This window comes from Micromonospora sp. NPDC049374, assembly GCF_040677165.1.
Lineage (GTDB): Bacteria > Actinomycetota > Actinomycetes > Mycobacteriales > Micromonosporaceae > Micromonospora.
Window position 1 is genome coordinate 628,121 of record NZ_JBFAQH010000001.1, and the last position, 55,406, is coordinate 683,526.

The window sequence follows — 55,406 nt, forward strand, 5'->3', positions numbered from 1 at the left end:
GCTACCGACACGGATCCGTCGCGCAGCCCGGCGAGTACCGCCGGCTCACCGGTGAGCCGGTGCAGCAGCAGGGTGAGGAACTGCGAGGTGGTCTCCTGGCCGGCGACCAGTAGGAAGAACAGTGCGCCGACGACCACGTCGGGTGGATGCCCGGCGGCCCGCAGGGCTCCGGCCAGGCCGTCGCCGGTGGCCGCGAACTCCCGCAGCAGCCGGTGGAAACGGCCCACCTCGACGGCGAGCAACTGCTGCCGGTCGGCGTCCAGCGGCGCCCAGAAGAGTTCCAGTGCCGCGCGGGCGAACTCCTTCACCGCCGCGACGGGAGCGTCGGGCAGGTCGACCAGCCGGGCCAGGACCAGCAGCGGCAGGTCGGCGGCGAGGCCCGCGTGCAGGTCGACAGGTGTGCCGGTGTCCAGGGTGGCGGTCAGTTCGGCCACCCGCTGCCGGACCAGCGTGGCCAGCCAGTCCCGTTGGGCGGCCACCCGGGTCGGGTGCAGGGCGTCCGCGACCAGGGCACGGATCTGCGGGTGACTGGCACCGCCGTTGTTGGCAAGGGTCGGCGGTAGCCGGAACCGGTGGGCGGCGAGCAGCCGCAGCGCGGCCACCGGCAGCGGGGTGACCGCGTCCAGCGCGTTGTCGGGTCGGAACGTCGTGGGGTCGGTGAGCACCTGCCGGACCAGGGCGTGCCGGGTCACCAGCAGGTGCTCGACGCCCACGTGGTCGGCGACCCGGGCCACCTCGGGCCAGTGGGCGACGCCGGCCCCGGCATCTGCGGGCACCGTCGGGACCTGCTCCCAGCTGCGGAACAGCACGGCGTCACGCTAGTCGGCCGCCTCCGGCCGCCCGGCGCGCAACCGCCACACCGTGGTGCGCTTCACCCGTACGCTCTCCAGCGCCTCGCTGACCGGCACGTCGTAGGCGGCGAGTTCGTCGAAGCGTTCCCGGGGCAGGAAGGCCCGTCCCGGGTCGCCGACCAGCACCGACGCGCCGGCTCGGGTGGCACGCAGCAGGAACCGCAGCACCCGGTTGGCCATCGCCTCGCTGTAGAAGACGTCGCCGGCCAGGATCACCTCGGCGTCGCCCGCGTCGCCGTCGAGGATGTCGCCGAGTTCGGCGTCGACGCGTACCCCGTTGGCCTCGGCGTTGAGCGCGACGGCCGCGACGGCAAGTTCGTCGACCTCCACGGCGCGGACGCCGGCCGCGCCGGCCCGGGCGGCGGCGATGGCCACCAGGCCGGAGCCGGAGGCCAGGTCGAGTACCCGGCGGCCGGCGACGGTCTCCGGGTGGTCGGTGACGTAGCGCGCCAGGCCCTGGCCGCCCGCCCAGGCGAAGGCCCAGAACGGTGGCGGTCGGTCGCTGCGGAACTCGCCCTCGGTCAGCTCCCACAACCCGATCGGCTCGTCCGCCTGGTGCAGCCGCACCTCGGGTACGAAGGCGACGGGGGCGAGCCGGGCATGCAGCCGGACGAAAGCGGCGGAGAGGGCGGACATCCGGTGATTGTCCACCGTCACCGCGCCCGGCGTGTCGCGGGTGATCCGTGACCGGTTCAATACCGTAGGTGAAATCGGGCATCTCGCTTCACGGTACGTGCGAACACGCCCGTCTACCGGGTGGCCTCCCGCGCTCCTAGCGTTGCGAATGGAGGCGACCAACGGGAGGACGGATCGTGAAGAGGCTGTGGCGTTACACGCTACGGATCGGGGTGGCGCTGGCATGTCTCACCGGGGTGGACTTCGCCATGGCCGCGCCGGCGCACGCGGCGTTCGCCACCGAACTCGGCGGCCTGCCGGACCAGTTCACCGCCGGTGGGCGGGTGGCGACGGTCTCCGCCGTGGTGTCCCGCGACGACCAGGGTGACTGCATCAAGGTGCGCTGGTCCCTGGTGCTGGGTGTGCAGGGGTTGCGACTGGACCAGGTGCGGGTGGATCGGATCGAGGAGACCGGTTCGTTCCCGGTGGAGGTGCGTACCGAGGGTGACGCGGCACGGCTGACCGACCGCCAGCTCGACCCGGGCACGCTCTGCCCGGGGCGTACGGTCACCGCGCAGTACCGGATCGCGTTCGCCCGGGACGTCGACCGGGGACAGGTGAGCCTCGCCGCTGAGGCGTACGACCGGAACCTGCGGTTGCTGTCCCGTCAGACGGCGACCCGCGAGGTGGTGGGTCGGGGTGTGGAAGCCCGCCCCACGACTGCGTCACCCACTCCGTCGCAGGTGCCGACGGTCGACCCGACGGAGGAGCCGGTCGAGGTGCCGACGGTGGATCCGACCGAGGAGGAGAGCGATCCCGCCGATGACGCGGGGTACGCGGGTGGGGCGGCCGACCCGCCGGACGCCGACGCGGCCGGTAACCAGACGGGCAGCGGGCTCGGTCTGACCGAGGTGGCTTTCCTTCTCGGCGGTCTGCTGCTCTTCCTCGGGGTGGGCCTGCTGCTGCGGTTGCGGCAGCTGACCCGTGAGCCCGAGGCCGTGGTCGATGCCGGTGGTCCGGCGCCCGGTCGTTGGGAACGGCGGTCGGACCCGCGGAGCCGGTGGCGGACGGTACCCCGCGACGGCGGTTACCTGAGTTGACCTGGGCCACGGTGGGGCGGACGGAATCCGTCCGCCCCACCGTGGCGTCGGGTCACGTCACGGGGCCCAGTCGGGGTCGCGGCCGAAGGCGGCCAGGAGGCGGTCCTGTTCGCCGGCCCCGGCGGGCAACTCGATCTCGGGTTCGACGAGCCCGTTGCGCCGGTAGTCCTCGACGTGGCGGGAGTACCAGCGGGCCGCCTCGGCGACCGCGTCGGCGTCCATCGTCGGGTCCGCGCCGATCGCCACCGCCAGGTCCCAGCCGTGTACGAGGTGTTCGGCAAGCATCTGGTGCAGGTACTCCTCGGCGGAGGTGGCACCGGCCGACAGGTGCACGGTCCGGTCCAGGGTGCCCGGACTGGTCGCGGCGACCTCGGCCTGCGCCGCGGCCTCACGGGCGACCTTGATCGGGTCGGCACCGAGCTGGTCACCGTCGTAGCGGTCACCGACCTCGTCGATGGTGCGTCCGGCGAGCAGCGGCACGCTCCAACGTTCCTCGCTGACCACATGGTTGACAAGTGTGCGGACGTCCCAGCCGGGGCAGGGGGTGGCGGCCGACCATTGTCCGGGGTGCACCTGTTCCACCCGGTCGGTGAACTCGGCCAGGCTGCGCCGGTACGTCTTCAGCAGCTCCATGCCGCCTTTGTTCCCGCCGGTGGCTCGGGTAACCCGCCGGATTCGGTGGCGCCGGTAACCCTCGGATCCGGCCGGCCGCCGGTGCGGCTAATCCAACTGTTCGGGATCCAGTCCCAACTCGCGGGCGGTCACCAGGCGCACCCACTCGGCGAACTGCCGACGGGAGATCACCCGGTCGTGCACCGCGAGTTGCACCGCCAGGCCGTCCATCACGGCGCTGATCCGCCAGGCGGCGCCGGCCGGGTCGGCGCAGACGAAGCTGCCTTCCCGGACCCCGTCGGCGATCACCGTGGCGAGATCCTGCCGCCAGCGCAGGTCCAGCTTGCGGGAGACCTTCTCCAACTCGGGGGTACGCAGGGACTCCGCCCAGCCGTCGATCCACATGGACCAGGAGGTGGCGCGCCCGGCCGGAGTGTAGAGGCGCAGGATGCGGCGGAGCTTGGTCAGCGGCGGGGCGCTGGAACGGGTGACCGCGTCGAGCCGGGCCAGATCCTGCTCGACGGCGTACGCGAAGGCCTGGGCGAGCAACCGTTCCTTCGTGGCAAAGTGGTAGAAGACCAGCGCCTGGCTCACGCCGGCGGCCTGCGCCACGTCAGCCGTGCGGGTGTTCGCCAACCCGCGCTGCCCGATCACGTCACATGCGGTGCGCAGCAGGGCATCCAGGCGGATTTCCGCCGCACGTCTCGTCACGCCCGTCACCGTATCCGATTGAGTTGGATACGGCCGGTCACCAAACCCCTGTTGATCCTGCTTACGACAGTCGGAAGCCGGACAGTTCCGGACTCGCCGGGACGGGAGCCCGATTTGGCATCCGTTCCACCGCTCGGCTAGAGTTCTCATCCGTCACCGGGTACACCCGGGGCGTGCGGACGTAGCGCAGTTGGTAGCGCATCACCTTGCCAAGGTGAGGGTCGCGGGTTCGAGTCCCGTCGTCCGCTCGGAGCTGCCGCCACGCGTGACGGGGGCAACCTCGGTGGGGTGGCCGAGAGGCGAGGCAACGGCCTGCAAAGCCGTGTACGCGGGTTCAAATCCCGTCCCCACCTCGGTAAGAACAGCAAGGGCGATTGGCGCAGTGGGAGCGCGCTTCCTTGACACGGAAGAGGTCACTGGTTCAAACCCAGTATCGCCCACCAGTAGATCCAACAGTTGAAGGCCCGTTACCGGAGATCCGGTAGCGGGCCTTTCGCATGTCTCCGTCGCACCCGTCGAAAGCGGGTTGACGCTCATTGGTCAGTCCTGCATAGTCAGCACTGACTAAAGGAGCTGTGGTGGAGCGACGTCGGAGAGTGCCCAACCCACTGGCCCTGGCCGTGCTGGCCTGGTTGTTGTGGGAGCCGATGCACCCCTACGAGCTGGGCCGACGACTCAAGCAGACCGGCAAGGACCGGCACATCCGTTACACCCGCAGCTCGCTCTACATGGTCATCGAGCAGCTCGCCCGAGCCGGTTTCGTCACCGCGCAGGAGACGGTCCGGGACAGCGCCCGGCCCGAGCGCACGGTGTACGCGATCACCGAAGAGGGCCGGCACGAGGTGCACGACTGGCTGCGCTCCCTGCTCGCCCAGCCCCGCGAGGAATATCCGCACTTCGCCGTCGCGCTGTCGTTGCTCAGCCTGCTCCCGCCCGACGAGGCGGTCGAGGTGCTGCGTCGCCGGTCGGCGGCGTTGGCCGGCCGGATCGAGGAGACCCGCACGACCATGGACGAGGCCCGCGCCGACGGCGTCGCGTGGATCTTCCTGGTCGAGGAGCAGTACGCGCTCGCGCTGCTGGAGGCGGAGCGCCGGTTCGTCACCGAGCTGATCGAGTCACTCAAGCAGCCGGACTATGCGAAGTCCTGGCAGGAGACCATGGGGGGTCGCGCATGACAGCCGTCCGAACCGCGCTGGTGATCGGTGGCGGGATAGCCGGTCCGGTGACCGCGATGGCGCTACGCCGCGCCGGGATCGAGGCCACCGTCCACGAGGCGTACCCGTCGCCGGCCGAGGGGAGCGGGGTCACCCTGACCATGGCACCCAACGGGCTGGCCGCGTTGCGCTCGGTCGACGCCGAGCGGTCCGTCGAGGGCGTCGGCCTGCCCATGCGACGGACCGTGGTCACCGACGGTCGCGGGGGTCGCATCGGCGCCTTCCCGCACGTGGCGGTGGAACCGGTCACGCTCGGGCTGTGGCGCGACGACCTGGCCCGGGTGCTGCGCGAACGGGCCGAGGCGCAGGGCGTGCGCATCCGGTACGACAAGCGGCTGGTCGACGCCGAGCAGCGCGGTGACGGCGTGCTCGCCCGATTCGCCGACGGCTCCACGGCCAGCGCCGACCTGCTTGTCGGCGCGGACGGCATCCGCTCCCGGGTGCGTACGCTTATCGACCCGCAGGCACCCGCGCCGCAGGTGCTGCCGCTGCTGAACCTCGGCGGCGCGGCCCGGTACGCGGTGCCCGACGCCGATCCGGAGGCGATGTACTTCGTCTTCGGATCCCGGGCCTTCTTCGGCTACTGGGTGCAGCCCGACGGCCGCACCGCCTGGTTCGCAAACGTTCCGGACCGCCGGCCGACCAGCTACGCCGAGGCGAGCCGGGTCCCGAGGCCGCAGTGGTTGCACCGGCTCCGCGAGGTGTTCGCCGACGACGTGCCGGCCCGGCAGGTGCTCGCCCACACCGAGCCGGACGACCTGGTGGCCATCGGATCGATCGAGAGCATGCCGTCGGTGCCGCGCTGGCACAGCGGTCGGATGGTGCTTGTGGGTGACGCGGTGCACGCGCCGTCACCGAGTTCCGGCCAGGGCGCGTCACTGGCCGTGGAGAGCGCCGTGCAGTTGGCCCGCTGCCTGCGGGACCACCCCGACGTGCCGGCCGCCTTCGACGCGTACGAGCGGCTGCGCCGTGGGCGGGTCGAGAAGGTCCTCCGGCGGGGTCGGCAGACGACCTCCACCAAGACGGTCGGCCCGATCGCGAAGCGGATGATGCGATTCATGATGCCGCTGGCGTTGCGTACCTTTCTCGACCCGGAGCGGACGCTCGGCCCGGAGCAGCGCTACCGGATCGACTGGGACGAGCCGGTCGCCACGGAACTGGCCGCCGGCTCCTCCTGAGCCGACGAGCTGCGCCCGCCGCCAGGCCGTCGACGCGTGGCGGCGGTGGCGGCCACCCTCCGGTGACCGCCACCGCCCTACCGGTCACATCGGCGGCGCGACGTCCCGACGCTCCTCGACCCGGCGGTATTCCACCGGCTCCTCCGTCGTGGTGGCGACCGTCTGGCGACGGCGGCCCCAGACGAGCGTCGTCAGGATCAGGCCGAGCACGCCGGCGGCCATCAGGATCCAGCCGACCACGTCCAGGTCGAGCCCGCCGACGCTGGCGTTTACCGCGAAGGTGAGGATGGCGCCGAGCGCCAACAGAAAGATGCTGGTGCCGATTCCCATGACAGCCTCCTTTGTCCGGGGGGTGCGGTGTGCTGTCGGGAGAGGTCTGTACCCGGGGGATGAGCGGCGCAATCACGGTCGTGCCGGGGCGGCGCCCCCGGCGATCTTGCCATCGGGTACAGTTGGCCCGTTCCCGGCGCATGACGGGAGCAGGCGGACGTAGCGCAGCTGGTAGCGCATCACCTTGCCAAGGTGAGGGTCGCGGGTTCGAATCCCGTCGTCCGCTCGCGGTCCGGCCACACCCGCGGGTGTCGCCGGTTCACCACGGGCGATTGGCGCAGTGGGAGCGCGCTTCCTTGACACGGAAGAGGTCACTGGTTCAAACCCAGTATCGCCCACCATCTATGGCGCAACACCGTTGAGCTGCGAAGACGCGGTTTCCGCGCGGGGGGCACGGCTCAGACTCGGAAGGTACGCCGGTAGGTGTCCGGCGGTACCCCGATCGTGCGGTGAAAATGCCGGCGTAACGTCGTCGCCGTGCCCATGCCGGCGGCCGAGGCGATGGTGTCGATGCTGTCGTCGGTGCCTTCCAGCAGTTCCTGCGCGCGGCGGATCCGCTGCGTGAGCAGCCACTGGAGCGGAGTGGTGCCGGTCACCGAGCGGAAGTGGCGGGCCAGCTGACGGGAGCTGAGGTTCGCCCGGCGGGCCAGATCCTCGACGGTGAGCGGTTGATCCAGTCGGTGCATCACCCAGGGGAGCAGTTCGGTCAGGGGATGACCGTCCTGGGCGGGCACCGGTGTGCTGACGAACTGGGCCTGACCACCGGCCCGGTGGGGTGGCACGACCAGGCGACGCGCGACCACGTTGGCGGTCGCCGGGCCGTGATCACGGCGGACCAGGTGCAGGCACAGGTCCATCGCCGCGGCCTTGCCAGCCGAGGTGAGCACCGAGCCGTTGTCGACGTAGAGCACGTCCGGGTCGACGGTCACCCGCGGATAGCGCGCGGCCAGGGCAGTGGTGTGGGCCCAGTGCGTCGTCGCCCGCAGCCCGTCCAGCAGGCCGGCGGCGGCGAGCACGAACACGCCCGTGCAGAGGGAGACCACCCGCGCACCCGATTCGTGCGCCGTACGCACCGCCTCGACCAGGTCGATGGGCGGCTCCTCGTCGACGTCCGCCAGGGCGGGAACGATCACGGTGTCGGCGTCCGCCAACCGGTCGAGCCCGTGGTCCGGCTCCAGCCGGAACCGGCCGACGTGGACGGGGTGCGTGCCGCACACGCGGACGTCGTACCAGGGGCCGGGCACGGCGTCCGGTGCGGAGCCGAAGACCTCGTAGGCCAGCGCCAGTTCGAAGTGGAGCATTCCGTCGGTGGCGGCGATCGCGACGGAGTGCGGGGCAGCGCTCATGTCGGAAATTGTACGGGTCGTGTCGTTCCAGACACTCGCCCCGCCTTCCCAGCCCCGGCAGAGTCATGCCCAGAAGATCACATCGAGCGGCGAGCAGGGAGCAGGCATGGGATCAAGTGCAGCGGTGGCGGTGTTCGGCGCGTACGGGCACACCGGCAGGTTCGTGGTCGCGGAGTTGTGCGAGCGCGGCTACCTGCCGCTGCTGCTCGGTCGTGACGAGGACAAGCTGCTGGCGCTGGCGCGGACCCGACCGGGGCTGGAAACGCGACAGGCGGCGGTCGACGATCCGGCCTCCCTCGACCGTGCGCTGCGCGGCGCGACCGCTGTGATCAACTGTGCCGGGCCGTTCGCCTCCACCGCCGCCGCGCTGGTGGCGGCGGCGCTGCGCGCCGGCATCCCGTACGTCGACGTGGCGGCGGAGATCGAGGCGAACCTCGACACGTTCCGGCACTTCGCGGCGCCGGCCCGCGCCGCGGGCGTCGTGGTGGTCCCGGCGATGGCGTTCTTCGGCGGTCTCGGCGACCTGCTGGTCACCACCGTCATGGACGACTGGGCGGCGGCGGACGAGGCGCACATCGCCTACGGTCTGACCAGTTGGCGACCCACCGCCGGAACCCGCGCCTCGGGCGCGGTGTCGGCACAGCGACGAGGTCGCCGCCGGGTCCGCTACACCAGCGGGAAGCTGGAGTACCACGATGACGCGCTGTCGACTCTGGAGTGGCCGTTCCCGGCTCCGCTCGGCTCGCAACGCGTCATCGGGGACTTCACGATGGCCGACGTCGTCACCGTGCCCAGCCACCTGGCCGTCCCACGGGTGTGCACCTACATGGCGGCCACGGCAGCGGCGGACCTGTCCGCCGCGGACGCGTCGGCGCCGACCGCTGTCGATGAGCGCGGCCGATCCGCGCAGACCTTCGTCGTCGACGTGCTCGTCCGAGCCGGCGGTACGCAACGACGCCTGGCGGCGACCGGTCGGGACATCTACGCGATCAGCGCGCCGCTCGCGGTTGAGGCCGTCGACCGCATCCTCACCGGCCGGACCAGGACCGTCGGTGTCGCCTCGGCGGGCGCGGCCTTCGACGCACCGGACTTCCTCGCCGCCCTGTCCCCGGACCTCTCGCTGCATGTCCCGCGCGAATCCGCGCTGGCGGGCTTCGGCCCGGATCACCTACGGTGATCCGGGCAAACTTTCGCTGGTGGGCGCAGGTCCGGATCAGCTGCGGTGATCCGCGCAGCGGTCAGGCGGTGCCGGGCAGGCCGGCCAGGCGGACGGTCGCGGGCGGATGCGGTCAGCGCCCGTCCGCGCTGGTGGGTAGCGCGAAACGCCAACCGTCCGCGTGCAGTGCGGGGATGGCCCGGTCGACGGCGTCGACGGTCTGGCTGCGGTCGCCGCCGCCGTCGTGCAGCAGCACCACCGCGCCCGGTGCGACGCCCTCGATGAGGCGCCGCAGCAGCTCGTCAGTGCCGGGCGGTTCCCAGTCCGTCACGGCGAGCCGCCAGCCCATCGGTCGCATCCCGAGCGCCGTGGCCACGCTGGGCGTCTGGCCCCAGGCGCCGTACGGTGCCCGGAAGTAGGGGACCCGGACGTGCGGGACGGCGTGCCGGATGACCGCGTTGGTCTCCAGCAGGTCCGAGGCGATCCGGCCGGCGGTCCAGGAGCCCATGTCGTCGTGGTGCATGCTGTGGTTGCCCAGCGCGTGCCCGGCCTCGACGATCCGGCGTACCAGCCCGGGATGCTCGATGACACGGTCGCCCTGAAGGAAGAAGACCGCCCGGACGTCGTGGGCGGCCAAGATGTCGAGCAGGTGCGGGGTGTGCTCCGGGTGCGGTCCGTCGTCGAAGGTGAGGCACATGACCCGCTCGGTGCCGATCACCTCGGTGGGCCGTACCGGCGGCGGTCCGAGGCCCAGCCTGGACACGGCACGCGGGGGATGCAGGGGCTGCGTGGTGGACGACATCGGTCGGACCTTCCGCTGGGTGGGCCGGGTGGGGCGCCGAGCGCCCCACCCGGCCCGCTGGTGGTGGATGGCTGGTCCGCCCGCCGTGACGAGGATCAGCGGCGGGGCTTGGGTGCGATGCGGGGCAGGACGTACGGCGGGCCGGCGAGGATCAGGTCGGACTTGATCTCGTGGTAGGCCAGCTTGGGCTGGTAGTTCTCGTCCATGATGGTGGCCAGGCCCTCGGGCGGGTCGTCGAACCAGCCCGGCACCCAGGAGTGCTTGTCGCTGAAGCCCCAGACGGTGTACGAGAGGCAGCTGCGGACGGCCAGGCAGGCCTTCATCAGCACGCTGTGGTTGGCGGCCGACGCCTGCAACCTGGGGTTGATCTCCTCGGTGTTGCCGGCCTGAACCGCCTCGGTCATCTGGCTACGGACGTCCACCTCGGTGAACGCGGTCGCCACCCCGAGCGAGGTGAACTTCTTCAGCGCCTCGGTCACCTGGAAGGTGTTGAAGTTGCCGTACTGGGTGCCGAGGTGGCCCTGTGCGCCGACGCCGTCGATCGGTACGCCCTGGGCGCGCAGCCGCTTGACCATGTCGTAGACGAACTGGGTCTTGTCGTCGGCCGGGTTGCCCGAGCCGAACGCCTCGATGTTGTAGTCGTTGTAGAACAGCAGTGCCTTGGGGTCGGCGGCGCGGGCCCACCGGAACGCGTCAGCGAGGTAGCCGGGCCCGAGGTTCTCGGCCCAGAAACCCTTGTAGTGCAGGGTGGGCGGAGTGTCCCAGGGGTCGCTGACCGCCTCGTTGACGACGTCCCACTGCCAGATCTTGCCCTTGTAGCGCTTGACCACCGTGGTGATGTGCTTGCGCAGCAGCTCGCGCAGCTCCTGCTTGCTGATCGAGCCGTCGGCGACCCCTTCGGTCAGCCACTGCGGCAGCTGGTTGTGCCAGACGAGCACGTGACCTCGTACGCTCTGGCGGTTGCGCTTGGCGAAGTTGACGAGCTGGTCGGCCGGCTCCCAGTTGTAGGTGCCGCGGGTGGGTTCGAGGCTCTCCCACTTCATGGCGTTCTCGGCGGTGACCGAGACGAACTCGGATGCGGTGATCTTGCGGTATTCCGGGTCGGCGGTGTCGTTGAGGGCGTCCGCGCTGACCGCGGTGCCGATGTGCAGGCCGTGGCGCAGGCCGAGTGCGCCCAGGGTCTGTGCGGTCGGGTCGTACGGCCGGCCGGCCGTGGCCGGCACCATGTTCAATGCCGTCGCGGTCGCGACGGCGACCGCACCGACGGCCATCCACCGTCTCAACTTCATCTGCATTCCTCTCGATCTTCAATCGACAAATGTCGATCATGAAGTGCAGGCTAGGGCCGGTGCTGAGCAGGTTGGCAGCGGAACGTGGCGCCGTGACCGGACGTGTCTCGTGGTCGCGGAGGGCGCCGATATTTTTCCGGATGTCGATCGGTAACTTGGCCGAAACGTTAGGGCCATCGATGGCCGCAGTCAACCACGAAAAATTCCGGAAGTGGGCCCTGTGCACTGCTGGAACGTCCGGTTTACAACCGGAAACTTCCGGATCCAAGGGCCCCGTCGCCGCTGTGGAAGGGGCCGGGCCGGCTCGCTCCCGCGGGTTCCGTGGACGGGGTCGAGCCGGCCCGGGTCGAGGGCCCGCCGGCAGCGGGTCGGTCGGACGGCGTGCGCCGCCCACCGATGCGGATCAGTGCTCGAGATAGGTGGCGTGGTCGAAGTCGGCGTAACGCCCGTCGCCGCCGATGTCCTGCACCCAGAGGCCGAGCAGGGCGCCGGTGAAGCCCCAGGCCGCTGGCTCACCGTCGACGATCCGGGCCGCGTGTTCGTCCGAGAGGATGGTGGCATCCAGTTCCACCGGCAGTCGCCGCCAACCGTCACCGAGGTCGTACGCGAAGTGCAGCACCGGGCCGTCGAAGGTGACCCGCAGCCCCACCCGCAGCCGACCACCCGTGTCGACGGTCAGTTGCGGGTACGCGGTGCGGTGGCCGCCGTCGCAGCTGAGCAGCTCCAGCACGGAGCGTCCGTCGTCGGCCCGGGTCAGGTAGAGGTGGTGCCAGTTCTCGGTGTTGTAGTAGCCGGTGATGCCCGCCAGGTGCCGGTGGTCGCCCGGGTCGAACTCGACGACGGTCTCCAGCGAGCAACGGACCGCACCCACCGGCCGCGCCACCAGGCTCGGCGTCTGCTTACCGACGGGGGACTGGCCACCGTGCACCCGCAGGTACGACGGGCGGGAGCGCAAATCGATCCAGTCGTCGGTCGCCGGTCGCCGCAGGGTCGACCAGCCGGCACCCAGCTGGGGAGCGTCGAAGTGGTCGGTGGCCGGCTCGTCGGGCCACGGGTGGGCCGGCAGGTCCGGGGCGGGGATCTCGTCGGCCGGAACCCGGCCGGACACGCACGGCCAGCCTCCCGGCGACCAGTCGACCTTCTGTATTGCGGTTTCCCGCCCGAGGACGCAGTTGCCGAGCGGAGTGTAGGGGCGAGCCACCAGGTGGGCCAGGTACCACTCACCACGCTGGGTACGGACCAGACTGCCGTGACCGGCCTTCTGCAACGTCAGCTCCGGGCGACCGACCGAGGTGAGCAGGGGCCCGGCCGGGTCCACCTCGTACGGTCCGAACAGGTCCCGCGACCGGGCCACGGTGACCTGGTGCTCCCAACTGGTGCCGCCCTCGGCGGTGACCAGCCAGTACCAGCCGTCGTGCCGGTAGAGGTGTGGTCCCTCGGTCAGACCTACCTCGGTGCCGGTGAAGATGATCCGGGGTCGGCCGACCAGTTGCCGTCGGGCCGGGTCATACTGCTGAATCTCGATGCCGCCGAAGCGGTCGCGCCCAGGCCGCCAGTCAGCACTCATCGCCAGCAGCCAGGAGGTGCCGTCGTCGTCGTGGAACAGCGCGGCGTCGAAGCCGTGCGAGTGCAGCCGCACCGGGTCCGACCACGGTCCCGTGATGGTCGGCGCGGTGGTGAGGAAGTTCTGGGCGTCCCAGTAACCGCTGGCGAAGCTGGCGACGTCGCTGTAGACCAGGTGGAACAGTCCGTCGTGGTACGTGAGGTCGGGCGCCCAGATCCCGTTGGAGTCGCCGCAGCCGCGCAGGTCGAGCAGGCGTCGTTCGGTGATGATCCCGCCGAGCTCCCGCCAGTGGACGAGGTCCTTCGAGTGGTGCACCCGCACACCGGGATACCACTCGAAGGTGGAGGTAGCCAGATAGTAGTCGTCGTCGACCCGCAGGATCGACGGATCCGGATGGAAGCCGGTGAGGACGGGGTTGCGGATCGACCGGGCGATAGCCACGTCTGCGATCTCGGTCGACATGTTCGACTCCTTCAGGTCACGATCCCGGTTTATTCCCGGAAATACTCCGGAAGTGCCAAGATTGCGCTCACGGTATCGGCTCGCGTCGGCTCGCGACACCCCCTTGACCGGCGACGCAAAGCCGTCGTAACGTGCCGGCCATCACGTCGAAAATACCGGTATCGAAGCGAAACTTGCGATCCCGTTTTCATGGCCGCCGCCGAGCGCGGTGGTGTTCCCTCCGCGTACTACGCCTCCCGAAGGGATGAACCATGACATCGCACCTCTCCCGCCGGTCGCTGCTGGGGTTGGCCGGCGCTGGTGCCGGCGCACTCCTGCTCGGCGCCTGCGGGGATGGGGACGGCGGCGCTTCCGCGAGCCCGCAGAAGATCAGATGGTGGCACGTCCAGGACGCCGAGCCGATGCTCAGCGTCTGGGCTGATCTGGCACGGCAGTACGAGAACGCGCACACCCACGTCACCGTCGAGGTGCAGCCGTTGGAGGTCGAGGCGTTCAAGACGAAGCTGAACGGTGCGGTCGAGGCGGCGATGCCACCGGACCTGTTCCAGTCGTGGGGCGGCGGGGCACTCCAGCAGCAGGTCGAGGCCGGCCTCGTCAAGGACATCACCAGCGAGGTCCAGGGTTGGATCGGTCAGCTGCTGCCCGCCTCGTTGCAGCCGTACACGGTGAACGACAAGATCTACGGCATTCCGTTCGACATCGGCATGGTCGGCTTCTGGTACAACCGGGACCACTTCGCCAAGGCCAACATCGAGACGCCGCCGAAGACCTGGGGCGAACTGCTGGAGGTTGTCACCAAGCTCAAGGCCGTCAACATCGCCCCGATCGCGCTCGGCGGCAAGGACAAGTGGCCCGGGCACTACTACTGGGCGTACCTGGCGATGCGGATCGGCGGTCTCGAGGCGCTGCAGCGCGCGGCCGAGGACCGGAACTTCAACACGCCGGTCTTCGTCGCCGCCGGTGAACGCCTCCGGGAACTGGTCGACATGCAGCCGTTCCAGAAGGGCTACCTGCGCGCGGAGTACGGGTCCGAGACCGGGCAGGCCGCGACGATGGGCAACGAGGAAGCTGCCATGGAGCTGATGGGCCAGTGGGCGCCGTCGGTGCAGGCGTCCTCCTCGACCAGCAAGCGCGGCCTCGGTGACCGGCTCGCCTTCTTCCCCTTCCCGGCCGTCGAGGACGGCAAGGGCTCGGCCACCGACGCGTTCGGTGGCGGTAACGGCTTCGTGGTCGGCCGCGACGCACCGCCCGCAACCGTGGAGTTCCTGCGGACGCTGCTCCAGGCGAGGAACCAGCGCCGGGCCGCGCAGACCGGCGCGGTACTGCCCACCAACCAGGCCGCGGTCGGCGGGATCAAGGACCTCAACAACCAGGTCGTGGCGGCGAACCTGGGCATCGCGACCGGCTTCCAGCTCTACCTCGACCAGGCGTACCCACCGGCGGTGGGTCAGCAGGTAAACGAGAGTGTGGCCCAGCTGATCGCCGGCACGAAGCGGCCGGACGAGATTGTCAAGGACATCACCAGGGTCGCGAAGAAGCAGTAGCGGGTGTCGCCGGCGCTCGGGCACCGCGCCGTCGCCGTACGTCAGCCCGTCGGCGCTACCGCCGGCGGCGTCGAGGGATGAGCGAAGTAGGGAGGGCGCATGGCTGCCAACGACAACCGGACAGTGACCATCGCGGCCATCGCCCGCCTGGCGGGGGTGTCGGTGCCGACGGTGTCCCGGGTGATCAATGGTCGTTCGGATGTGGCTCCGCAGACCCGTGAGCGGGTGGAGGAGTTGCTGACGCGGCATGGTTACCGGCGTCGGCCGCCGAGTATGCGGGCCAGTTCGGGGTTGGTGGACCTGGTCTTCAACGACCTGGACAGTCCGTGGGCGGTGGAGATCATCCGGGGTGTGGAGGATGTGGCGCACGCTGCGGGGGTGGGCACCGTCGTCTCGGCCATCCACCGCCGCTCGTCCTCGGCCAAGCAGTGGCTGGACAACATCCGGACCCGGTCCACCGAGGGGGTCATCTTCGTGACCTCCACCCTCGAACCGCCACAGCAGGCGGAGTTGCGCCGGCTCAACATCCCGGCCGTGATCGTCGACCCGGCGGGTGTCCCCGCCCAGGACGCGCCGACCATCGGCGCCACCAACTGGGCGGGGAGCCTGCGGGCGACGGAGTATCTGATCGGGCTGGGGCACCGGCGGATCGGGTTCATCGCGGGGCCGCCGCAGTTGATGTGCAGCCGGGCCCGGATGGACGGCTACCGGGCGGCCCTGGAAGCCGCCGGGATCCCGATCGACGACCGGTTGATCCAGGCGGGCAACTTCTACCACGAGGCCGGCTTTTCCGGTGGGGTGCGGTTGCTGGGCCTGACCGAGCCGCCGACGGCGATCTTCGCGTCGAGCGACCAGATGGCGTTGGGCGTGTACGAGGCGGTCCGGCAGCGCGGTCTGCGGATGCCTGATGACGTCAGCGTGGTGGGTTTCGACGACCTGCCGGAGGTGCGGTGGTGTTCGCCGCCGTTGACCACGGTGCGGCAGCCGCTGGCCGAGATGGGGATGTTGGCGGCGCGGACGGTGCTGCGGCTGGCCCGCGGTGAGAAGGTGGAGAGCCCCCGGGTGGAGCTCGCCACCGAACTCGTCATCCGGGACAGCGCGGCCGCGCCGCAGGCCGACCGGGGGTCGTCGGAGTGAACTGCGCCAACTACCGATAGTCGAGTGAAATTTTCGGCACTAGGGTGTGGGCGGGCGGCTGGTTGCCCGCCCTGGCCGCCCCGGGGCAGGGTGCGGGCTGTCGCCGTACCGGTTGGGTAGGGAGTGCCGTGGTTGCCAGAGACACCCGGAAGATCACGATTTCCGCGATAGCGGACCTGGCGGGGGTGTCGGTGCCGACGGTGTCCCGGGTGATCAATGGTCGTTCGGATGTGGCTCCGCAGACCCGTGAGCGGGTGGAGGAGTTGCTGACGCGGCATGGTTACCGGCGTCGGCCGCCGAGTATGCGGGCCAGTTCGGGGTTGGTGGACCTGGTCTTCAACGACCTGGACAGTCCGTGGGCGGTGGAGATCATCCGGGGTGTGGAGGATGTGGCGCACGCTGCGGGGGTGGGCACCGTCGTGTCGGCCATCCACCGGCAGACCTCCTCCGCGGAGCAGTGGCTGGACGGCATGCGCCGCCGGGGCACCGAGGGCGTGATCTTCGTGACCTCGATGGTCGAGCCACCCCTGCAGGCCGAGCTGCGCCGGCTGAGCATCCCGGTCGTGATCGTCGACGCGGACGGCCTGCCGGCCCGGGAGGCGACCACGATCGGTGCCACCAACTGGGCAGGAGGCCTGCGGGCGACGGAGTATCTGATCGGGCTGGGGCACCGGCGGATCGGGTTCATCGCCGGACCGCCGCAGTTGATGTGCAGCCGGGCCCGGATGGACGGCTACCGCGCCGCCCTGGAAGCCGCCGGGCTGTCCTTCGACGAGGACCTGGTCTGCCCGGGCGACTTCTACCACGAGGCCGGTTTCAACGGTGGGGTGCGGTTGCTGGGCCTGACCGAGCCGCCGACGGCGATCTTCGCGTCGAGCGACCAGATGGCGTTGGGCGTGTACGAGGCGGTCCGGCAACGCGGTCTGCGCGTACCTGACGACATCAGCGTGGTGGGTTTCGACGACCTGCCGGAAGTCCGGTGGTGTTCACCGCCGTTGACCACGGTGCGGCAGCCGCTGGCCGAGATGGGGATGTTGGCGGCGCGGACGGTGCTGCGGCTGGCCCGAGGCGAGCAGGTGGAGAGCCCCCGGGTGGAGCTCGCCACCGAACTCGTCATCCGGGACAGCGCGGCTGCGGCCTAACCAGGTATCGATATTTTTCCGGAAGTTGTTGACGCGGCATCCGGTGGGGCCGACGATGGGACTCGCCGTCCTTTCACCAAGGAACTGGCTGGTGGTGCCCGCCGTGCCCGCGGCACCGCCCGGCCGTGTCCGGCGGACGCCCACGCCGTCCGCCGGACACGGCACCCACCTTCCACCCGGCCAGGCGCAGGTCGTCGCCGGCTTCTGCCGTTGGCAGATCCGCTGACGGTGAACGAGCCACCCAGACGCCGCCGACAAGGGGCAGGGTGGCTCAGATGAAACTCCTCATGCTGGGCGGGTCGGGATTCGTTGGCGGGGCGGTGGTCGCCGAGGCGATCCACCGGGGCTGGGCGGTGACGACGTTCAACCGGGGGCGGCACGGGGCGCCCCCGGCTGGCGTACGGCAACTGGTGGGTGACCGCACCACCGTCGACGGGTTGGCCGCGCTGGCCGAGGGAGAGTGGGACCTCGTCGTCGACACCTGGGACGGCGCGCCCCGCGCAGCCCAGGCGACGGCACGGATGCTGGCCGAACGGGTCGGGCGCTACGTCTACGTCTCCAGCGGTTCGGTGTACGCCCGGCCGGTACCGGCCGGCGTGACCGAGCAGGCGCCGCTGGTCGACGCCGCCCCGGACGACATCGACGGTGACTACCCGACGCTCAAGGCCGGTGCCGAGCGGGCCCTACGCGCGGTGTTCGGCGACCGGGTGCTGCTCGCCCGGGCCGGGCTGATCCTCGGTCCGGGCGAGGACATCGGCCGGCTGCCGTGGTGGCTGAACCGCCTCGCCCGGGGCGGTGACGTGCTCGCGCCCGGCCCTGCCGACCTGCCCGTGCAGTACGTCGACGTCCGCGACCTGGCGGCCTTCCTGCTGGACGCCGGGGTCGCCGGCCAAGCCGGCGCGGTCCACGTGGTGAGCCGACCCGGCCACACCACCATGGGCGAGCTACTCACCGTCGGTGTGACGGCCACCGGCGCTGACGCTCGGCTGCGTTGGGTCGAGCCGGGGCAACTGCTCGCCGCGGGTGTGGAACCGTGGAACGATCTGCCGGTCTGGATTCCGCCGGGCCACGAGTACCGGTGGATGCAGCAGATGGACGTCACCCGTGCGTACGCTGACGGGCTCAGCTGTCGACCGGTGACCGAAACCGTCGTCGACACCTGGGCCTGGTTGCGCCGGGTGGGTTCGGTGCCGGCCCGCGCCGGTCGACCGGCCCGGCGGCCGGTCGGTCTGGACCCGGCCCGGGAGGCCGGCCTGCTCGCGGCCCTGACCACCGACGTTCCGTCCCCGGTGCCACCCAGCTGACGTCCCCGGTGCCACCCACCGCTGACAGCCGTTAGGCGAGGTGCACCGGCAGGTCCAGCACCTCGTCCACCGTGCGGCGGGGAGTGGGCCGGCCCGGCTGGCCGTACCCGATCCGCATCACCATCTGTGGCGTACCGAACCGTCCCAGCGACAGCCGGAGCTGCTCCCGGGCCGACGGCACCTCGATCGGTTGGGACAGCATCGACACGGACAGCCCGGCGTCGGTGGCGGTCAGCAGCATCCGCTGCAACGCCTGACCCGCGACCACCTGGTCGACGGCGGTGTTGCCGGCGGAGCCGAGCACCGCCACGAGCGGCTCCGGCTCGAAGTCGCGTCCGGGTGCCCGCTGAATACCGCCGAAGCCACGCGACGGAAGCAGGTCCTGTGGCTCGGCCTGGGGGCCGCTGGCGGTGACCGGGACGCCGTCCGGCTCGTCTCCGGCGCGTACCCACGCCTCGCGTTCCGCTCGGTAGGCGGGGTCGCGTTCGAGGACCCGGTGCGCGCCGCGAGCGATCTCGGCGAAGGCGTTGACGGCGCTCACCCCGATCAGCAACTCCAGCCAGCAGTGCTCGGCCCGGGCCGCCTCACCCAGCCGCCAGCGGGAGTCGGCCGGGACCGGGTCGGGCCAGAACGGGGCACGGTTGCTGAACCGGCGTGGAATGGCCGCGTAGAGGCTCTGCTCGGCGGGGCTGGGTCGGCGCGGCAGGTCCGGCACCAGCCGGGCCAGCACGTCCGGTTCCGACGGGTACGGACGCAGTCGTACCGTCGCCGGGGCGCCGGCCACCGCCAGGGCGAGGCGCAGGTTGAACAGCGCCGCTCCGCCGGCGAGGCGGGCACCCCAGCCGCTCGGGTCGGTGGCGGGCAGCCGCCGGGTCGGGTCGAGGAGCACCTCGATTCCACCGTCGCGTAGCCGGAACCGCCACGGCTGGACGTTGTGCAGCGACGGCGCACGGACCGCGTCTGTCGCGGCGGCCCGCAGTTGTTCGACGCTGTAGCCGGTTTCCATGGTCGGGCCCCCTCGCATTCGCCTGGTACCTCTTCCCCACCGTGCCCCCCGCCCCCACCCACCCAGCAGGGCCACACGTCCCGAACCCCCAGGACACCCCGCCCTCCCTGCCCCCACCCGCCGAAAGCCGATCATGAAGTTGTTGTCGCGCCACGCCGGACCCAGCCGCAACAACTTCATGATCAACGGGGTGGAAGTTGGTGGGGTGGGTGGGGTGGGTGGGTGGGGGAGGTTGGTTGGGGGAGGTTGGGACTTTTGGCCCGGGCGGGGGTGGGCGGGAGGGGGTAGAAAGGGGGGATGATCCGGGTGTTTCTGCTTGACGACCACGAGGTCGTCCGTCGTGGTCTGGCCGATCTGCTGCATGCCAGCGGCGACATAGAGGTGGTTGGTGAGTCCGGCTCCGCCCCGGAGGCGGCCCGCCGGATTCCGGCGCTCCGGCCCGACGTGGCGATCCTCGACGCCCGGCTACCCGACGGCAACGGCATCGACGTGTGCCGGGACATCCGGGCCGTGGACTCCTCGATCAAGGGGCTGATCCTCACCTCGTACGAGGACGACGAGGCACTTTTCGCCGCGATCATGGCCGGTGCCTCCGGGTACGTGCTCAAGCAGATCCGCGGCACCGACCTCGTCGACGCGGTACGCCGGGTGGCGGCCGGTCAGTCGCTGCTCGACCCGGCGATCACCACCCGGGTGCTGGATCGCATCCGCAGCGGCGTGGAGCAGCCCCGCGAGTTGCAGTCCCTCACCGAGCAGGAGCGGCGCATCCTGGAGTACGTCGCCGAGGGGCTGACCAACCGGGAGATCGCCAGCAAGATGTTCCTGGCCGAGAAGACGGTGAAGAACTACGTCTCCAGCGTGTTGGCCAAGCTCGGCCTGGAGCGTCGTACCCAGGCCGCCGTGCTGGCAACCCGCCTGCTCGGCAAGACCCACTGACCCCACCCGCAGGGCTGCGGCGGCTCGGGCCCGTCGGCGGGACCGACAAGTGCGGCTCAGGCCCGGAGCGGGACCGACCAGTGCAACTCGGTGCCGCGCGGTTCGGCACCGCGTACCTCGAAGGTGCCGGCGTGCCGTTCGGCGCGTTCGCGCAGGTTCACCAGCCCGCCCCGGGCGGCGGCCGGGTCGCAGCCCACTCCGTTGTCGGTGACGGTGACGCTGACCTGGGTGGCGTCGACGCGTACCGCCACCGACACCGCCGTGGCCTCGGCGTGGCGTACCGCGTTGGACAGCGCCTCGCGGAGCACGGCGGCGAGTTCGGGGCGCACCTCGTCCGGTACGGCGCTGTCGATCGGCCCGATCAGCTCCAGCCTCGGCCGGAAACCCAACGACTCGGCGGCGGCTTCCACCGCCTCGCGGATCTCGGTACGCAGCGCCGCGCTCATCGGGGTACGCAGCTCGAAGATGGTGCGGCGGATGTCCTTGATTGTGGTGTCCAGGTCGTCGACCGCGGCGTTGATCCGCTTGGCGACCTCCGGGCGCGCCGTCAACGGCACCGCGCTCTGCAGTTGCAGGCCGGTGGCGAACAACCGCTGGATCACCACGTCGTGCAGGTCCCGGGCGATCCGCTCGCGGTCCTCCAGAACCACCAGCTGCTCGCGTTCCTCCTGGCCACGGGCGCGTTCCATGGCCAGCGCCGCCTGACCGGCGAAGCTGCCCAGCAGGGTCACGTCGTCGTCGGTGGCACCGCCGTGGTCGGCGCTGTGCGCGATCACCAGCACGCCGTGCAGGGTGTCGGCGGTGGCCAGCGGAGAGATCACCGCCGGCCCGGTGTGCAGCACCGCCGGCCACGGCGCGGCGTGGGCCAGATCCTCCACCGAGTCGTGCCGGCCCGCCACGACCGGGCCGGCGAAGCTGGTGTCGGCGGCCGGCAGCACCGTGCCGACAAGCGCGCGAGCCTGGCTACCGACGCCGTCGACGACCTCGACGGTGAAATGGTCCGCATCCTCGTCGTAGAGCAGCACGAGGGCCAGCTCGGCCTCGGCGACCTCGCGGGCGCGACGCGCCACCAGGGTCAGCGCGTCGGTACGGCGCACCTCGCCGAGCAGCACCGAGGTGATCTCGGCGGTGGCGGAGAGCCAGCGTTCCCGCCGGTGGGCCAGCGCGTACAGCCGGGCGTTCTCGATCGCCACGCCGGCCGCTCCGGCGAGCGCGACGACGATCTCCTCGTCGTCCTCGGTGAACTCGGCGCCGCCCTGCTTCTCGGCGAGGTAGAGATTGCCGAAGACCTGGTCGCGGATGCGGACCGGCACCCCGAGGAAGGTGTGCATCGGCGGATGGTGCGGCGGGAAGCCGTACGAGTTCGGATGCTGGGTGATGTCCGGCATCCGTACCGGCTTCGGCTCGTCGATGAGCAGGCCGAGCACTCCCCGGCCGTGCGGCAGATCACCGATCTTCGCGTGCAGCTCGGGGGAGATGCCGTGGGTGATGAAGTCGTGCAGCATCCGGTCGGGGCCGATCACCCCGAGCGCGCCGTAGCGGGCACCGGCCAGGTCGCAGGCCGCCTGCACGATGCGCCGCAGGGTGCTGCGCAGATCCAGGTCGGTGCCGATGCCGACGACCGCGTCGAGTAGCGCCCGCAGTCGTTCCCGGCTGGTCACCACCTCGCCGACGCGATCCAGCATCTCCTGGAGCAGTTCGTCCAAACGGACTCGGGACAGCGGGCTCAGGCCGAGCGACGGTGGCTCGTGCCGGGGGTTGGGTGCACCGACGGTCACCCGGCGATGCTAGCCGGTGGCCGGCCGTGCGGGAATGTCCCGCCTCGCCGATCGCCGCCTGGACCTCGCCACGACACGGCACACCGCTAGGCGTCGCCGGACACGGCCGAGGTGTCCACCACCTGCTCGCGGGGCAGTCGCGGGGTGTGCGGTGGGCCGGCGTGGGCCGGGTCGGCGACCCCCAGGCGCAGACCGAGGTACGGATGGCCGAGCCCGGCGAGCATCTGGCGCAGGGTCTGCCGGGTGGCCGGCACCTCGACCACGCCGCTGAGCGGCACCATCGAGACACCCAGTCGGGTGGCGGCCAACCAGGCGGCCGACAGCGCCTCGCCGGCACGTAGCCAGTCGACCGGCTCGTCCTGGTCGCCGTAGAGCACCGCGTAGGACGCCGCCCGGTCGTGCCCCGGCCCGACCGGCAGGGTGCCGGGGCGACCGAAGTCCCGGCCCGGCACGGTGGTCTGCGTGGGCTGCTCCGGCAGCACCTCCGCGGTGAGCCCGGTGCCGCCGGCGCGGCTGGTCCAGTACTCCAGTTCCTCCCGCAGCTGGGAGTCCTCCGCCTCGACCGTGGCGGCGTGCGAGGCGGACGCGGCAAGTTGCAGCACCTGGTCGCGGTCGAGGATCTCCAACCGGGCACCCTCCCGGCCGGCGGCCGACGCGATGGCGCTCAACGAGTCGGCGGAGACCGGCTCGTCGCTGACCGGACGTCGGTCGGTGTGCCGCACCTGCATGCACTGCACCGACCGCATCGCGTCCGGGTCGGCGCCGGTGGCTCGTGGCTCGGTGAGCCGGGCGAGCAGGTCAGGGTCGCCCGGGTCGGGCATCCGCTGCACGCTTGTCGCCCATCCTTCGGCGGCCAACGCCAGCCGGGCATGGTGCAGCGCCGCACCGCAGCTGAGGGTGACCAGCTCGCCCTGCGGATCGGTGGCGGCCAGCCTGGTGTCGCGCACCATCCGCAGCTCCAACGCGTCGGGCAGCACCCGCCAGCGCCACGGCTGGCTGTTGTGCACCGACGGCGCATGACCGGCCATCGCGGCGGCCTCCGCGAGTGCGGTGGTCAGCGGGCGGTGGGTAGCCGGCGTCTGGTGGCTCATCCTCACGACCTTTCCGTCTCTGCCCCATGGTGCCGCACCTCGGTACGGCTGTGGGCGCGGTCCGGTTCATCGTGCGCCATCGGCCGGCGCCTCGCACGACCCGCACGTCCCGACCGGACGGGACCTGTGACCCGCGTTCCGCCCCGACCGCTCGACCCGGCTGAGACGATCCGCAGGTGAGGGAGCAGCGGTCGGCAGGTGACCGGGGCAACGGCGAGTGCCTGCCGGACCAGCCGGCGCGACCCGAATCCGAGGGATCAGGTCGGCGGCGTCGGAACTGGTGGCTGTGGACCCCGCTGGCCGGACTCACGCTGCTGGTGCTGGCCGGCGCGGCGGTGCGACTGGCCGGGCGTTCGGGCGCTGCCGACGCGCTGTGGGCGGTGGCCACCCTGGTCGCGTTGCTGCCGGCTGCCGCGTCGGTGCTGCGGGAGTTGCTGCGGCGACGGTTCGGCGTGGACGTGATCGCCGTGCTGGCGCTGGGCGGCGCACTTGTCGTCGGCGAGTACCTGGCCGGTGCGGTGGTCGCGGTGATGCTGGCCACCGGGCGGAGCTTGGAGTCGTACGCGCAGCGGCGGGCGACCCGGGACCTGCGGGCGCTGCTGGAGCGGGCACCGCGTACCGCGCGGCGGCGTACCGCCGACGGTGGCGTCGAGGTGGTGCCGGTGGACCGGGTGGCGGCCGGTGACCGGTTGCTTGTCGGCCCGGGTGACGTGGTCGCCGTCGACGGTGTCACCGAGACCGCCGCGACGTTGGACGAGTCGGTGGTCACCGGCGAGTCCCGGCTCGTCGAGCGGGTGGCCGGGGCCCGGGTGTCCAGCGGTGTGGTCAACGCCGGGGCCGCGTTCGGGCTGCGGGCCACGGAGAGCGCCGAGCGCAGCACGTACGCCGGGATCGTCCGGCTGGCGGAGGAGGCGACCGCGCGCAAGGCACCGACGGTACGGCTGGCCGACCGGTACGCCGCCGCCTTCGTGCCGTTCACACTGGTGCTGGCCGGGCTGGGCTGGGTGCTCTCCGGCGAGTTCCTCCGCGCGGTGGCGGTGCTGGTGGTGGCGACACCGTGTCCGTTGCTGCTGGCCACGCCGATCGCCATCGTCTCCGGGTTGTCCCGGGTGGCCCGGCGCGGGGTCCTGGTTCGCGACGGCGGTTCGCTGGAGGCCCTGGGGCGGGCGCGCACCGTGCTTGTCGACAAGACCGGCACGCTCACCGCCGGCCGTCCCCGGGTCGCCGACACCGTCGTGGCTCCCGGCGGTGACCCGGACGAGGTGCTGCGCGTGGCCGCCTCGGTGGAACAGTTGTCCTCACACGTGCTGGCGGCGGCGCTGGTGCGCGCCGCCGGTGAGCGCGGCCTGCGACTGGTCACCCCGGCGGAGGTGACCGAGGAGCCCGGCCGGGGGGTGAGCGGGCGGGTCGACGGGCGGCGGATCCGGGTCGGCCAGCTTCCCGGGACGTTGCCGGAGTGGGCCGAGCAGGCCAGCGACCGGGCCAGCGCGGCGGGACACTCGCTGGTCTGGGTGGCCGACGGGGCCGGGCCGCTCGGCGCCGTCCTGCTGGAGGATCCGGTACGCCCCGACGCCCGCCGGACCGTGGCGCGGCTGCGTGCCGTCGGGCTCACCCGGATCGTGATGGTCACCGGGGACCGGCCAGAGGATGCCCGCCGCGTCGCCGACGCGGTGGGCGTCGACGACGTGCTGGCCCGGTGCACCCCGCAGGAGAAGGTGAGCCGGGTTCGAGCCGAGGCGGGCCGGGCGGTGACGGTGATGGTCGGTGACGGGGTCAACGACGCTCCGGCGCTGGCGGCGGCGCATGTCGGCGTGGCGATGGGGGCCACCGGGGCGACCGCCTCGGCCGATGTCGCCGACGCGGTGCTGAGCGTCGACCGCCTCGATCCGCTCGCCGACGCGGTCGAGGTGGCCCGGTACGCCCGCCGGATCGCGGTGCAGAGCGCCACGGTGGGGATGGGGTTGGCGCTGCTCGCGATGGGATTCGCGGCGGCCGGTCGGCTGCCGCCGGTGGCGGGCGCGTTCCTTCAGGAGGGCATCGACGTACTGGTGATCCTCAACGCGCTGCGCGCGCTCCGGGGCGGGCGTCGTGGGCCGGCCTGACAGCGGCCGGCCCACGACGTACCTCAGCGTTCCCGGACCACCGCCACCGGGCAGTGGGCGTGCTGGAGGAGTTGCTGGCTGACCGAGCCGAGCAGCATGCCCCGCAACCCACCGCGCCCCCGGCTGCCGACGACGATCAGTTGTGCGTTGCGGCTGGCATCGATGAGCAGACCGGCCGGTGCGGCGGCGGCCGTCTCCACGGTCAGCTCGACGTCGGGGAAGCTGTCCTGCCAGCGATGCAACGCCTCGTCCAACTCGGCGCGCTGGTCGGCCAGCGCCGCGTCGCGGGCCTGCTCGCCACGCAAACTCCACTGATCACGTCGCGGCTGCCAGGCACGCACCACGTGCAGCGGCACCCGACGCAGGGCCGCCTGTTCGAAGGCGAAGCCGAGGGCCAGCAGCGAATGCTCCGAGCCGTCCACCCCGACCGCGACGTGCCCGGCCCGGTCGTTCTCGGCCGGTCGGCGACGGACCACCACCACCGGGCAGTGCGCGTGCGCGGTGACGTTGACCGCGGTCGAGCCGGCGAGCAGACCGGCGAAGCCGCCGTGCCCGCGGCTGCCCAGCACCAACAGGCCGGCCTGCGTCGAAGCCTCCTCCAGGATCAGGGCGGGCGGACCGTCCAGCACCTCGCCGCGTACGTCCAGGCCCGGGTGGGTGGCGGCGGCGTCCGCCGCGGCCTTGCCGACCAGCTCCTCGACCTGCCGGCGGGCCTGCTCGTCGGGCCACATGCCCGGCGTGACGCCCGGACCGACCCAGCCGGCCACGGTCAGCCATTCGAAGACGTACGCCAACCGGACCGGCCGGCCGTCGCGGCGGGCCTGATCCAGCGCCCACTCCAGCGCCGCCGCGGCGTCCGGCGAGCCGTCGTAGCCCACCAGGATCTCCGCGCCGCTGGCCGGCCCGGTGCTGTGCTCGCTCATCAGGGATACCTCCTCACCGGTTGGTCGGGTCTGTCTCGCGGACCCAGCGCCACTCGGCCACCCGGGGATCGTCCTCACCGAACCGGCGGGTGTAGTCGCGGGCCGACTGGCGCGCGTCGGTCATCTCCTGCCGCAGGTGCGCCGCGCGGGCGGCCAGCCCCGGTACCCGGTCGATCACGTCGATCACGAGGTGGAAGCGGTCCAGGTCGTTGAGCATCACCATGTCGAACGGCGTGGTGGTGGTGCCCTCCTCCTTGTACCCGCGTACGTGGAGGTTGTCGTGGTTGGTCCGGCGGTAGGTGAGTCGGTGGATCAGCCACGGGTAGCCGTGGTACGCGAAGATGATCGGCTTGTCGCGGGTGAACAGCGTGTCGAACTCGGAATCCGGCAGGCCGTGCGGGTGCTCGGCGGCCGGCTGGAGCCGCATCAGGTCGACGACGTTGATCACCCGGACCTTGAGTTCGGGCAGGTGCTGGTGCAGCAGGTCCGCGGCGGCGAGGGTCTCCAGCGTCGGCACGTCACCGGCGCAGGCGAGCACGACGTCCGGTTCGCTGCCGTCGTCGGTGCTGGCCCAGTCCCAGATGCCCACGCCGCGTCGGCAGTGCGCGATGGCCTCGTCCATGGTGAGCCAGCTGGGCGCGGGCTGCTTGCCGGCCACCACCACGTTGATGTAGTGGCGGCTGCGCAGGCAGTGATCCATGGTGGAGAGCAGGGTGTTGGCGTCCGGCGGCAGGTAGACCCGCACCACCTCGGCCTTCTTGTTCATCACGTGGTCGATGAAGCCCGGGTCCTGGTGGGAGAAACCGTTGTGGTCCTGCCGCCAGACGTGGCTGGAGAGCAGGTAGTTCAGCGAGGCGACCGGCTGCCGCCACGGAATGCCACGGGTGACCTTGAGCCATTTGGCGTGCTGGTTGACCATCGAGTCGACGATGTGGATGAACGCCTCGTAGCTGGTGAAGATGCCGTGCCGGCCGGTGAGCAGGTAGCCCTCCAGCCAACCCTGGCAGAGGTGCTCGGAGAGGACCTCCATCACCCGCCCGTCGGGGGAGAGGTGGTCGTCGCCGTCGACCCTGCCGGCCATCCAGGCCCGGCCGGTGACCTCGAAGGCCGCCTGGAGCCGGTTGGAGGCGACCTCGTCCGGGCCGAACAGCCGGAACGTCTGCGGGTTGGCAGTGATCACGTCCCGGACCCACTTGCCGAGTTCGCCGGTGGCGCTGGTGACCGTTTCGCCTGGCCGGGGCACCTCGACGGCGTAGTCGCGGAAGTCGGGCAGCACCAGATCGCGCAGCACCGAGCCGCCGTTGGCGACCGGGTTGGCGCTCATCCGTCGCGGTCCCCTGGGCGGCAGGTCGGCCACCTCGGCGACGGGCGCGCCGGTGGCGTCGAACAGCTCCTGCGGACGGTAGCTGCGCAGCCACCGTTCCAGCTCGGCCAGGTGCTCCGGGTTGCTGCGGACGGCGGAGAGCGGCACCTGGTGTGCGCGATAGGTGCCCTCCACCCGCTTGCCGTCGACGTCGCGTGGCCCGGTCCAGCCCTTCGGGGTACGCAGCACGATCATCGGCCAGCGCGGGCGTTCGACGGTCGCGCCGGAGCGGGCGTGGCGCTGGATCTCCGCGATCTCGTCCAGCGCCCGGTCCAGGGTGGCGGCCAGGCTCTGGTGCACCACGGCCGGATCGTCGCCGGCCACCACGTACGGCTGGTAGCCCTGGCCGCGCATCAGGTCGAGCAGGTCGGACTCGGGGATGCGGTCCAGCACCGTCGGGTTGGCGATCTTGTATCCGTTGAGGTGCAGGATGGGCAGCACCGCGCCGTCGCGGGCCGGGTTGAGGAACACGTTGGACAGCCAGCTGCCGGCCAGCGGGCCGGTCTCCGCCTCGCCGTCCCCGATCACGCAGGCGACCAGCAGGTCGGGGTTGTCGAAGGCGGCGCCGTAGGCGTGACTGAGCGCGTACCCCAGCTCGCCGCCCTCGTGGATCGAGCCCGGCACCTCCGCCGCGACGTGGCTCGGGATGCCGCCGGGGAAGGAGAACTGCCGGAACAGCCGGGCCATGCCGGCCTCGTCGCGACCGATGTCGTGGTACAGCTCGCTGTAGGTGCCTTCGAGCCAGGTGTTCGCCACCAGTGCCGGTCCGCCGTGACCGGGCCCGGTGATGTAGATGGCGCTGAGGTCCCGCGCCACGATGGCCCGGTTCAGGTGGGCGTAGATCAGGTTCAGCCCGGGGGAGGTGCCCCAGTGCCCGAGCAGGCGGGGCTTGACGTGCTCGGGGGTAAGCGGTTCACGCAACAGGGGATTGTCCAGCAGGTAGATCTGCCCGACGGTGAGGTAGTTCGCCGCCCGCCAGTAGGCGTCCAGCCGGCGCAGTTCGTCATCGGTCAGGGGGCTTCGCAGGTCTACAGCGGTGTCCATACTGCTTGAGCCTCTCGCGGGTCGGTGAATCCTGCATCCGCAACGCGCGGTTTCCTCTGTCAGCTTGGCCTAATCGGCGAATTTGGATCAGGGCCGTTGGTCCCGCCGGCCCGGGTGTCACGACCCGTCGGGGGCAGGTGTGTCGGTCACGCCGCGGATCACGAGCACCGGGGACGGGGCGTGGTAGAGCAGCGACTGGCTGACCGCGCCGAGCATCCCGCGCAACGGTTCCTCGCCCCGGGCGGCGACCACCACCAACTGTGCCGAGCGGGACTGGTCGACAAGTACGTCACCGGGTTCGCCCCGGATGACGTGGCACTCGACGGCGGCGTCGGGATGGCCGGCACGGTGGCGGGACACCATCTCGCTGAGCCGTTCGGTGGCCTCCTCGATGAACCCGTCGGAGTCGACCACCCAGACCGCAAGCAAGCGTGCCTTGTGCCGGGTGGCGCAGGTGAGGGCCCAACCCAGCGCGAGCTCGCCAGAGGCCGAACCGTCGACCCCGACCAGGACCGGGCCGGAGGGTGGGGGTTCCCGTCGGGCGACCAGCACCGGGCACTCGGCGCGGGCGGCCACCTGCACGGCGGGACTGTCCGCCGGGATGCAGCGGTCGCAGTGGGCCATCCCACCGTCGCCGACCACCACCAGGAAGGCGGTCTCCGACCTGCGGACGAGGTTCGCCACCGCCGAGCCTTCGGCGATCTCGGCGGTGACCGGCACGCCCGGCTCGTTCTCGTTGGCCGCCGCGGTCGCCTCGGCGATCAGCTGTTCGGCCTCGGCCCGGGAGCTGGAGACCGCCGGTGCGTCGAAGGCAGCCCAGTTGAAGGCGTGCAGCAGGTGCAGCCCGCGTCCGTGGGCGGCGGCGACCCGGGCGGCGAGGCGGGCTACCGGTTGGGCGTCCTCCGGACCGACGCCGACGAGCACCGGTGCGTCGCTGGCGGCGGCCATCCGCATCACCCCCGCAGCTGTGGCACCCAACCTGCGTCTCAGGCTAGTCGCGGTGGTACGCCCCGGGGGCCGGATCGTCCTACGCCCGGTGCTGTCGTGTCCGTGGGCGCGCGTTGTCGAGCTGAACCGTCTGTGCCCCGCACCGCCGAACAGCGGTGTGTCAACTCAGGTTGACGGACGTGCCGTGTCAATGTAGGTTGACACCATGAGTCAGGCAACGGAACTCGCAGCCGCGGCCGGCAGCACCGACCCCCGGGTCGGCCTGCGTGCCGTCCGCGCCCTGCGCCGGCTGCTCGAACGGCTTGAGGTGGTCCAGGTCGACAACGCCCGGCGACAGGGCTGGTCGTGGCAGGAGATCGCCGACGCGCTCGAGGTCAGCCGGCAGGCGGTGCACAAGAAACACGCCGGGCGACCGGCGGTCGAATCCTCCTGGGAGGCGTGATGTTCGAACGATTCACCGACCGTGCCCGTGCGGTCGTGCGGCGGGCACGCGAGGAGGCCCATGCCGAGGGCCAGCGGCCCGTCGGCACCGAGCACCTCCTGCTCGCCATCCTCTCCGACGGTGACGGCCTGGCTGTGCGGGTGCTCCGCGACGCGGGGGTCACCGCCGACGACCTGCGCGAGCGGATCCGCCGCCACACCGAGAGCGGCGGCAGTGGCCTGGGCGAGGCCGACGCGGCGGCACTGCGCGAGATCGGCATCGACCTCGCCGCCATCGTCGCCCGGATCGAGGAGTCGTTCGGTCCGGACGCCCTCCGCGAGGCGGTGCCGGCACCGCGCCGCCGATGGGGTCGGCGGCGGCCGACCGGCGGTCCGTTCTCGGACCGCGCGAAGAAGGCTCTGGAGCTGTCGCTGCGCGAGGCGTTACGGCTGCGCCACCGCCATATCGGCACCGAGCACCTCCTGCTCGGCCTGCTGCGGGAGGGCAACGGCCTCGCCGCACTGGCGCTCACCGAGGCCGGGGTCGACCTCGACGACGCCCGCCGCCGAATCGAGCTCGCCCTCCGCACCACCGCCTGACCCTCCCCGCCTCCCACAGCAGCCTCGCTGTCGCGATCTTGCAGTTTTGGTCGTTGTTATGCGGCTCTTGCGGCATATGTAACGACGGAAACTGCAAGATCGCCGGTGGAAGGTGATCGTTGGCGGGTGGGGGTGCGGGTTGGTGGGAGGTGAGTGGGGGGTGTCTTCCGGTGGTGGTTGGGTGAAACGTTGGCGTACGGCGGCGGTGGGGTGAATCGAGGCACAGCGGTGTCGGGTCGCTCAACCCGGCAGGGTGCTGCACACTGACGCCGTGGAAGCCGGACGGAACGAAGGACCGCTGCGCAGCGCGGTGGTGGTCAACCCGGTCAAGGTGACCGATCTCGACGCGTTGCGCCGTACCGTCGGCGACACGCTCGACGCGGCCGGCTGGCCGGAACCGCTGTGGTTCGAGACCACCCCCGACGACCCCGGTCGCGGCCAGACCGAGAAGGCCCTCGCCGCCGGGGTCGACGTGGTCTTCGCCTGCGGCGGCGACGGTACGGTGATGGCCTGCGTCGACGCCCTGGTCGGCACCGAGGTGGCGCTCGCCGTGCTGCCACAGGGGACCGGCAACCTGCTCGCGGCCAACCTGGGGCTCTCGGATGAACTGCCCGCCGGGCTGGCGGTGGCGATCGAGCGTGGTCGGCGGCTGCTCGACGTCGGTGAGGTGGACGGGCACCACTTCGCGGTGATGGCCGGCATGGGCTTCGACGCCCAGATGCTCGATGCCACCAGCGAGACGACCAAGCGCCGGATCGGCTGGCCCGCGTATGTGGTGGGGGCCGCGCGACACCTGCGGGACCGGCCGATGCGGGTGTCGATCCGGCTGGACGACCAGCCGCCGCTGCGCCGTCGCGCCCGTTCGGTGCTGGTCGCCAACGTCGGCCGGCTCCAGGGCGGGGTGACCCTGCTCACCGAGGCGGAGCCCGACGACGGATACCTCGACGTCGCCGTGCTCACTCCGCGCACGCTGCGGCACTGGCTCTCCCTCGGCTGGGCGGTGCTGCGCCGCCGTGACCGGGTGCCGCGGATGGAGGTGTACCGGGCCCGTCGAGTGGAGATAACCAGCAACCGGAGTCAGCCTCGGGAACTGGACGGCGACCTGATCGAGCCGGGCCGCGGGCTGCGGGTGCAGATTCGGCGGCGGGCGTTGTGGTTGTGCGTACCGCGACCGGAGCAGGCTCCCGACCTGGCCGAGGACGCGTCGGCCGCCGCCGAACGGGGCGAACACCTCGTCGAGGAGGGCCGAGGTGAGCGCGAGGAGTGAGCTGGCGAGCCCCGCAGTCGCGAACGAAGGGCGGGTTCGGTGAGCGCGAGGAGTGAGCTTGCGAGCCCCGCAGTCGCGAGCGAAGGGCGGGTTCGGTGAGCGCGAGGAGTGAGCTGGCGAGCCCCGCAGTCGCGAGCGAAGGGGTCGCACGGTGAGCAGCACCAAGATCGTGCCGGAGACCCGGCTGATGTCCGACGAGCAGCTCTGCGCCGACCACGCCTGGCAGACGCTGCGCCGGGAGGGCGGCTGGCACCTGTTGCGCGACGCGTTCACCCGGTTCCGCTACGGCGACGGGTTCAGTCACTCGCGGGCCTTCGCGTTCCAGCTCTGCCTTGCGGTGGTGCCGTTCCTGATCGCCCTCACCGGGCTGATCTCCGAACTGGGCGTGGCCGAGGGGGGCGAGGTGGTCGCCGACACGGTGCTGGCGCTGACCCCCGGCACCAGTGACCAGATGGTCGCCGAGTTGCTCGGCGGGGGCGACGACGCGGGCGCCGAGCGGGTCGAGGAGACCGGCGAGGTGGCGCTCACCCTCGGCCTGATCACCGGTCTGGTGGCGCTGACCAGCACGATGGCCCAGATCGAGCGGGGCGCCAACCGCATCTACGGCGTCGAGCGGGACCGGCCGGCCTTGTGGAAGTACCTGCGGGCGGCGGTGCTCGCCGTGAGCGCCGGCCTGCCGGCCCTCGCCGGGTTCCTCATCCTGGTCGGCGGTGGGCCGATGGGGGACTCGGTGGAACGCCACTACGCCTGGGGTGATGTCGCCGGCACGGGGTGGGATCTGGTGCGTTGGCCGCTCAGTCTCGGCCTGACGGTGCTCGCCGTCGCGGTGCTTTTCCGCCACGCGCCCCGGCGCCATCAGCCCGGCCTGTCCTGGTTGTTGTTCGGTGCCGGCATCGCCACCGCGCTGTGGTGGCTGGCCAGCCTGCTGCTCGCCGGCTATGTGCGGTTCAGTGAGGACTTCGGGCAGACCTACGGCGCGCTGGCCGGGATCATGGCGTTGCTGCTCTGGGCGAACCTCACCGGCATGGCGCTGTTCGGAGGGCTCTCGTTCGCGGCGCAACTCGAGGCGGTACGCATCGGCGTGCAGGAGCCGGCGAAGCCGGACCTGTGGGAGCCGAACGCGCAGCGGACCCCCGTGCACGACACCGGTGAGATGACCGCGCTCTGACCCAGAGTGCCGCCGGGTGTACCGCGGCGACGTACCGGGTACTGCGGCACGCCAGAAGCGAAGGAGGCTGCCGTGGGCGCGGTCAGGGACGTACTGCGACGACCCCTCGGACACTTCACCGAACGTACGCTCGCCGGTCTGGCGCTCGTGCTCGGTGCCGGGGTCGGCTTCGGGTTGCTGCTGGTGCTGGTCCGGGTACGGTGGTCGCCGCTGTACGACGTGGACCACGGTGTCGCCCAGTGGCTCAACGACCAGGTCGCGCCGATCGGGCCGTTGGTGACGGTGCTCAACGCCATCACCGACCTCGGTGGGCGTACGGTCATCATCTGGTTGGTGACCGTCGCCGTGGTCGGGTTGCTGATCCGTCGGCAGGGTCGCCTCGCGGTGTTCCTGATCGTCACCGGCGTGGGCGCGCTGATCCTCGACCCTTCGCTCAAGACGCTCGTCGACCGGTTGCGTCCCGAGGTGGACGTGTCGATCGGCGCGTACGCGGGGCAGAGCTTCCCCAGCGGCCACGCCCTCGGGTCGATGGTGGCCTACGGCGCGCTGCTGCTGGTGTTCCTGCCGGCGATGGCGCCCCGCTGGCGTCGGCCGGCGATGGCCCTGGTCGCCACCGTCGTGTTCCTGATCGGGTTCACCCGGGTCGCGCTCGGCGTGCACTTCCTCTCCGATGTGCTCGGTGCCTGGCTGCTCGGCGCGGCCTGGCTGGGCGTCACCGCGTACGCCTTCCGGTTGTGGCGGTTGGAGCGGGGGCGGCCCGCGGCGCCACTGACCGAGGGGTTGGAGCCGGAGGCCGGGCACGAGGTGGCGCCCGCGCCGGACGAGGAGAGGTTGCTGCCGCACGCCCGGGCCGGCGTCGCCGAGATCATCGTCGGCTGGGTGCTGGTGTTCGGCGCCCTCTACGGGTTCGGCATGTTCGTCAGCTACTACGCCGACAACACCTTCCTGGCCCGCCTCGACGAGACGGTGCCCACCTGGTTCGCCGAGCGCCGTACCGCCTCGCTCGACGATTTCAGCTGGTGGTGGAGCAAGGTCGGGGACACCCACGCCATCATGGCGATCTCGCTTGTCTTCTGCCCGCTGGTGCTGGCGATCTGGCGGCGTTGGCGGCCGGTGCTGTTCGTGGCGTTGACCATGTTCGGCGAGCTGACCCTCTTCCTGGCCAGCGCGGCGGCGGTGGACCGGCCGCGCCCGCCGGTGGAGAACCTGGACGGTCCGATGCCGACCTCGTCGTTCCCGTCCGGGCACATCGCGGCCAGCCTCTGCATCTGGGTCGCGATCGCCGTCATCGTCCTCCCTCGGACCGACCGGTGGTGGCGGTGGGTCTTCGTGGCGCTCGCCGTGGTGATGCCGGTCGGGGTGGCGGTCTCCCGGATGTACCGGGGCATGCACCACCCGACGGACTTCATGGGCGCGATCCTGCTCACCACGCTGTGGATCGGGCTGTTGTACTGGGTGGTGCGCCCCAACGAGGACGTCCGGCAGGGCAACCGACCGGCCATCGAATCGGAGGACGTGGACACCCTTGACGACGAGCTGGCCCGGGCCGGCCGGCCGGGCTGAGCCTGCCGTGCTGAGGGTGATGACCTGGAACATCCGCACCGGCGGCCGGGACCGTGGCGGTCCGGATCGACGCGAGCTGGTGGCTCGGGTCATCGCGCGCCAGCAGCCGGACCTGCTCGCCGTGCAGGAACTGGGTGACCTCGACGTCGCGGGCTTCGCCACCGACGTCGGCCTCCGGCCGTACCTGGCCCGTTCCTGGCTGGGACAGTCGGTCGCGTTGCTGGTGGGTCCGCCGTGGCCGGTGCTGGCCGGCGCACCGGTCCGCCGGCCGTTCCACCACGCGGCCCGACGCGTGGTGCTGGGCACCGACGCCGGTCCGCTGACGGTGCTCGGCACCCACCTCGACCCGTACTCGGGCACCCGCCGGCTGGTCGAGGCGGGGTGGGCGAGCGCCGCCCTGCGCCGCGGCCGGGACGGCCTGGCGCTGCTCGCCGGCGATCTGAACACCCTCGATCCGTACGCCGGGCACGCCGACCGGGTGGGTCGGCTACCGCCCGCGTACCGTCGCCGGCATCTGCGCCGCGACGGGCGGACGGTGGAGACCCGCGCGGTGGCCCGGCTGCTCGCTGCCGGGCTGATGGATCTCGGAGCGGACGCCGGACCCACCGTGCCGACCGCCCACGGTGGTGCCGAGTTCGCCGACATGCGCCTGGACTACCTGCTCGCCACCCCCACGCTCGCCACCCGCCTCAGGCACGTGGGAGTGATCCGCGACTCCGACACCGAGCACGCCTCCGACCACTACCCCCTCCTCGCCGAGTTCGCCCTCACCCCACCCACCCCGCCCACCCCGTGTTGATCAAGAAGTTTTGGTCTCCGACGTCGGCGTGTCGGGGCCAGAACTTCTTGATCAACACGGGCGGAACCTCACAGGAGCAGGTTGAGCAGGACGGTCAGCACGATCGAGGCGACGATGGAGAAGAGGATCATCAGGAGGCAGCCGACGCCGCCGCCGGCCGGCCGGATCTCCGTGTTACCGAATCGCATCGACGATCACACCTTCCCTGGTCACAGTTCGCGCAGTCGGGGCAGCAGCTGTTCCTGCGCCCAGTCCAGGAACATCGGCTGGCTGTCGCCGCCGACCTGGACCAGTGCCACGTGGGTGAAACCGGCGTCGACGAACTTCTTGAACGCCGCCACGTGCTTCTCCACGTCGGGGCCGCAGGAGAGCCCGGCGGCCACGTCCTCCTCGCGCACGCTGCGGGTGGCCGCCTCGAAGGAGTCGGTGTCGGGCAGGTCGCTGTTGACCTTCCAGCCCAGCCCGAACCAGCGGAACTGGTCGTGGGCGATCTTGCGGCACTCGGCCTCGTCCGGTCCGTAGCAGATGGCCACCTGCCCGTACCGGGGACGTCCAGCCCCGCCAGCCTGCTCGTACATCTCTACCAGGTGCGGCTCCGGATCGGTGGCGATCATGCCGTCGGCGTACTCGGCGGCCAGGGTTGCCGACTGTCGGCCGGAGGCGGCCACCGCCATCGGCACCGGCGTGTCGGGCCGGTCCCAGACGTAGGCGTCCGGCACCTCGAAGTGGTTGCCGGAGAAGGTCAACGTCTCCCCGTTCAGCAGCGGACGGATGATCTGCAACGCCTCCTCGAACATCTCGTGCCGCTGCTGGACGTGCGGCCAGCCGCCCACCACGTGCTCGTTGAGGTTCTCCCCGGCACCGAGGCCGAGGGTGAACCGCCCGTCGGAGAGCACTCCCAGCGTCGACGCCTTCTGCGCCACCACCGCCGGGTGGTAACGGCGGATCGGGCAGGTCACGAAGGACATCAGCGCCGCGCGGGAGGTGGCGTGCGCGACCGCGCCCAGCACCGACCAGGCGTACGGGGAGTGCCCCTGCGACTCCAGCCAGGGGTAGTAGTGGTCGGACATGACGAGGTGGTCGAAGCCGGCCGCCTCGGCCCGCACGGCATGGTCGACGAGTTCCTTCGGACCTGCCTGCTCGCACATCAGGGTGTAGCCGATGCTGACCATTGACGTCTCCTTCCGGCCGGGGCGGGTCATTCCGGATACCCCGGCCCGGATCGGTCAACCCTGCTCGACGCTTGACGGTGCACCCGGCCCGTGCCTACCGTTGTCTGAACCGGTTCAGATGCCGGCGTGGTGTGCATCCTGTGGTGGGGATGTCCGCCCCCGTGACGACTCGGTGTCTCCTGGGTCGTCACGGGTAGCCGGCGTACTGAACCGGTTGCCTTCGCTATCCCATCGGCATACGCTGATGCCTCGCCGGGTCCTGAACGCGGCTGTCGGGCTGCAGCCGCTCACCTGCCACTCACCGCACCCCCTGGGCACGGGGGAGACACCTCCTGCGAGGAATGCATGAGAAAACTGTTCGCGGCCGTCGGTGCCGTCCTACTGGCGACCGTCGCCGCAGTCTTCACCTTCGGACCTTCGGCGCACGCCGCCGCCGGCTTCTCGGTCAACAACGGGCGGCTCTACGACGCCAACGGCAACGAGTTCGTCATGCGCGGGGTCAACCACGCGCACACCTGGTACCCGAACCAGACCAGTTCCTTCGCCGACATCAAGGCCCTCGGCGCCAACTCGGTGCGGGTCGTGCTCTCCAGCGGCGACCGGTGGACCCGTAACAGCGCCGCCGACGTGTCCAACGTGATCCAGCTCTGCAAGGCCAACCGGCTGATCTGCGTGCTGGAGGTGCACGACACCACCGGGTACGGCGAGCAGAGCGGGGCGATCACCCTGGACCGCGCGGTCGACTACTGGCTCAGCATCGCCAGTGCGCTGAACGGCCAGGAAGCCTACGTGATCGTCAACATCGGCAACGAGCCGTACGGCAACCAGAACTACTCGTCGTACGCCACCGACACCGCCAACGCGATCCGCCGGCTGCGCGACGGCGGCCTCACGCACACCATCATGGTGGACGCCCCGAACTGGGGTCAGGACTGGTCCTTCACCATGCGCGACAACGCCCCCACGGTGTTCAGCGCCGACCCGGCCCGCAACACGGTCTTCTCGATCCACATGTACGGCGTCTTCGACACCGCCGCGGAGATCAGCGACTACCTGGGTCGTTTCCGCAGCCGTGGCCTGCCCATCGTGGTCGGCGAGTTCGGGCACAACCACTCCGACGGCAACCCCGACGAGGACGCCATCCTCTCCTACACCCAGGCCAACGGTATCGGCTGGTTGGGCTGGTCGTGGAGCGGCAACAGCGGTGGCGTGGAGTACCTCGACATGGCCACCAACTTCAACCCGAACCAGCTGACCAGTTGGGGCGAACGGTTGTTCAACGGCACCAACGGCATCCGGCAGACCTCGCGGCAGGCCAGCGTCTACGACTCGACCCCGCCGACCACACCGCCCCCGTCGACCCCGCCGCCCTCGACCCCGCCGCCCTCGACCCCGCCCCCGTCGACTCCGCCCCCGTCGACTCCGCCGCCGGGCGCCGGTTGCACGGCCACCTACGCCATCACCGGCCAGTGGCAGGGCGGCTTCCAGGGTGACGTCCGGGTGACCGCCGGCTCCAGCGCCATCGACGGCTGGACGGTGCGCTGGACGTACGCCAACGGCCAGACGGTGACCCAGTCCTGGAACGCCACGGTCTCCAGCAGCGGGTCCACCGTGACCGCCCGCAACGTCGCCTACAACGGCCGCCTCGGCGCCGGGGCCAGCACCAACTTCGGCTTCCTCGGCAGCTGGAACGGCACCAACTCGGCTCCCGCGGTGACCTGCACCGCGAGCTGACATCGCACCGTCGGTGGCCGGGCCCGCGCGGGCCCGGCCACCACCGTTTGTCGGGCAACGGCAGCCGCACCCAGTGCCCGTACGCCTGGCCGAACACCAAGACGATCCGACGTGCCTGACCGGAGCGTGGTGCCGTAGAGCGCTTCTCGCCGGGCGGCCCGAACCCGGGCCGCCCGGCGAGAACGCACGAATCCGTACCGCATCGGCTTGTTTTTTCAGCGACCTCACAGGCCCACTCGATAGGGTGCGCTGGTCCGCGTCCGCTCCCAATGTGGAGTTCGGGCACCAGACCCCGCAGGAGTACCGATGGTCTTCAAGAAGATGCTGAGCGCGTTGGGCGTGGGCGGTCCCAGTGTGGACACCGTCCTGGCCAACCCGAACACCCGGCCCGGATTGGCACTCGACGGTCAGGTCAACCTGCTCGGTGGGGACGCCGCGGCGGACATCGAGCAGATCGCCATCGGTCTGGTCACCCGGGTCGAGATCGGTGAGCAGGCCGGCGTGATGGAGTTCCACCGCCAGGTGGTCAGCGGGCCGCTCCAACTCGCGCCGAAGCAGGCATTGTCCATCCCGTTCCAGCTACCGCTGCCCTGGGAGACCCCGATCACCGCGGTCTACGGCCAGCGTCTGCACGGCATGTCGCTGGGGCTGCGTACCGAGCTGGCGATCGCCCGCGCGGTCGACAAGGGCGACCTGGACGAGATCAACGTGCACCCGCTGCCGGTGCAGGAGCGCATCCTTGAGGCGTTCCTCCAGCTCGGCTTCCGGTTCAAGAAGGCCGACCTGGAGCGCGGCCTGATCCACGGGGTGCAGCAGACCCTGCCGTTCTACCAGGAGATCGAGTTCTTCGCCGCGCCGCAGTACGCGCAGACCATCAATGAACTCGAACTGACCTTCGTCACCAACCCGCACGGCGTCGACGTGGTGCTGGAGTGCGACAAGCGCGGTGGCTTCCTGGCACCCGGCCACGACGTCTTCGGCCGCTACCAGGTGGCGCACACCGACGCGGAGCGCTCCGACTGGGTGCAGGTGGTCGACGGCTGGTTGCAGGAGACGATCGGCCGCTTCGGTGCCCTGCGCACCCAGGCATTCGGCCCGCACGGCTACGGCGGCGCGCAGAAGTTCGGCCACCCGCACCAGCGCCGGGGTTCCGGCATGGGTGGGGTGGTGGCCGGCGCTGCGCTGGGTGCCGCCGGTGGCATGCTCGCCGGCCACATGATCGGTAACGCCTTCGAGGGCGCCGAGGACGAGGTGACCGACGCCGCCGGTGACTTCGGTGGTGACTTCGGTGGCGGCGACTTCGGCGGCTTCGAGGAGTTCTAGGCCAACGCCGCTGGGCGCCGGCTGAGGTCCGCCAGCCGGCCACGGTCGGACGAGGCGGCCTGGACACGACGGGACGGTGGCCCTTCGGGAGAGATCCCGAAGGGCCACCGTGCGTACGCGGGCCGGTCACGGCCTCGCCGGTGCGGGGGTCACCGCCCCCGCTTACGCTCCTCACCGGAACGCTTCGGGCTACCGGCCTTGGCCAGACCACGGCTACCCAGGTAACCGAGGGTCAGCAGGGTGATGAAGAACCACGCCTGGCCGGGGTTGTTCAGGTTCAGGCCGTACGCGGTCGTGCCGCGCCAGAAGGCGGCGATGACCACGGCGGTGACGGCAGCCGCGTAGATCCAGAACTCTGTGGTCAGGAACGACTGCTTCGTCTCCGTACCCGGTGCCGGCGTCGGCTCCCGGTGCCCGTCGTGCATCATCGGCATCTGACGGGTGGGTGCCTCCTGCATGGCCGCGCGGTTCTGCACGTCCTGCGCCGGGCGGTTCATCGGCCTGGTAGATGCAGCCTGCGTGCTCATCTGTCCTCCTCAGGATTGATGAGTCGTAACCTGCGACCCTCGCCCCGCTACCGCGTGTCGGCCACGGCACGGTTCGCGCGCTTGGCGGGGGCACCCCGGGTCTACCCCTCCCGCCGGGGCAGTAACGTCCGCCCGGACCGCGATTCCCGCCGTTAGCGCGGGCGGCGCTGGAGTTCAGCGCCGCCCGCGCTGAGGTTCACCGCAGGCCGTTGCGGATGGCCACGCCGACAAGCAGGCCCGGGTCGTCGGTGATGATGCCGTCCACGCCGAGGTCGATCACCCGTTGCATCACCGCCGCGTCGTTGACGGTGTACGGGATCACCTTCAGGCCGTACCGGGTCTGCAGGGTGCGTACGTCCGGTCCGTGGAAGTACCTGGGGTCCTGCCGCAGGTACCAGTCCGGGTTAATGACCGAACCCTGCGCCGGGTCGTGCACCTGCCAGTTCGCCGACACGGTGGAAGCGCCGGCTGCCCGGGTGAGCTTGCCCAGGTCCCGGTGCTTCCACCAGTCCAGTCCAGCGGTCCACGGGCTCTTGACCGACCGGTCGCCGTACACCGCCCGCAGCGAGCACTCGTCGGCCAGCCCGGCACACTCCGCCGGCCCGTACTGCCAGACCAGGGCCACCGTCTCGATGCGCCGGTCCAGGTGCCGGGCGTAGGTGATGGTGCGCCAGTCGAAGGACTGGATGGTGACCCGGTCGGTGAGGCCGGCGCGCTGCACGGCGGTCACCAGCTTGCGGGTGAAGCTGCGGTACGGCTCGGTGTCGTCCACCAACGGGCTGATCTTCGTCTCGACGTTGAACCGGATGTCCGTCCGGCCGCTGGCCTTCACCAGCGCGAAGACCTCCTCCAGGGTGGGGATCCGGGCACCGGGGACGGGCACCTGGTCGGGCAGGTCGGCGGCGGTCTTCTTACCACAGTCGAGGGTCTTGAGCTGCGCGAGACTCAGCCGGTGCACCAGTTTGCCCACGTACGGGAACTGTGGGTCGTCCGGCCGTACCGGCGCCGTGTCGAGGCAGTGCGACCCGTTGACGGTGCGGTCGTGCAGCACGACCAGCCTGCCGTCGGAGGTCACGCCGGTGTCCAGTTCCAGGGTGGAGATCGCCGGGTTGGCCAGCGCATTGGCGAAGGCGGGCAGGGTGTTCTCGGGTCGGGTCGCCCGGCCGCCGCGGTGTGCCTGGATGTCGAACGGCGAGGCGTACGCCCGGGGCAGCCGGTAGCCGCGCTGCGTGAGCAGCGTGCGCAGCCGGTCCGGGTAGTCGGTGATGATGCCGTCCACCCCGTCGTCGATCAGCTTGGCCATGGTCGGCACATCGTTCACCGTCCACGGGATCACCGTGATGCCGTTGCGGTGCGCGTGGGTCACCAACTCCCGCGTCACGTACGGCCGGTAGCCGGGGTCGGTGACGGTGCCGTTCTGCGGAAAGCCGTGCACCGGTGAGAAGGCGGTGACGCCCAGGCTGCGGATCGCCCGGATCGGGTCGCCGCCGAAGTCGTCGATGTCCAGCCCACCCAGCCACGGGGAGGCGCCCGGTTGCCCGACCTGGAGGAAGTCGTAGTTGGTAAGCGCCACCAGCGGCAGCCGCGGCTCGACCTGACGCATCCGCTTCAGTGCGCCCCAGTCGAAGCTCTGGATCGTCACCTGCCGCAGCAGCCCGGCGGCCCGGATCTCCTTCGCGGTGACCTGGACGAACTGTTCCCGTGGCGCGGTCTCGCTCGGCGCTCCCGCCTCCACCTTGGTCTCGACGTTTAGCGTCACGTCGTCCGCCCGGTACCGCTTCACCAGCGCGAAGACCTCACTCAGCAGCGGCATCCGAGCGCCCGGCACGGCGAGTTGCCCCGGCCGGTCCGGCAGCGTACGCGAGCCGCAGTCGAGGGTGCGTACCTGCGCCAGGGTCAACGTGTTTACGTACTTCCCGACGTACGGGAACTCGGGGTCATTGGGGACGACCGGGTTGGTGTCGGCGCACTTCGCGGCGCTGACCCGCCGGTCGTGGGTGACCACGGCCCGTCCGTCCTCGGTGATCTGGACGTCCAGTTCGAGGGTGCTCACCCCGAGCTGAAGGGCGTTGCCGAACGACGCGAGGCTGCTCTCCACCCGCAGCCCGAGTCCGCCCCGGTGGGCCTGTAGGTCGAAGTCCCGGTCTGGCCGCGGGCGTGCCGCGGCAGGTGCCGCCAGCATGGTCGTCACGATCGTCGCGGCCAGGGCCGCGACGGCGGTACGGCGTACGATGCGCACGCTGTCCTCTCCCTCCTGCGGGGATCTCCCGCCGAATCCGCTGCACAGCATCGGCAGCCGGCGCGGCGGGCAGGCAAGCGCAGTGCGACGGCTCGGTGAACCGGCGGTGCGGGTTTGCCGCGCCGGTCACCGGGCACGCACCCAGACCGACCCTTCTGCGAGGTGATGGATCGTGCGTGAGGACGAGATGCGACAAGACGCCGCCCGCCGGGCCGAGGAGCGGATCGCCGGCGGCGTGTACGGCGAAGGCGCCCTGGACGAGGTGACCGTGCCGCCGACCGATGTGGAGAGCCAGTTGCAGCGTGAGGACCCGGACGACCCGGCCGACGTGCCGATCGACCCGAACGTGCTGCGCGACGGCGGGCCGACGCGCGGCCAGGGCGCGATCACCACGACCGGCGGCACCGCCGGGCCGGCGAGCGCCCGACGGGTGGCCCGCCAGCCGGAGCGTCACCGCGGCAAGGTCGCCCCGACTACCACCGGCGACGCCACCACCGGCGGCATGAGCACCCCCGCCGGCGGCCCCACCAGCGACCAGTCCACCCCCACCACCCACCAAGGCAACTTCGAATAACCCAACCCCACCCACCCACCCAACCCCACCTTGTTGATCATGAGGTTAGCGGCGGTTTTGATCTCTGTGAGTGCCGCTAACCTCATGATCAACGTGGTGTGGCGGGGCGCGGTCCGGCGGGGCGCGGTCCGGCGGGGGCGCGGTCAGGTGCGGGGGGCGGTCAGGTGGGGGGTGTGGTCAGGTGGGGGTGAGGGTGGTTAGGTTTTGGGTGGCTCGGGTTAGGGCTACGTAGAGGTCGTTGCGGCCTCGGGGGGACTCGGCGCTGATGCGGGCCGGGTCGACCACGATGACCGAGTCGAATTCGAGGCCCTTGGCCTCGGCGACGGTCAGCACCACCACCCGACTCTCCAGCTCGGGGTGCTCACCGACGGCCGCCTCGGGCAGTGCCGCCGTCAGCGCGGAACCGAGGTCGTCGAGCCGGCCGGCCGGGACGATCACCCCGAGCCGCCCGTCGGTCAGCCCGGCTGCCTCGGCCGTGGCGACCGCCACCAGCTCCGTGGCGAGCGACTCCGCCGGCACCGCCCGCTGCTGCGGCGGGAAACCGCTGGAGCGTACGGCGCGGGGCGGGCGCAGCGCCGGATCGATCTCGGCCAGCACCTCCGCCGCCACCGCCATGATCTCGGCAGGGGTGCGGTAGCTGACGGTCAGCTCGGTCAGCCGCCACCGGTCCGCCACGTACGGCGCCAGCGCCTCCGCCCACGACGGCGTGCCGGCCAGCGCACCGGTCTGCGCCACGTCACCCACGATGGTCATCGAACGGCTCGGGCAGCGGCGCATCAGCAGCCGCCAGGCCAGCGGCGACAACTCCTGCGCCTCGTCGACGATGACGTGCCCGAACGCCCAACCACGGTCGGCCGCCGCGCGCTGGGCGGTGGTCAGCCGGTCCGCCTCCTCCTGCCGTTCCAGCAGCCGGTCGGCGTCGAGCAGGTCGGTCACGCCGAGGATCTCGCCGCCCTCGGCCTCGTCCTCCACGTCGATCGAGCGCGAACCCCGGGCGATCTCCAGCACGCCCTCGGCGTACTCGCGTTGCAGGGCGCGGATCCGGTCCCGGCGGGCGGCGGCGGCCCGGTCGTCCTCGCCGAGCAGCTCCGCCGCCTCGTCCAGCAGGGGCACGTCCGCCGGTGTCCAGCCGCCCGGCTCGCGGTGCAGCGCGGCCCGCTCCGCGTCGCTGAGCATGGGCGCGGCGGCGTCGATGCGCTCGGGTGCGGCGTACAGGTCGGCGAGCAGGCGCTGCGGCGTGAGCACCGGCCACAGCTCGTCCAGGGTGGCCCGTACCTCCGGCTCCTCGCGCAGTTCGCGGCGGATCTCGGCGCGGTCGGCCTCTTCGAGCAGGTTCTCCCCGCCCAGCGGGTCGGCACCGATGCGTTCGGCCACCTGGTCGGCGAGCGCGTGAATGACCTCGATGTCGAAGACGGCGCGGGCCAGGTTGTGCGGCCGGCCGCTGCGCCGGGCCCGGTCGCGCGCCGCGTGCACGGTGGCCGGGTCGAGGACGAGGACCTCCCGCTGCGGCAGCTCGATCTCCACCGGCTCGTCGGGCACCCGCTGCCGATCGCGTACGGCGTTGGCCAGCACCTCGACCATCGTCAGGCGGCCCTTCAGGGCGGCGGTGGTGGCCGACTCGGCCCGGTGGGCGCTGACGCCCGGGAAGAGATCGCCCTGGGTACGCAGCAGCACGCCCGTCTCGGCCAGCGCGGGCAGCACCTGCGAGATGTACCGCAGGAACGTCACGTTCGGGCCGACCAGCAGCACACCCCGGGTCGACAGTTCCCGCCGGTGGGTGTAGAGCAGGTACGCGGCCCGGTGCAGCGCCACCGCGGTCTTGCCGGTGCCCGGCCCGCCCTGGACCACCAGCACGCCCGGCAGGTCGGCCCGGATGATCCGGTCCTGCTCGGCCTGGATGGTCTCCACGATGTCGCGCATCCGGCCGGTCCGTCCGGCGTTGAGCGCGGCCAGCAGCGACGCCTCGCCGGTCAGCTCCTCGTGGGCGGTGGGGGAGGCGGTGGCCAGGTCGAGCACCTCGTCGTTGACGCCGACCACCTTCCGTTGCCGGGTGCGCAGGTGCCGGCGTCGCCGGATGCCCTGCGGATTTGCGGCGGTGGCGAGGTAGAAGGCGCGGGCGGCCGGGGCACGCCAGTCCATCAGCAGCGGCTCGTAGTCACCTTCGGTGTCGAAGATGCCGATCCGACCGATGTAGTGGCGCTTGTCGCTGTCGGTGTCCAGCCGGCCGAAGCAGAGGCCGTTCTCCACCGCCGAGAACTGCTCGACCTGGTCGGCGTACATGCGTACCGAGCTGTCGCGTTGTGAGCGGGCCTGCAACGTGCCGCCGGTGGCGCGTAGTTGCTCGGTCAACCGGGTCGCTGCCTGGTCACGCAGGTCGTCGAGGCGCTGGTAGAGCATCGAGACGTACTCCTGCTCGCGGCCGATCTCGTCGTCGGACGGCGAACCGCCGGAGTGCCTTGACAATCCGTCTCCCGATTAGCTAGAATTCGCGTTCAGAACGGCTTCTATAAGCCGTTCTTTTTTGTGCCTGAACTGTCAAAGATAGCGCGCTCCGATGGTCAGCGGCGTTCGGTGCAGACCTCGTCGGAGCGGGCGACGGTGTCGGTGGACCAGGCGACCGCGACCGTGAAGCAGTAGTCGAGACTGCGGTTGAGCCCGTAGACGACGAAGCTGTCGCTGCCGGCGGGCAGATCCGCGAAGGGGTTCTGCGGCTGGCCGTCCCGACCGCCCGAGACGATCACCGGCCCTTCCGCCCCGGCCGGGTACGTCCACCGCAACGTCACACTGTCCCGGTTGTCGCGCAGCGACAGCCCGGTCGGCGCGGCACCGGGGGAGGCGGGGGGAGGGTCTTCGCCGGCCGTGGGCGTGGTTGCCGGGGGTGCCGCGCCGCTCGGGTCACCGCTGGCCGCCGGTGGCGCCGGATCGCCGCCGCCGACCCGGGACACCCCGGCGATGACCGCCGCGGCACCGAGCAGCACCACGAGGACTCCGGCCGCGACGATCAGCACCAGCCGGTTCGGCTGAGCGTCCGACGGCGGTGCGGCGGTGCGGCGTACCGGCACCGGCAGCAGGCGTGACGGTGGCCCGGGGCGTTCCGGCTCGACCCGGCGCAGCCGGTACACCCCGGGGGCCTGTGGCGTACCGGTCAGCCCGACCACGCTCGGCGGTACCGCACCGCCCGCCGGTGGCGGTGGCTCCGGATACGGGCCGCCGCCCGCCGGTGGTGGTGGCTCGGGGTACGGGTTCGGACCGGGCTGCTCGGTCACCGGCCCGGCCCACCAGTCCTCGGGCGGCCCGGCCGGGCCGTCGACCGGCTGCCGAGGCGTGGGCACGGCTGAGGTGGCACCGGTTGCCGACGAATCGGCCGGCGGGTACCCGTGGCTCGGGTGGTAACCCTCCGCCGGATGTTCCTCCCCACCGGCGTGGTGAGCCACCCGCCACGGCTGATCGTCCTCCTCCGGGGTCGCCGCCCAGGACGCCGGGGCCGGCTCGTCGTCCGGTGTCGTCCGGGTCGGCTCGTTCGGTACGGGTTCCGCCGATGCGGCGCTCCACGCCGGGGGCCAGCTGTCCTGCGGGGATGCGGTGGATCCGGCCTCGTGGTCGGGCCAGCCGGCCGGGCCCGTCCCGGTCACGGCGGTGTCGGGCCAGTCCGCCGGGGCTTCCGACCCGGCGGCAGGGCCCGTCCCGGCCGGCGGGGGTGCCGCCGAGGCGGGCGCGTCGTCGTCGGGCAGGCGCGGGTGCGGCCAGGTCGGCGCGGGTGGGATGTCGTCGGCCGGCGGGGTACGGGCGGACGGAACGACCGGTTCCTCCACGCTGACCGGCGGGTTGTCGGCGCAGACGTGGGCCGGGTTGGCCGCGGCCCGGGCCAGCGTGGCCACCTGGGCGGCCAGCGGGTCGTCGGCAGGGAGGTGCTGGCGGGCCAGTTCGCGGGCCAGGGCCAGATTGTCCTGCGCCTCGGCGAACTGGCCGCAGTCGCGCTGCATCGAGCCGAGCCGGGCCAGCATCTTGATCCCGCTCGGGTGCCCGTCGCCGTAGACCTCGCGGTGCAGCTCCCACGCGTCCTGGAGCCGGTCGCGGGCGACCTGGCACTGACCTCGGGCGTACTCCACGGTGGCCAGATCGGCGTGGGCGGCGAGCACCCGCAGCGACTCCGGTCCGTCCGACGCGGTCAGCTCGATGATCACTTCCTGGTACAGCCGCGCCGCCCGCGACCAACTGCCCACCCGGTGCAGCACCGCCGCCAGGGTGGCCGCGGCGGCCACCGTACGCGGATCGGAGCGGCCGTACAGCCGGGAGCTGGCGGCGTACGCGTAGGCGGCCCAGCCCCGTGCCGAGTGCGGCTCGCCGAGCGCGACCAGCACCCGCGCGTGCAGGCTGGCCGCCTCGGCCAACTCGGACGTGGCGTTGGCCGGGCGCGGGTCGGCGCCGGTCAGCGCGTCGGCGAGCAGCCGTTGGGCGCCGGCGAGATCGCCGGCGGAGACCAGGTCGTGCGCCTGATCAGTCAGTTCACCGAAGCCGGAGGGCACGCCCCATCGTGCTCATTCGACGACGTTTAGTACAAGACCCGCGCCGGAGTGGTTCGGTCAGGATCCGGTCACGCTCGCCTCAGGCGTTCGGCCAACACCTCGCTGATCCGGCGCAACTGCTCCACCTGCGCCGGGCTGAGGGCGTCGAACAGGTGTCGGCGTACCCCCTCGACGTGGCCGGGCGCCGCGGCGGCCAGCTTCGCGAAACCCTCGTCGGTGAGGTGGGCGATCTGGCCCCGCCGGTCGGTGGGGCAGTCCTCGCGACGCACCCAGCCGGCCGCCTCCAGGCGTGCCACCGCATGGGACAGCCGGCTGCGCGAGGAGCCGCTGGACTCGGCCAACTCGCTCATCCGCAGGCGACGTCCGGGTGCCTCGGAGAGCCGTACCAGGATCTCGTAGTAGGCGTGCGGCATGCCAGCGTCGCGTTGCAACTCGCGGTCGAGCGTGTCCATCAGCGCCCGGGAGGCGGTCAGGAACGCCCGCCAGGTGCGTTGTTCGTCCGGGTCCAGCCAGCGGGTCATGACCAGCATCATAGCCCGATAGTTGAACTCTCAACTAAAAGCGGGCTAGCCTTGGCGCATGGGAATCCATCGCCTCAACCACGCCGTCCTCTACGTCAGTGACCTCGACCGCAGCGTCGCCTTCTACCGCGACGTGCTGGGCTTCCGCCGGGTACCGATGACCCCGGAGGGCTTCCGCGGTGCCGCCTTCCTGCAGGCGCCGGGCTCCACCAACGACCACGACCTCGGCCTGTTCGAGATCGGCGCGACCGCCGGACGGTCGACCGCCGGCCGGGCCACCGTCGGCCTCTACCACCTGGCCTGGGAGGTGGACACCCTCGACGAACTGGCCACCACCGCACGCCGGCTGACCGGGGCGGGCGCGCTGGTCGGTACCTCCGACCACGGCACCACGAAGAGCCTCTACGGTCAGGACCCGGACGGGCTGGAGTTCGAGGTGGTCTGGCTGGTGCCCGCCGACCGGCTCGACGAGGCCACCCTCGCCGCCCGGACCCGGATCGGTCGCCTCGACCTGAACGCCGAGATCCAGCGCTACGGCGGGGACGCCCGGGGCGGCGTCGGCATCTCGGTCCCGGTGTGACACGCCGTCCAGTCGGGCCGGCGTGACCGGTTGCGGTAGAACGACAGGATGCCGACCGAAGCCGTAGGGCACGCGCCGTTCCTCCGACACCTGGACAGGTGGCTGCCGGCCGCGCTGCGCCGCGCCCGGCGGGCCACCGTCGCCCTCGGGTACGACGGCAGCGACCCGAGCCTGGCCGAGCAGACCGTACGCCTGGCCGGCGAGCACGCCGCGCGGCTGCGCGGCTGCCGGCTCACCGTCCTCGTGCTGGCCGAGGGCACCGAGGAACTACCGGCCCGGCTCGGTGCCGCCGAGGCCGGACTGCCGTCCGAGGTCGCCGTACACCTGATGCCCGGCCCGCCGACCCGGCTGCCGGTGGCCCTGCGGGCGGCCGGTGCCGCGGGCGCGCCGGTGCTGTCCTACCTGGAGGCGGATGATCCGGTGGCGCTGACCGCCGCGGCCGGCCGGTCCGCCGAGGCGTTCGTGGTCGCCGCGGCGGCGACCGCCCTGCGAACGGGACTGATCGACGCCGGGTTCGCGCTGGCCACCGAGGTCGAGCTGGTCGACGCCGACCGGCGGCTCGGCTTCGGCACCGGATCGGACCGCAGCCTGGAGGAGCTGAAGGAAGCCCTGTGGGCGAGCGGGTTGCGGTTCCGCGACCCGTACGGCGAGCCGCTGTCGCCGGCACTCCCAGTGGACCCGGCTCCACTGGGCCGCGCCCTGCTGGCCGAGCTGACCCGGCACGGCCCCCGCACGGTCACCGAGCTGCGCCGGTACGCGGTGACGGAGACCGCCTACCGGGCGGTGGACGCGGTTCGGGCACTGAACGCCCTGCTCGACACCGGCCAGGTGACCCGGACCCCACAGGACGGTCGGCTCGGCGGCGACGTGCTTGTCACACCCGTGCGGTCAGGCGCTTGACCACCAGTGAGAAGCCGGTGGCGACCACCCCGATGCTGAACACCATCTGCGCGCAGACCAGCACCCGCCCTAGCTGTCCGTTGGCGTGCACGTCGCCATAGCCGATGGTGGTCAGTGTGGCCAACGCGAAGTACAACGCGTCGACGCGTGTCTCCAGATTGACGAACTGGGACGGCGCGACCCTGGCGATCACATAGTCCGCGAGCGCGAACGCCAGCAGACCGGTCATCAGCGCGAGGATCAGGTGTGCCATCGGGGGCGCTGCCCGCTCGCGCGTGGCGGCGACAATCTGACGGCGTACCTGGCTGGTGACCAGCCAGGCCACCACGCCGAGAATCACCAGCGTGAGTACGATGCGCAGGCCGAGCCGGGTCGGGTTGGGGTCGGACTCCACCGGCACGAGGAAATAGGTCAGGAAGAGCAGCCCGCAGGCCAGCGAGGTTCGCCGACGCACCGACCTATGGTCCGGTTTCTGTTTCATGTCGAGATTGTCCGGCCCGGCGGTGCCTAGCCGGCGCGACCCGCCCGGGTCGGCGAAAACCGCTACAGCTGGAAACAGCGCCGGGGCGCCGGGGATGCCGGCGCCCCGCTGAACGTCGGGATCTCAGGACTTGTCCTGCTTCCAGTGCAGCGGCCCCGGCAGGTCGACGCGGTGCGCCTTGGCCCGCGAGTTCCAGGACCACCGACCGAGCTTGAAGCTCCAGGACGAGAAGCCGTTCTGCGTGAAGTGCAGGATCAGCGGCCCGAACTTCTTGCGCTTACGCAACATCACACCCATTGTGGGGCTCCCTTCGAGACTTCCCGTGCGAGCTCGAAGATGCCCGTTGCGTCGATTCGCCAAACCAGGCCCTCTCCGCAGTGGAGTATCAGTCGCTCGGCCGGTCGACGAACAACACCCGGGTGGTGCTGCCGTTGGGCTCGGCGACATCGCGTTCGTGACCGAAACCGAGGCGAGCCAGCAGGACCAGTGACGCCGTATTCTGCTCGTCCACGGTGGCGTAGACCCGGGACAGTCCGAGGGATGCGAAACCGTACCGGAGAAGCTCTCGGACCAACTCCGTGCCCAGACCGCCGCCCCACGCCGACCTCGCCAAGGCGTACACGATCTCGTGACCGGACACCTGGTCGGTCCGCTTGATCTCGGCGTGCCCGACGAACCGGCCAGCGCTGCGGATCGCCCACACGTCGAACAGGTCATCGGCGTAGACCTTGCTGAACACCCGCTCGAACAGCGCCTCGGCCGCAGCCGGAGCGAGCGGCCCGTCACCCATGAACCGTCCGACCTCGGCGTCGGTGAACAGCGCGACGAAGTCGTCCCGGTCCGTCGGCCGGTACGGCTCCAGTAGTAGTCGCTCGGTGCGCAGGGTGGGAGTGGGCATCAGCGTGGTTCCCAGGCGTCCGGCAACTCGGTCAGGCGGCGGACGTGGGGCGGCAGCCGGCCCTCGACCAGATCGGCCAGGCTCACCTCGTCGACCACCCGGCGCAGTGCGGCCCGGACCGCGACCCAGAACTGCGGCAGGTGGACGGCCACCCCTTCGTACCGTGTCTCCTCTGGACGCAGGCCGCGTACCCCGGCCAACGGGCCTTCCGCCGCCCGCAGCACCGCGCCGACGGTCACCTCGCCGGGCGGTCGGGCCAGCGCGTAGCCGCCCTCCGCGCCGCGCTGGGCCCGGACGATGCCGGCCCGGCGCAGGTCGGCGAGGACCGCCTCCAGGAACTTGCGGGGCATGTCCTGCTCGGCGGAGATGGCCTGGGCGGACAGCAGCGCCGGGTACGTGGCGGCCAGGCTCAGTGTCGCCCGTATCGCGTAGTCGCCACGCGCGGAAATCTGCACCCCGTCATCATGCCCAATGCGCGGCGGCCGGTGCCGCATCGAGCCTGCCGGATCGCCCGGTGGCGCGTCACGTGCGCCGCGCTGTCACGCCCGACGGACGTCGATGCGGGCGTCGACGGGTGGGCGGGGGCGCACCATCGGTGCCGGCGCGGGCCGCTCGCGGGCGGCCCGGAACGCGCCCGGGCTCATGCCGACCTCGCGGGTGAAGAACCGGCCGAAGTTTGTCGGTTCGGTGAAGCCGAGCTGTCGGCCGATCCGGGCGATCGGCTCGTCGGTGGCCGCCAGCAACCGGCTGGCCTGGAGCGCGACCCGCTCGTCCACCACCTGCTTGGCGCTGCGCCCGGTGACCGCCAGGCAGGCCCGGGTGAGGGTACGCACCGAGCAGCCCAGCCGGTCGGCGTAGTCCTCGACCCGGCGGGTGGCCTGGTAACCGTGCTCCACCTCGCGGCAAAGCCGCCGGAAGGTCTCCTCCTCGGGCCGTGACGTCCGCCCCGCACCGGAGGGCAGCATGCTCAACCGCAGCAGCAGCACGCTCAGTTGATGGCGCAACAGGTTGCGGGCGGCCCGGGTGTCCCGGTGCCGGCTGGCGTCCACGGTCAGCTGGCTGACCTCGTTGATGATCGCGTCCTCGTCCTCGCCGGCGAGCTGGAACCAGATCGGCACGTCGTCGGCGTCGACGTCAAGCCCGTGCAGCGCCTCCGGATGCCAGCGGACCACCGTGGCGTCCAGCTGGGGCAGGGCACAGCGCAGCACCTGGCCGGGGCGGATCCGCAGCAGCGTGCCCGGCCGGCAGGGCAGGGCACGGAAGTCCACCTCGGCGAGCCCGTGACCACTTGTGGTCAGCACGATCAGCTCGCGGTCCAGCAGCACCGGTCGTCGCCACCCGGAGTCGGGCGCGAGATCACCGAGGGTGACCGTGTCGATCTCGGCTGGGCTGGCGGCAGCGTCGGGCAGCGCGGTGGCTAGGTGACCGGAAGGGACCATCACCTGCGACGTTAGCCCGAGCCCGGCCCGTACGCATCCCTCGCCACCCGGGTATCGCGGGTCGCGGCGTGTGGACGGACACCCGTACGCGCGGGGTTGTTCCCGACGTGGCGGGACGGTTAGGTTACTGATCGGTAGTGACCTGGTCGTCGTGGCGCCCCGAGCGGTCCGTGACGGCGGCCCCGACACCGGCTGCCCCCAGGCCGGGTACCCAAGGGGATGGCATGAAGGATCTGTTCTCCGTCGACGGCAAGACCGTCCTGGTCACCGGCGGCACACGGGGCATCGGCCTGATGATCGCCCGGGGCTTCGTCGCCGCCGGGGCACACGTCATCATCTCCTCCCGCAAGGCCGACGTCTGCGAGGCGGTGGCCAAGGAACTGGCCGCGCACGGCCGCTGCGAGGCGATCCCCGCCGACCTGGGCCGGGACGAGGGCGCGCAGCACCTCGCCGCCGCGGTCCAGGACCGGGTCGACAAGCTGGACGTGTTGGTCAACAACGCCGGTGCCACCTGGGGCGCGCCGTTGGAGAGCTACCCGGAGAGCGCGTTCGACAAGCTGTGGGCGGTGAACGTGAAGTCCGTCTTCCGGCTGACCACCGCGCTGCTGCCGGCCCTGCGGGCGGCAGCGAACGCCGACGACCCGGCGCGCGTGATCAACATCGGCTCCATCGACGGCATCCGGGTGCCGATGATGGAGGTGTACGCGTACTCGGCCACCAAGGCGGCGGTGCACATGCTGACCCGCAGCCTGGCCCACCAACTGGCCGGTGAGCAGATCACCGTCAACGCGATCGCCCCCGGGCCGTTCGAGAGCAAGATGATGGCGTTCGCACTGGACGACCCGGGTTCCCGCTCCGCCATCGAGGCCCAGGTCCCACTCGGCCGCATCGGCCGCCCCGAGGACATGGCCGGCACCGCCATCTACCTCGCCTCAAAAGCCGGCGCCTACCTCACCGGAGCGGTAATCCCCGTAGACGGCGGCCTAACCACCCACGGCTGACCACCCCACCCCCACCCCCCGCCCTCCCACGGCGACCCTTGCCCCCGCCCTCCCACGGCGACCCTTGCCCCCGCCCTGCCACGGCGATCTTGCAGTTCTGGTCGGTGCATATGCCACAAGAGCCGCATAGCGACGACCGAAAGTGCAAGATCGCGGAGGAGGGTGTGGGGCGCGGGGGGAGGGGATGGGCGGGGGCCGCGCGAACTCGGCAGATTCGCGCGGCCCCGGTTTCGGTCTGTCAGCGACCGGCGAGCAGCCGGTTCACCGCGGTGTCGACGTCCAGGTGCTCGGCCTCCCGGCCGCGCGGGACGACGACGTAGGTCCGCCGCAGGAAGCGCACCAGCACGCTGCGCGGCACCTCGAACAGGGCGTTGCCGTCCGGCGACGACAGCGCCAGCGCGACGAAATCGCCGCGCGGGGTGGCCCAGGGCCAGACCCGTACGTCCCCGATGCCCGCCGGCTCGTCCAGTCCGGTGACCAGCAGTTCGCGGGCGAAGGACCAACTCACCGCCTCGCCGCCAGCCGATTCCGCATGGAACAGGACATGGACCGCATACGGGTCAGCAGGGTCGTAGCGCAGACTGGCGCGCACCGGCAAGGCGGTGGCGTCAGGTGCGACGAGCCTTAGCGACGTCTCGACCTCTACGGTCGTCGGTCGGATGACACTCATGAACGTTCTCCCCCCGGCACCGCTGCGGAACGCGCGTGTCCCGCTTTTCCCATACTCAGCCGCTACTCCTGGCTACGCTCCGCCATGCGCTGACTTCACCCAGTGGTGGGAAGGGGGTCGGAAGGGCCTCGTGAATGTGAAAATTCATGTAGGATTTCCGATTCTGCCCAGTGGGTTCATTCTGCCCGGCATCGGGTTTGTTGAGTCGTCGACTTACTCCGGTAACGTCCAGTCGGCGGTTGCAGTGACGGGCCCGCGCCACACTGGGGCGTGAAATGGTCGCGGACGTCATCCTCAGTGGATGCGGCGACCGGGCGAGACCCGTCGAACGTCGCGGTCCGCACAGCCGAACAGCGGGGGTACGGGGTGCCGAAGAAGCGGAGAAGCCGGCACGGTCGGTCAGTGATCGACCGCGGTCGGGTAGGTGAGCGCGGCGCGGCGGCTGTCCGAGTGCGTAACGGACGTGGCTACCCGGGGGGAAGTCGGGATAGATCGACCGGGAAGGGGCATCGTGGGGAGATGACCGGTGGTGCGCAGCGCGAGAGGGGTGGTGTCGCCGTGTCCGAGCGACGCGACCCGGCGGCGTGGCGGCAACGGATATCCACCACCCTCGCCCTGATCCGAGCCAACCCCACCGGCCGAATCGCACTGAAGATCATCTTTGGGGTGCTCGGTGCCCTAGTGGTCACCGTCGGTATCGCACTCATTCCGCTGCCCGGCCCCGGCTGGCTGCTGGTGATCGCCGGCCTCGGCATCTGGGCCGTCGAGTTCCACTGGGCCAAACGCCTGCTCGCCTTCACCCGCCGCCACGTCCACGGCTGGACGGCCTGGGTGAAGAAACAATCACTTCCCGTACGCCTGGTGATCGGCTCCGTCGGCCTCGTCTTCGTCGGCGCCGTCGCCCTGCTGTCGATCAAGTACAGCCTCGGCATCGACGTGATCGCCCAGGTGCTGCACTACCTCGCGACCCACTGACCCCGGGTTCGCGGTCCGCGCGCCGGATCGGGTAGAGTCATCCGCGCTGAGGGCGATTAGCTCAGCGGGAGAGCGCTTCGTTCACACCGAAGAGGTCACTGGTTCGATCCCAGTATCGCCCACGCAGCTCAGGCCACTTCCCAGCTTCGGGAGGTGGCCTTTCTGCTGCCCGTACAGCAGCGAAGTACAGCAGGTCGTCATTGTCCGAGCGATTCGCCGAGGCGCTTGAGTGCGTCTCTGGTCGCCTTGGATGAGACCTGGGTGTAGATCTCCATCGTCACGGAGAAGCGGGCGTGCCGGAGGATCTGCATGGCGACTCGCGGGTGGACGTCGAGGTCGGCCAAGAGGGTGGCGCAGGTCCGCCGCGCGTCGTGGACGGTGATCGGCTTCGTTGCCGCCTTGTCGCAGCGGGTCTGCCAGGAGCGCTGGAAGTTGCGCGGCTCGATGGGCGTGCCGTAGCGGGTGGTGAACACCAGGTCGT

General features: G+C 71.4%; 51 protein-coding genes and 6 tRNA genes (2 of these 57 running past the window's edge). 29 read left to right on the top strand and 28 right to left on the bottom strand.

All coding sequences use genetic code 11. From position 1 onward, the window contains the following. A protein-coding gene (locus AB0J93_RS02920) for a cytochrome P450 (protein WP_363917713.1) crosses the window boundary here: on the bottom strand, positions 1-776 show its 5' portion. 379 nt of this gene lie to the left of the window's left edge; 776 of the gene's 1,155 nt are visible here — the first part of the coding sequence; the start codon lies at positions 774-776; its stop codon lies off the left edge, out of view. 42 nt (positions 777-818) lie between these two features. Further along, entirely contained in the window at positions 819-1,487 is a 669-nt protein-coding gene (locus AB0J93_RS02925) for a 50S ribosomal protein L11 methyltransferase (protein ID WP_363917487.1), read from the bottom strand. A gap of 176 nt (positions 1,488-1,663) precedes the next feature. On the opposite strand from AB0J93_RS02925, the gene AB0J93_RS02930 reads away from it, so the two are divergent. After that, positions 1,664-2,566 carry a hypothetical protein gene (locus tag AB0J93_RS02930; protein WP_363917489.1) on the top strand — a complete coding sequence of 301 codons (903 nt, stop codon included), beginning with the start codon at positions 1,664-1,666 and terminating at the stop codon, positions 2,564-2,566. A gap of 57 nt (positions 2,567-2,623) precedes the next feature. Here the strand turns inward: AB0J93_RS02930 and AB0J93_RS02935 are convergent, their stop codons facing one another. Both AB0J93_RS02935 and AB0J93_RS02940 read right to left on the bottom strand, forming a co-directional pair. Then, positions 2,624-3,199 (bottom strand): TIGR03086 family metal-binding protein, encoded by a 576-nt coding sequence (locus tag AB0J93_RS02935; protein WP_363917491.1) that lies wholly within the window; start codon positions 3,197-3,199, stop codon positions 2,624-2,626. Positions 3,200-3,286: 87 nt separating this feature from the next. After that, the gene (locus AB0J93_RS02940; RefSeq protein ID WP_210939633.1) at positions 3,287-3,889 is read right to left on the bottom strand and encodes a TetR/AcrR family transcriptional regulator; all 603 of its coding nucleotides are present in this window, start codon (positions 3,887-3,889) and stop codon (positions 3,287-3,289) included. Between the two features lie 175 nt (positions 3,890-4,064). Here AB0J93_RS02940 and AB0J93_RS02945 point away from each other — a divergent pair. The 5 genes from AB0J93_RS02945 (at position 4,065) to AB0J93_RS02965 (ending at position 6,281) form a co-directional block, all read left to right on the top strand. Beyond that, positions 4,065-4,137 (top strand) — tRNA-Gly (locus AB0J93_RS02945). Positions 4,138-4,171: 34 nt separating this feature from the next. Further along, positions 4,172-4,242 (top strand) — tRNA-Cys (locus tag AB0J93_RS02950). 15 nt (positions 4,243-4,257) lie between these two features. Next, positions 4,258-4,332 (top strand) — tRNA-Val (locus AB0J93_RS02955). Positions 4,333-4,467: 135 nt separating this feature from the next. Beyond that, on the top strand, positions 4,468-5,064 hold the full coding sequence (locus AB0J93_RS02960; protein ID WP_363917493.1) for a PadR family transcriptional regulator: 597 nt from the start codon (positions 4,468-4,470) through the stop codon (positions 5,062-5,064). Beyond that, the gene (locus AB0J93_RS02965; protein WP_363917495.1) at positions 5,061-6,281 is read left to right on the top strand and encodes an FAD-dependent monooxygenase; all 1,221 of its coding nucleotides are present in this window, start codon (positions 5,061-5,063) and stop codon (positions 6,279-6,281) included. The genes AB0J93_RS02960 and AB0J93_RS02965 overlap by 4 nt, the downstream gene beginning before the upstream one ends. Before the next feature lie 84 nt (positions 6,282-6,365). Here the strand turns inward: AB0J93_RS02965 and AB0J93_RS02970 are convergent, their stop codons facing one another. Beyond that, the gene (locus AB0J93_RS02970) at positions 6,366-6,611 is read right to left on the bottom strand and encodes a DUF6458 family protein (protein WP_363917497.1); all 246 of its coding nucleotides are present in this window, start codon (positions 6,609-6,611) and stop codon (positions 6,366-6,368) included. 153 nt (positions 6,612-6,764) lie between these two features. On the opposite strand from AB0J93_RS02970, the gene AB0J93_RS02975 reads away from it, so the two are divergent. Together AB0J93_RS02975 and AB0J93_RS02980 are read left to right on the top strand one after the other, a co-directional pair. Further along, positions 6,765-6,837, top strand: a tRNA-Gly gene (locus AB0J93_RS02975). Positions 6,838-6,877: 40 nt separating this feature from the next. After that, positions 6,878-6,952, top strand: a tRNA-Val gene (locus AB0J93_RS02980). A gap of 57 nt (positions 6,953-7,009) precedes the next feature. Here AB0J93_RS02980 and AB0J93_RS02985 read toward each other — a convergent pair. Then, on the bottom strand, positions 7,010-7,957 hold the full coding sequence (locus tag AB0J93_RS02985) for a helix-turn-helix domain-containing protein (protein ID WP_363917499.1): 948 nt from the start codon (positions 7,955-7,957) through the stop codon (positions 7,010-7,012). A 106-nt stretch (positions 7,958-8,063) separates the two neighbouring features. On the opposite strand from AB0J93_RS02985, the gene AB0J93_RS02990 reads away from it, so the two are divergent. Further along, complete coding sequence (locus tag AB0J93_RS02990; RefSeq protein ID WP_363917501.1) at positions 8,064-9,134, top strand: saccharopine dehydrogenase NADP-binding domain-containing protein; 1,071 nt, start codon at positions 8,064-8,066, stop codon at positions 9,132-9,134. Between the two features lie 112 nt (positions 9,135-9,246). On the opposite strand, the gene AB0J93_RS02995 is transcribed toward AB0J93_RS02990, so the two are convergent. The 3 genes from AB0J93_RS02995 to AB0J93_RS03005 all read right to left on the bottom strand — a co-directional run bounded on the left by AB0J93_RS02995 (position 9,247) and on the right by AB0J93_RS03005 (position 13,230). After that, on the bottom strand, positions 9,247-9,915 hold the full coding sequence (locus tag AB0J93_RS02995) for a polysaccharide deacetylase family protein (RefSeq protein ID WP_363917503.1): 669 nt from the start codon (positions 9,913-9,915) through the stop codon (positions 9,247-9,249). Positions 9,916-10,010: 95 nt separating this feature from the next. Then, a complete protein-coding gene (locus tag AB0J93_RS03000) occupies positions 10,011-11,204 on the bottom strand; it encodes an endo-1,4-beta-xylanase (RefSeq protein WP_363917505.1) in 1,194 nt (397 codons plus the stop codon). 403 nt (positions 11,205-11,607) lie between these two features. Continuing rightward, positions 11,608-13,230 (bottom strand): glycoside hydrolase family 43 protein, encoded by a 1,623-nt coding sequence (locus tag AB0J93_RS03005; protein WP_363917507.1) that lies wholly within the window; start codon positions 13,228-13,230, stop codon positions 11,608-11,610. Between the two features lie 251 nt (positions 13,231-13,481). Between AB0J93_RS03005 and AB0J93_RS03010 the strand changes: the two genes are divergently transcribed. From AB0J93_RS03010 to AB0J93_RS03025, 4 genes are all read left to right on the top strand, one after another. Further along, positions 13,482-14,774, top strand: a complete 1,293-nt coding sequence (locus AB0J93_RS03010; RefSeq protein ID WP_363917509.1) for an extracellular solute-binding protein — start codon at positions 13,482-13,484, stop codon at positions 14,772-14,774. 99 nt (positions 14,775-14,873) lie between these two features. Continuing rightward, positions 14,874-15,911, top strand: coding sequence for a LacI family DNA-binding transcriptional regulator (locus AB0J93_RS03015; RefSeq protein ID WP_363917511.1), 1,038 nt, complete (start codon positions 14,874-14,876; stop codon positions 15,909-15,911). Positions 15,912-16,039: 128 nt separating this feature from the next. Continuing rightward, complete coding sequence (locus AB0J93_RS03020; RefSeq protein WP_363917513.1) at positions 16,040-17,053, top strand: LacI family DNA-binding transcriptional regulator; 1,014 nt, start codon at positions 16,040-16,042, stop codon at positions 17,051-17,053. 275 nt (positions 17,054-17,328) lie between these two features. Beyond that, a complete protein-coding gene (locus tag AB0J93_RS03025) occupies positions 17,329-18,357 on the top strand; it encodes an NAD-dependent epimerase/dehydratase family protein (RefSeq protein ID WP_363917515.1) in 1,029 nt (342 codons plus the stop codon). A gap of 31 nt (positions 18,358-18,388) precedes the next feature. On the opposite strand, the gene AB0J93_RS03030 is transcribed toward AB0J93_RS03025, so the two are convergent. Then, complete coding sequence (locus AB0J93_RS03030) at positions 18,389-19,363, bottom strand: nitroreductase (protein ID WP_363917517.1); 975 nt, start codon at positions 19,361-19,363, stop codon at positions 18,389-18,391. A 297-nt stretch (positions 19,364-19,660) separates the two neighbouring features. Between AB0J93_RS03030 and AB0J93_RS03035 the strand changes: the two genes are divergently transcribed. Then, positions 19,661-20,299, top strand: a complete 639-nt coding sequence (locus AB0J93_RS03035) for a response regulator transcription factor (protein ID WP_281566709.1) — start codon at positions 19,661-19,663, stop codon at positions 20,297-20,299. Positions 20,300-20,355: 56 nt separating this feature from the next. Here the strand turns inward: AB0J93_RS03035 and AB0J93_RS03040 are convergent, their stop codons facing one another. Together AB0J93_RS03040 and AB0J93_RS03045 are read right to left on the bottom strand one after the other, a co-directional pair. Further along, positions 20,356-22,029 carry a GAF domain-containing sensor histidine kinase gene (locus AB0J93_RS03040; RefSeq protein WP_363917715.1) on the bottom strand — a complete coding sequence of 558 codons (1,674 nt, stop codon included), beginning with the start codon at positions 22,027-22,029 and terminating at the stop codon, positions 20,356-20,358. Positions 22,030-22,163: 134 nt separating this feature from the next. Then, a complete protein-coding gene (locus AB0J93_RS03045) occupies positions 22,164-23,168 on the bottom strand; it encodes a nitroreductase family protein (RefSeq protein WP_363917520.1) in 1,005 nt (334 codons plus the stop codon). Positions 23,169-23,344: 176 nt separating this feature from the next. Here AB0J93_RS03045 and AB0J93_RS03050 point away from each other — a divergent pair, with 176 nt between their 5' ends. Beyond that, positions 23,345-25,270 carry a heavy metal translocating P-type ATPase gene (locus AB0J93_RS03050; RefSeq protein ID WP_363917522.1) on the top strand — a complete coding sequence of 642 codons (1,926 nt, stop codon included), beginning with the start codon at positions 23,345-23,347 and terminating at the stop codon, positions 25,268-25,270. Between the two features lie 23 nt (positions 25,271-25,293). Here the strand turns inward: AB0J93_RS03050 and AB0J93_RS03055 are convergent, their stop codons facing one another. From AB0J93_RS03055 to AB0J93_RS03065, 3 genes are all read right to left on the bottom strand, one after another. Beyond that, on the bottom strand, positions 25,294-26,193 hold the full coding sequence (locus tag AB0J93_RS03055; RefSeq protein ID WP_363917523.1) for a universal stress protein: 900 nt from the start codon (positions 26,191-26,193) through the stop codon (positions 25,294-25,296). Positions 26,194-26,206: 13 nt separating this feature from the next. Beyond that, on the bottom strand, positions 26,207-28,600 hold the full coding sequence (locus AB0J93_RS03060) for a phosphoketolase family protein (protein ID WP_363917524.1): 2,394 nt from the start codon (positions 28,598-28,600) through the stop codon (positions 26,207-26,209). Positions 28,601-28,717: 117 nt separating this feature from the next. Next, a complete protein-coding gene (locus AB0J93_RS03065) occupies positions 28,718-29,548 on the bottom strand; it encodes a universal stress protein (protein ID WP_363917526.1) in 831 nt (276 codons plus the stop codon). Positions 29,549-29,753: 205 nt separating this feature from the next. Here AB0J93_RS03065 and AB0J93_RS03070 point away from each other — a divergent pair, with 205 nt between their 5' ends. The 6 genes from AB0J93_RS03070 (at position 29,754) to AB0J93_RS03095 (ending at position 35,365) form a co-directional block, all read left to right on the top strand. After that, a complete protein-coding gene (locus AB0J93_RS03070) occupies positions 29,754-29,990 on the top strand; it encodes an HTH domain-containing protein (protein WP_013732409.1) in 237 nt (78 codons plus the stop codon). Next, positions 29,990-30,568 carry a Clp protease N-terminal domain-containing protein gene (locus tag AB0J93_RS03075; protein WP_363917528.1) on the top strand — a complete coding sequence of 193 codons (579 nt, stop codon included), beginning with the start codon at positions 29,990-29,992 and terminating at the stop codon, positions 30,566-30,568. The genes AB0J93_RS03070 and AB0J93_RS03075 overlap by 1 nt, the downstream gene beginning before the upstream one ends. Before the next feature lie 271 nt (positions 30,569-30,839). Continuing rightward, positions 30,840-31,835, top strand: coding sequence for a diacylglycerol kinase family protein (locus AB0J93_RS03080; RefSeq protein ID WP_363917530.1), 996 nt, complete (start codon positions 30,840-30,842; stop codon positions 31,833-31,835). Between the two features lie 151 nt (positions 31,836-31,986). Next, positions 31,987-33,003 carry a YihY/virulence factor BrkB family protein gene (locus tag AB0J93_RS03085; RefSeq protein ID WP_363917532.1) on the top strand — a complete coding sequence of 339 codons (1,017 nt, stop codon included), beginning with the start codon at positions 31,987-31,989 and terminating at the stop codon, positions 33,001-33,003. Between the two features lie 72 nt (positions 33,004-33,075). Next, the gene (locus tag AB0J93_RS03090) at positions 33,076-34,566 is read left to right on the top strand and encodes a phosphatase PAP2 family protein (protein WP_363917534.1); all 1,491 of its coding nucleotides are present in this window, start codon (positions 33,076-33,078) and stop codon (positions 34,564-34,566) included. A gap of 19 nt (positions 34,567-34,585) precedes the next feature. Further along, a complete protein-coding gene (locus tag AB0J93_RS03095; RefSeq protein WP_363917536.1) occupies positions 34,586-35,365 on the top strand; it encodes an endonuclease/exonuclease/phosphatase family protein in 780 nt (259 codons plus the stop codon). A gap of 209 nt (positions 35,366-35,574) precedes the next feature. On the opposite strand, the gene AB0J93_RS03100 is transcribed toward AB0J93_RS03095, so the two are convergent. Next, on the bottom strand, positions 35,575-36,537 hold the full coding sequence (locus tag AB0J93_RS03100) for a TIGR03557 family F420-dependent LLM class oxidoreductase (protein WP_363917538.1): 963 nt from the start codon (positions 36,535-36,537) through the stop codon (positions 35,575-35,577). Positions 36,538-36,882: 345 nt separating this feature from the next. Here AB0J93_RS03100 and AB0J93_RS03105 point away from each other — a divergent pair, with 345 nt between their 5' ends. Together AB0J93_RS03105 and AB0J93_RS03110 are read left to right on the top strand one after the other, a co-directional pair. Then, positions 36,883-38,271 carry a cellulase family glycosylhydrolase gene (locus AB0J93_RS03105; protein ID WP_363917540.1) on the top strand — a complete coding sequence of 463 codons (1,389 nt, stop codon included), beginning with the start codon at positions 36,883-36,885 and terminating at the stop codon, positions 38,269-38,271. Between the two features lie 306 nt (positions 38,272-38,577). Then, positions 38,578-39,594, top strand: coding sequence for a sporulation protein (locus AB0J93_RS03110; protein ID WP_363917542.1), 1,017 nt, complete (start codon positions 38,578-38,580; stop codon positions 39,592-39,594). 149 nt (positions 39,595-39,743) lie between these two features. Here AB0J93_RS03110 and AB0J93_RS03115 read toward each other — a convergent pair whose 3' ends face one another. Continuing rightward, positions 39,744-40,121, bottom strand: a complete 378-nt coding sequence (locus AB0J93_RS03115; protein WP_363917544.1) for a hypothetical protein — start codon at positions 40,119-40,121, stop codon at positions 39,744-39,746. 196 nt (positions 40,122-40,317) lie between these two features. Then, a complete protein-coding gene (locus AB0J93_RS03120; RefSeq protein WP_363917546.1) occupies positions 40,318-42,360 on the bottom strand; it encodes a glycerophosphodiester phosphodiesterase family protein in 2,043 nt (680 codons plus the stop codon). A gap of 172 nt (positions 42,361-42,532) precedes the next feature. On the opposite strand from AB0J93_RS03120, the gene AB0J93_RS03125 reads away from it, so the two are divergent. Then, entirely contained in the window at positions 42,533-42,934 is a 402-nt protein-coding gene (locus tag AB0J93_RS03125) for a hypothetical protein (protein ID WP_363917548.1), read from the top strand. A gap of 177 nt (positions 42,935-43,111) precedes the next feature. Here AB0J93_RS03125 and AB0J93_RS03130 read toward each other — a convergent pair whose 3' ends face one another. The 3 genes from AB0J93_RS03130 to AB0J93_RS03140 form a co-directional block, all read right to left on the bottom strand. Further along, positions 43,112-45,331 (bottom strand): AAA family ATPase, encoded by a 2,220-nt coding sequence (locus AB0J93_RS03130; RefSeq protein WP_363917717.1) that lies wholly within the window; start codon positions 45,329-45,331, stop codon positions 43,112-43,114. A gap of 161 nt (positions 45,332-45,492) precedes the next feature. Then, on the bottom strand, positions 45,493-47,460 hold the full coding sequence (locus AB0J93_RS03135; protein ID WP_363917550.1) for a tetratricopeptide repeat protein: 1,968 nt from the start codon (positions 47,458-47,460) through the stop codon (positions 45,493-45,495). 68 nt (positions 47,461-47,528) lie between these two features. Beyond that, on the bottom strand, positions 47,529-47,990 hold the full coding sequence (locus AB0J93_RS03140) for a MarR family transcriptional regulator (protein ID WP_363917719.1): 462 nt from the start codon (positions 47,988-47,990) through the stop codon (positions 47,529-47,531). Positions 47,991-48,039: 49 nt separating this feature from the next. Here AB0J93_RS03140 and AB0J93_RS03145 point away from each other — a divergent pair, with 49 nt between their 5' ends. Both AB0J93_RS03145 and AB0J93_RS03150 read left to right on the top strand, forming a co-directional pair. Next, positions 48,040-48,561, top strand: coding sequence for a VOC family protein (locus AB0J93_RS03145; RefSeq protein WP_363917552.1), 522 nt, complete (start codon positions 48,040-48,042; stop codon positions 48,559-48,561). 48 nt (positions 48,562-48,609) lie between these two features. Next, entirely contained in the window at positions 48,610-49,461 is an 852-nt protein-coding gene (locus AB0J93_RS03150; protein ID WP_363917554.1) for a hypothetical protein, read from the top strand. Here AB0J93_RS03150 and AB0J93_RS03155 read toward each other — a convergent pair. The 5 genes from AB0J93_RS03155 to AB0J93_RS03175 form a co-directional block, all read right to left on the bottom strand. Next, complete coding sequence (locus AB0J93_RS03155) at positions 49,436-49,942, bottom strand: ion channel (RefSeq protein WP_363917556.1); 507 nt, start codon at positions 49,940-49,942, stop codon at positions 49,436-49,438. The genes AB0J93_RS03150 and AB0J93_RS03155 overlap by 26 nt on opposite strands. Before the next feature lie 123 nt (positions 49,943-50,065). After that, entirely contained in the window at positions 50,066-50,239 is a 174-nt protein-coding gene (locus tag AB0J93_RS03160; protein ID WP_363917558.1) for a DUF4236 domain-containing protein, read from the bottom strand. 88 nt (positions 50,240-50,327) lie between these two features. Continuing rightward, on the bottom strand, positions 50,328-50,840 hold the full coding sequence (locus AB0J93_RS03165; protein WP_363917560.1) for a GNAT family N-acetyltransferase: 513 nt from the start codon (positions 50,838-50,840) through the stop codon (positions 50,328-50,330). Continuing rightward, entirely contained in the window at positions 50,840-51,295 is a 456-nt protein-coding gene (locus AB0J93_RS03170; protein WP_363917562.1) for an Rrf2 family transcriptional regulator, read from the bottom strand. The genes AB0J93_RS03165 and AB0J93_RS03170 overlap by 1 nt, the downstream gene beginning before the upstream one ends. 84 nt (positions 51,296-51,379) lie before the next feature. Next, entirely contained in the window at positions 51,380-52,279 is a 900-nt protein-coding gene (locus tag AB0J93_RS03175) for an AraC family transcriptional regulator (RefSeq protein WP_363917564.1), read from the bottom strand. Positions 52,280-52,503: 224 nt separating this feature from the next. Between AB0J93_RS03175 and AB0J93_RS03180 the strand changes: the two genes are divergently transcribed. Continuing rightward, complete coding sequence (locus tag AB0J93_RS03180) at positions 52,504-53,280, top strand: glucose 1-dehydrogenase (protein WP_363917566.1); 777 nt, start codon at positions 52,504-52,506, stop codon at positions 53,278-53,280. Positions 53,281-53,518: 238 nt separating this feature from the next. On the opposite strand, the gene AB0J93_RS03185 is transcribed toward AB0J93_RS03180, so the two are convergent. Then, the gene (locus tag AB0J93_RS03185; protein WP_007457244.1) at positions 53,519-53,950 is read right to left on the bottom strand and encodes an SsgA family sporulation/cell division regulator; all 432 of its coding nucleotides are present in this window, start codon (positions 53,948-53,950) and stop codon (positions 53,519-53,521) included. Positions 53,951-54,247: 297 nt separating this feature from the next. On the opposite strand from AB0J93_RS03185, the gene AB0J93_RS03190 reads away from it, so the two are divergent. Then, entirely contained in the window at positions 54,248-54,925 is a 678-nt protein-coding gene (locus AB0J93_RS03190; RefSeq protein WP_363917568.1) for a TIGR02611 family protein, read from the top strand. 50 nt (positions 54,926-54,975) lie between these two features. Continuing rightward, positions 54,976-55,047, top strand: a tRNA-Val gene (locus AB0J93_RS03195). 75 nt (positions 55,048-55,122) lie between these two features. Here the strand turns inward: AB0J93_RS03195 and AB0J93_RS03200 are convergent. Continuing rightward, a protein-coding gene (locus AB0J93_RS03200) for a tyrosine-type recombinase/integrase (RefSeq protein WP_363917570.1) crosses the window boundary here: on the bottom strand, positions 55,123-55,406 show its 3' portion. It continues 937 nt past the right edge of the window; the window shows 284 of its 1,221 coding nt (coding positions 938-1,221); its start codon lies beyond the right edge, outside the window; the stop codon is at positions 55,123-55,125.

Coding starts and splice junctions, on each gene's coding strand:
- AB0J93_RS03110 (WP_363917542.1), top strand. CDS start 38,578: ATGGTCTTCAAGAAGATGCTGAGCGCGTTGGGCGTGGGCGGTCCCAGT.
- AB0J93_RS03010 (WP_363917509.1), top strand. CDS start 13,482: ATGACATCGCACCTCTCCCGCCGGTCGCTGCTGGGGTTGGCCGGCGCT.
- AB0J93_RS03075 (WP_363917528.1), top strand. CDS start 29,990: ATGTTCGAACGATTCACCGACCGTGCCCGTGCGGTCGTGCGGCGGGCA.
- AB0J93_RS03005 (WP_363917507.1), bottom strand. CDS start 13,230: ATGTCGACCGAGATCGCAGACGTGGCTATCGCCCGGTCGATCCGCAAC.
- AB0J93_RS02965 (WP_363917495.1), top strand. CDS start 5,061: ATGACAGCCGTCCGAACCGCGCTGGTGATCGGTGGCGGGATAGCCGGT.
- AB0J93_RS03160 (WP_363917558.1), bottom strand. CDS start 50,239: ATGGGTGTGATGTTGCGTAAGCGCAAGAAGTTCGGGCCGCTGATCCTG.
- AB0J93_RS02985 (WP_363917499.1), bottom strand. CDS start 7,957: ATGAGCGCTGCCCCGCACTCCGTCGCGATCGCCGCCACCGACGGAATG.
- AB0J93_RS02935 (WP_363917491.1), bottom strand. CDS start 3,199: ATGGAGCTGCTGAAGACGTACCGGCGCAGCCTGGCCGAGTTCACCGAC.
- AB0J93_RS03060 (WP_363917524.1), bottom strand. CDS start 28,600: ATGGACACCGCTGTAGACCTGCGAAGCCCCCTGACCGATGACGAACTG.
- AB0J93_RS03095 (WP_363917536.1), top strand. CDS start 34,586: ATGACCTGGAACATCCGCACCGGCGGCCGGGACCGTGGCGGTCCGGAT.
- AB0J93_RS03030 (WP_363917517.1), bottom strand. CDS start 19,363: ATGGAAACCGGCTACAGCGTCGAACAACTGCGGGCCGCCGCGACAGAC.
- AB0J93_RS03185 (WP_007457244.1), bottom strand. CDS start 53,950: ATGAGTGTCATCCGACCGACGACCGTAGAGGTCGAGACGTCGCTAAGG.
- AB0J93_RS03000 (WP_363917505.1), bottom strand. CDS start 11,204: ATGAAGTTGAGACGGTGGATGGCCGTCGGTGCGGTCGCCGTCGCGACC.
- AB0J93_RS03175 (WP_363917564.1), bottom strand. CDS start 52,279: ATGGTCCCTTCCGGTCACCTAGCCACCGCGCTGCCCGACGCTGCCGCC.
- AB0J93_RS03115 (WP_363917544.1), bottom strand. CDS start 40,121: ATGAGCACGCAGGCTGCATCTACCAGGCCGATGAACCGCCCGGCGCAG.
- AB0J93_RS02995 (WP_363917503.1), bottom strand. CDS start 9,915: ATGTCGTCCACCACGCAGCCCCTGCATCCCCCGCGTGCCGTGTCCAGG.
- AB0J93_RS03105 (WP_363917540.1), top strand. CDS start 36,883: ATGAGAAAACTGTTCGCGGCCGTCGGTGCCGTCCTACTGGCGACCGTC.
- AB0J93_RS03150 (WP_363917554.1), top strand. CDS start 48,610: ATGCCGACCGAAGCCGTAGGGCACGCGCCGTTCCTCCGACACCTGGAC.
- AB0J93_RS03100 (WP_363917538.1), bottom strand. CDS start 36,537: ATGGTCAGCATCGGCTACACCCTGATGTGCGAGCAGGCAGGTCCGAAG.
- AB0J93_RS03145 (WP_363917552.1), top strand. CDS start 48,040: ATGGGAATCCATCGCCTCAACCACGCCGTCCTCTACGTCAGTGACCTC.
- AB0J93_RS03130 (WP_363917717.1), bottom strand. CDS start 45,331: ATGCTCTACCAGCGCCTCGACGACCTGCGTGACCAGGCAGCGACCCGG.
- AB0J93_RS02970 (WP_363917497.1), bottom strand. CDS start 6,611: ATGGGAATCGGCACCAGCATCTTTCTGTTGGCGCTCGGCGCCATCCTC.
- AB0J93_RS02990 (WP_363917501.1), top strand. CDS start 8,064: ATGGGATCAAGTGCAGCGGTGGCGGTGTTCGGCGCGTACGGGCACACC.
- AB0J93_RS03155 (WP_363917556.1), bottom strand. CDS start 49,942: ATGAAACAGAAACCGGACCATAGGTCGGTGCGTCGGCGAACCTCGCTG.
- AB0J93_RS03025 (WP_363917515.1), top strand. CDS start 17,329: ATGAAACTCCTCATGCTGGGCGGGTCGGGATTCGTTGGCGGGGCGGTG.
- AB0J93_RS03180 (WP_363917566.1), top strand. CDS start 52,504: ATGAAGGATCTGTTCTCCGTCGACGGCAAGACCGTCCTGGTCACCGGC.
- AB0J93_RS03035 (WP_281566709.1), top strand. CDS start 19,661: ATGATCCGGGTGTTTCTGCTTGACGACCACGAGGTCGTCCGTCGTGGT.
- AB0J93_RS03065 (WP_363917526.1), bottom strand. CDS start 29,548: ATGGCCGCCGCCAGCGACGCACCGGTGCTCGTCGGCGTCGGTCCGGAG.
- AB0J93_RS03055 (WP_363917523.1), bottom strand. CDS start 26,193: ATGAGCGAGCACAGCACCGGGCCGGCCAGCGGCGCGGAGATCCTGGTG.
- AB0J93_RS03015 (WP_363917511.1), top strand. CDS start 14,874: ATGGCTGCCAACGACAACCGGACAGTGACCATCGCGGCCATCGCCCGC.
- AB0J93_RS03140 (WP_363917719.1), bottom strand. CDS start 47,990: ATGCTGGTCATGACCCGCTGGCTGGACCCGGACGAACAACGCACCTGG.
- AB0J93_RS03045 (WP_363917520.1), bottom strand. CDS start 23,168: ATGAGCCACCAGACGCCGGCTACCCACCGCCCGCTGACCACCGCACTC.
- AB0J93_RS03165 (WP_363917560.1), bottom strand. CDS start 50,840: ATGCCCACTCCCACCCTGCGCACCGAGCGACTACTACTGGAGCCGTAC.
- AB0J93_RS02925 (WP_363917487.1), bottom strand. CDS start 1,487: ATGTCCGCCCTCTCCGCCGCTTTCGTCCGGCTGCATGCCCGGCTCGCC.
- AB0J93_RS03070 (WP_013732409.1), top strand. CDS start 29,754: ATGAGTCAGGCAACGGAACTCGCAGCCGCGGCCGGCAGCACCGACCCC.